56 protein-coding genes (1 of these 56 only partly in view) are annotated in these 55,999 nt (G+C 67.7%); 15 read left to right on the top strand and 41 right to left on the bottom strand.

What is annotated here, in order from left to right; genetic code table 11:
• Nucleotides 1–2,223: the 5' portion of an ATP-dependent chaperone ClpB gene (gene clpB / locus GO308_RS17505; RefSeq protein ID WP_240886317.1), read on the bottom strand. It extends 357 nt beyond the left edge of the window; only the first 2,223 of its 2,580 coding nucleotides appear in the window; the start codon lies at nt 2,221–2,223; its stop codon lies off the left edge, out of view.
• A 148-nt stretch (nt 2,224–2,371) separates the two neighbouring features.
• On the opposite strand from clpB, the gene GO308_RS17500 reads away from it, so the two are divergent.
• Nucleotides 2,372–4,501 (top strand): acylase, encoded by a 2,130-nt coding sequence (locus GO308_RS17500; protein ID WP_240886316.1) that lies wholly within the window; start codon nt 2,372–2,374, stop codon nt 4,499–4,501.
• Between the two features lie 120 nt (nt 4,502–4,621).
• Nucleotides 4,622–6,838, top strand: coding sequence for a TonB-dependent receptor (locus tag GO308_RS17495; protein WP_066480258.1), 2,217 nt, complete (start codon nt 4,622–4,624; stop codon nt 6,836–6,838).
• Nucleotides 6,839–6,985: 147 nt separating this feature from the next.
• Here the strand turns inward: GO308_RS17495 and GO308_RS17490 are convergent, their stop codons facing one another.
• The gene (locus tag GO308_RS17490) at nt 6,986–7,630 is read right to left on the bottom strand and encodes a DNA-3-methyladenine glycosylase (RefSeq protein WP_066547088.1); all 645 of its coding nucleotides are present in this window, start codon (nt 7,628–7,630) and stop codon (nt 6,986–6,988) included.
• A 66-nt stretch (nt 7,631–7,696) separates the two neighbouring features.
• Between GO308_RS17490 and GO308_RS17485 the strand changes: the two genes are divergently transcribed.
• Complete coding sequence (locus tag GO308_RS17485; protein WP_240886315.1) at nt 7,697–8,014, top strand: 2Fe-2S iron-sulfur cluster-binding protein; 318 nt, start codon at nt 7,697–7,699, stop codon at nt 8,012–8,014.
• Between the two features lie 215 nt (nt 8,015–8,229).
• On the opposite strand, the gene GO308_RS17480 is transcribed toward GO308_RS17485, so the two are convergent.
• On the bottom strand, nt 8,230–8,874 hold the full coding sequence (locus GO308_RS17480; RefSeq protein WP_066675255.1) for a queuosine precursor transporter: 645 nt from the start codon (nt 8,872–8,874) through the stop codon (nt 8,230–8,232).
• A 63-nt stretch (nt 8,875–8,937) separates the two neighbouring features.
• Complete coding sequence (locus GO308_RS17475; protein WP_066480282.1) at nt 8,938–9,228, bottom strand: 4a-hydroxytetrahydrobiopterin dehydratase; 291 nt, start codon at nt 9,226–9,228, stop codon at nt 8,938–8,940.
• Between the two features lie 57 nt (nt 9,229–9,285).
• On the opposite strand from GO308_RS17475, the gene GO308_RS17470 reads away from it, so the two are divergent.
• The 3 genes from GO308_RS17470 to GO308_RS17460 are packed head-to-tail and all read left to right on the top strand — an operon-like array spanning nt 9,286 to nt 10,921.
• Nucleotides 9,286–9,696: a metallopeptidase family protein gene (locus GO308_RS17470; protein WP_066480281.1), complete on the top strand. Its 411-nt coding sequence runs from the start codon at nt 9,286–9,288 to the stop codon at nt 9,694–9,696.
• The gene (gene ccmA, locus GO308_RS17465; RefSeq protein WP_240886314.1) at nt 9,693–10,280 is read left to right on the top strand and encodes a heme ABC exporter ATP-binding protein CcmA; all 588 of its coding nucleotides are present in this window, start codon (nt 9,693–9,695) and stop codon (nt 10,278–10,280) included. The genes GO308_RS17470 and ccmA overlap by 4 nt, the downstream gene beginning before the upstream one ends.
• The gene (locus GO308_RS17460; RefSeq protein WP_240886313.1) at nt 10,277–10,921 is read left to right on the top strand and encodes a heme exporter protein CcmB; all 645 of its coding nucleotides are present in this window, start codon (nt 10,277–10,279) and stop codon (nt 10,919–10,921) included. The genes ccmA and GO308_RS17460 overlap by 4 nt, the downstream gene beginning before the upstream one ends.
• A 138-nt stretch (nt 10,922–11,059) precedes the next feature.
• Here the strand turns inward: GO308_RS17460 and GO308_RS17455 are convergent, their stop codons facing one another.
• The 12 genes from GO308_RS17455 to GO308_RS17400 all read right to left on the bottom strand — a co-directional run bounded on the left by GO308_RS17455 (nt 11,060) and on the right by GO308_RS17400 (nt 22,923).
• Complete coding sequence (locus GO308_RS17455) at nt 11,060–11,959, bottom strand: class I SAM-dependent methyltransferase (protein ID WP_240886312.1); 900 nt, start codon at nt 11,957–11,959, stop codon at nt 11,060–11,062.
• 7 nt (nt 11,960–11,966) lie between these two features.
• Nucleotides 11,967–13,367, bottom strand: a complete 1,401-nt coding sequence (gene thrC / locus GO308_RS17450; protein WP_240886311.1) for a threonine synthase — start codon at nt 13,365–13,367, stop codon at nt 11,967–11,969.
• Between the two features lie 45 nt (nt 13,368–13,412).
• Nucleotides 13,413–13,883, bottom strand: a complete 471-nt coding sequence (locus GO308_RS17445) for a DUF1203 domain-containing protein (protein WP_240886310.1) — start codon at nt 13,881–13,883, stop codon at nt 13,413–13,415.
• Nucleotides 13,884–13,912: 29 nt separating this feature from the next.
• On the bottom strand, nt 13,913–14,560 hold the full coding sequence (locus GO308_RS17440; protein ID WP_240886309.1) for an SURF1 family protein: 648 nt from the start codon (nt 14,558–14,560) through the stop codon (nt 13,913–13,915).
• Nucleotides 14,557–14,904: a DUF983 domain-containing protein gene (locus GO308_RS17435; protein ID WP_066547067.1), complete on the bottom strand. Its 348-nt coding sequence runs from the start codon at nt 14,902–14,904 to the stop codon at nt 14,557–14,559. Before GO308_RS17435 ends, GO308_RS17440 begins: the two co-directional genes overlap by 4 nt.
• A gap of 22 nt (nt 14,905–14,926) precedes the next feature.
• Nucleotides 14,927–15,436 (bottom strand): DUF3291 domain-containing protein, encoded by a 510-nt coding sequence (locus GO308_RS17430; protein ID WP_240886308.1) that lies wholly within the window; start codon nt 15,434–15,436, stop codon nt 14,927–14,929.
• A gap of 1 nt (nt 15,437) precedes the next feature.
• Nucleotides 15,438–16,346, bottom strand: a complete 909-nt coding sequence (locus GO308_RS17425) for a cytochrome c oxidase subunit 3 (RefSeq protein ID WP_066482229.1) — start codon at nt 16,344–16,346, stop codon at nt 15,438–15,440.
• Nucleotides 16,347–16,387: 41 nt separating this feature from the next.
• A complete protein-coding gene (locus GO308_RS17420; RefSeq protein ID WP_066482226.1) occupies nt 16,388–16,921 on the bottom strand; it encodes a cytochrome c oxidase assembly protein in 534 nt (177 codons plus the stop codon).
• Nucleotides 16,918–17,067 carry a hypothetical protein gene (locus tag GO308_RS17415; RefSeq protein ID WP_197417189.1) on the bottom strand — a complete coding sequence of 50 codons (150 nt, stop codon included), beginning with the start codon at nt 17,065–17,067 and terminating at the stop codon, nt 16,918–16,920. The genes GO308_RS17420 and GO308_RS17415 overlap by 4 nt, the downstream gene beginning before the upstream one ends.
• Complete coding sequence (locus GO308_RS17410) at nt 17,055–17,963, bottom strand: heme o synthase (protein WP_240886307.1); 909 nt, start codon at nt 17,961–17,963, stop codon at nt 17,055–17,057. Before GO308_RS17410 ends, GO308_RS17415 begins: the two co-directional genes overlap by 13 nt.
• 186 nt (nt 17,964–18,149) lie before the next feature.
• Complete coding sequence (locus tag GO308_RS17405) at nt 18,150–19,439, bottom strand: adenylosuccinate synthase (RefSeq protein WP_066482277.1); 1,290 nt, start codon at nt 19,437–19,439, stop codon at nt 18,150–18,152.
• A 49-nt stretch (nt 19,440–19,488) separates the two neighbouring features.
• The gene (locus tag GO308_RS17400; RefSeq protein ID WP_240886306.1) at nt 19,489–22,923 is read right to left on the bottom strand and encodes a PAS domain-containing protein; all 3,435 of its coding nucleotides are present in this window, start codon (nt 22,921–22,923) and stop codon (nt 19,489–19,491) included.
• A 104-nt stretch (nt 22,924–23,027) separates the two neighbouring features.
• On the opposite strand from GO308_RS17400, the gene GO308_RS17395 reads away from it, so the two are divergent.
• On the top strand, nt 23,028–24,032 hold the full coding sequence (locus tag GO308_RS17395; protein WP_240886305.1) for a fumarylacetoacetate hydrolase family protein: 1,005 nt from the start codon (nt 23,028–23,030) through the stop codon (nt 24,030–24,032).
• A gap of 42 nt (nt 24,033–24,074) precedes the next feature.
• Here the strand turns inward: GO308_RS17395 and gyrB are convergent, their stop codons facing one another.
• From gyrB to GO308_RS17350, 9 genes are all read right to left on the bottom strand, one after another.
• A complete protein-coding gene (gyrB, locus tag GO308_RS17390) occupies nt 24,075–26,585 on the bottom strand; it encodes a DNA topoisomerase (ATP-hydrolyzing) subunit B (protein ID WP_240886304.1) in 2,511 nt (836 codons plus the stop codon).
• A gap of 114 nt (nt 26,586–26,699) precedes the next feature.
• On the bottom strand, nt 26,700–27,272 hold the full coding sequence (locus GO308_RS17385; protein ID WP_066547057.1) for a uracil-DNA glycosylase family protein: 573 nt from the start codon (nt 27,270–27,272) through the stop codon (nt 26,700–26,702).
• Nucleotides 27,269–28,501: an FAD-dependent oxidoreductase gene (locus tag GO308_RS17380; RefSeq protein ID WP_240886303.1), complete on the bottom strand. Its 1,233-nt coding sequence runs from the start codon at nt 28,499–28,501 to the stop codon at nt 27,269–27,271. The genes GO308_RS17385 and GO308_RS17380 overlap by 4 nt, the downstream gene beginning before the upstream one ends.
• A gap of 53 nt (nt 28,502–28,554) precedes the next feature.
• A complete protein-coding gene (locus tag GO308_RS17375; RefSeq protein WP_240886302.1) occupies nt 28,555–29,649 on the bottom strand; it encodes a beta-lactamase family protein in 1,095 nt (364 codons plus the stop codon).
• Entirely contained in the window at nt 29,646–30,740 is a 1,095-nt protein-coding gene (locus GO308_RS17370; protein ID WP_240886301.1) for a hypothetical protein, read from the bottom strand. The genes GO308_RS17375 and GO308_RS17370 overlap by 4 nt, the downstream gene beginning before the upstream one ends.
• Nucleotides 30,737–31,546, bottom strand: a complete 810-nt coding sequence (locus tag GO308_RS17365) for an alpha/beta hydrolase (RefSeq protein ID WP_240886300.1) — start codon at nt 31,544–31,546, stop codon at nt 30,737–30,739. Before GO308_RS17365 ends, GO308_RS17370 begins: the two co-directional genes overlap by 4 nt.
• On the bottom strand, nt 31,543–32,850 hold the full coding sequence (locus GO308_RS17360; protein ID WP_240886299.1) for a hypothetical protein: 1,308 nt from the start codon (nt 32,848–32,850) through the stop codon (nt 31,543–31,545). The genes GO308_RS17365 and GO308_RS17360 overlap by 4 nt, the downstream gene beginning before the upstream one ends.
• 17 nt (nt 32,851–32,867) lie before the next feature.
• Entirely contained in the window at nt 32,868–33,704 is an 837-nt protein-coding gene (locus GO308_RS17355) for an AraC family transcriptional regulator (RefSeq protein WP_240886298.1), read from the bottom strand.
• Complete coding sequence (locus tag GO308_RS17350) at nt 33,701–34,306, bottom strand: DedA family protein (RefSeq protein WP_197417190.1); 606 nt, start codon at nt 34,304–34,306, stop codon at nt 33,701–33,703. Before GO308_RS17350 ends, GO308_RS17355 begins: the two co-directional genes overlap by 4 nt.
• Nucleotides 34,307–34,493: 187 nt before the next feature.
• Here GO308_RS17350 and GO308_RS17345 point away from each other — a divergent pair, with 187 nt between their 5' ends.
• On the top strand, nt 34,494–35,135 hold the full coding sequence (locus tag GO308_RS17345; RefSeq protein WP_066482197.1) for a peroxiredoxin-like family protein: 642 nt from the start codon (nt 34,494–34,496) through the stop codon (nt 35,133–35,135).
• Nucleotides 35,136–35,148: 13 nt separating this feature from the next.
• Here the strand turns inward: GO308_RS17345 and GO308_RS17340 are convergent, their stop codons facing one another.
• Entirely contained in the window at nt 35,149–36,036 is an 888-nt protein-coding gene (locus GO308_RS17340) for a LysR family transcriptional regulator (RefSeq protein WP_240886297.1), read from the bottom strand.
• 122 nt (nt 36,037–36,158) lie between these two features.
• On the opposite strand from GO308_RS17340, the gene GO308_RS17335 reads away from it, so the two are divergent.
• Nucleotides 36,159–36,953, top strand: coding sequence for a 1-acyl-sn-glycerol-3-phosphate acyltransferase (locus tag GO308_RS17335; protein ID WP_240886296.1), 795 nt, complete (start codon nt 36,159–36,161; stop codon nt 36,951–36,953).
• On the opposite strand, the gene GO308_RS17330 is transcribed toward GO308_RS17335, so the two are convergent.
• From GO308_RS17330 to GO308_RS17290, 9 genes are all read right to left on the bottom strand, one after another.
• On the bottom strand, nt 36,950–37,918 hold the full coding sequence (locus tag GO308_RS17330) for a YeeE/YedE thiosulfate transporter family protein (RefSeq protein WP_240886295.1): 969 nt from the start codon (nt 37,916–37,918) through the stop codon (nt 36,950–36,952). The two genes, GO308_RS17335 and GO308_RS17330, sit on opposite strands and share 4 nt — an antisense overlap.
• The gene (locus GO308_RS17325) at nt 37,915–38,403 is read right to left on the bottom strand and encodes a hypothetical protein (RefSeq protein ID WP_066482180.1); all 489 of its coding nucleotides are present in this window, start codon (nt 38,401–38,403) and stop codon (nt 37,915–37,917) included. Before GO308_RS17325 ends, GO308_RS17330 begins: the two co-directional genes overlap by 4 nt.
• 41 nt (nt 38,404–38,444) lie before the next feature.
• Nucleotides 38,445–38,912 carry a YHS domain-containing (seleno)protein gene (locus GO308_RS17320; RefSeq protein WP_066482179.1) on the bottom strand — a complete coding sequence of 156 codons (468 nt, stop codon included), beginning with the start codon at nt 38,910–38,912 and terminating at the stop codon, nt 38,445–38,447.
• Between the two features lie 138 nt (nt 38,913–39,050).
• Nucleotides 39,051–39,935, bottom strand: a complete 885-nt coding sequence (locus GO308_RS17315) for a GNAT family N-acyltransferase (protein WP_231726154.1) — start codon at nt 39,933–39,935, stop codon at nt 39,051–39,053.
• A 51-nt stretch (nt 39,936–39,986) separates the two neighbouring features.
• Complete coding sequence (locus GO308_RS17310; protein ID WP_240886294.1) at nt 39,987–41,375, bottom strand: NAD(P)/FAD-dependent oxidoreductase; 1,389 nt, start codon at nt 41,373–41,375, stop codon at nt 39,987–39,989.
• Between the two features lie 100 nt (nt 41,376–41,475).
• Nucleotides 41,476–42,036: a chlorite dismutase family protein gene (locus tag GO308_RS17305; RefSeq protein WP_197417192.1), complete on the bottom strand. Its 561-nt coding sequence runs from the start codon at nt 42,034–42,036 to the stop codon at nt 41,476–41,478.
• Between the two features lie 22 nt (nt 42,037–42,058).
• A complete protein-coding gene (locus GO308_RS17300; RefSeq protein WP_240886293.1) occupies nt 42,059–44,239 on the bottom strand; it encodes a TonB-dependent receptor in 2,181 nt (726 codons plus the stop codon).
• Between the two features lie 74 nt (nt 44,240–44,313).
• Complete coding sequence (locus tag GO308_RS17295; RefSeq protein WP_240886292.1) at nt 44,314–45,051, bottom strand: hypothetical protein; 738 nt, start codon at nt 45,049–45,051, stop codon at nt 44,314–44,316.
• Between the two features lie 25 nt (nt 45,052–45,076).
• A complete protein-coding gene (locus tag GO308_RS17290; protein ID WP_240886291.1) occupies nt 45,077–45,553 on the bottom strand; it encodes a hypothetical protein in 477 nt (158 codons plus the stop codon).
• A gap of 127 nt (nt 45,554–45,680) precedes the next feature.
• Here GO308_RS17290 and GO308_RS17285 point away from each other — a divergent pair, with 127 nt between their 5' ends.
• The 3 genes from GO308_RS17285 to GO308_RS17275 all read left to right on the top strand — a co-directional run bounded on the left by GO308_RS17285 (nt 45,681) and on the right by GO308_RS17275 (nt 48,150).
• Nucleotides 45,681–46,145 (top strand): hypothetical protein, encoded by a 465-nt coding sequence (locus GO308_RS17285; protein ID WP_240886290.1) that lies wholly within the window; start codon nt 45,681–45,683, stop codon nt 46,143–46,145.
• A 155-nt stretch (nt 46,146–46,300) separates the two neighbouring features.
• Nucleotides 46,301–47,224, top strand: coding sequence for an AraC family transcriptional regulator (locus GO308_RS17280; RefSeq protein ID WP_197418956.1), 924 nt, complete (start codon nt 46,301–46,303; stop codon nt 47,222–47,224).
• Nucleotides 47,225–47,334: 110 nt separating this feature from the next.
• Entirely contained in the window at nt 47,335–48,150 is an 816-nt protein-coding gene (locus tag GO308_RS17275; protein WP_066547010.1) for a hypothetical protein, read from the top strand.
• Here GO308_RS17275 and GO308_RS17270 read toward each other — a convergent pair.
• Nucleotides 48,138–49,100: an AraC family transcriptional regulator gene (locus GO308_RS17270; protein ID WP_240886289.1), complete on the bottom strand. Its 963-nt coding sequence runs from the start codon at nt 49,098–49,100 to the stop codon at nt 48,138–48,140. The two genes, GO308_RS17275 and GO308_RS17270, sit on opposite strands and share 13 nt — an antisense overlap.
• Before the next feature lie 328 nt (nt 49,101–49,428).
• On the opposite strand from GO308_RS17270, the gene GO308_RS17265 reads away from it, so the two are divergent.
• Complete coding sequence (locus GO308_RS17265) at nt 49,429–50,022, top strand: NADPH-dependent FMN reductase (RefSeq protein ID WP_066482269.1); 594 nt, start codon at nt 49,429–49,431, stop codon at nt 50,020–50,022.
• A 6-nt stretch (nt 50,023–50,028) separates the two neighbouring features.
• Here the strand turns inward: GO308_RS17265 and arfB are convergent, their stop codons facing one another.
• The 4 genes from arfB to GO308_RS17245 form a co-directional block, all read right to left on the bottom strand.
• Nucleotides 50,029–50,433, bottom strand: coding sequence for an alternative ribosome rescue aminoacyl-tRNA hydrolase ArfB (arfB, locus tag GO308_RS17260; protein ID WP_240886323.1), 405 nt, complete (start codon nt 50,431–50,433; stop codon nt 50,029–50,031).
• The gene (locus tag GO308_RS17255) at nt 50,429–51,106 is read right to left on the bottom strand and encodes an RNA pseudouridine synthase (RefSeq protein WP_240886288.1); all 678 of its coding nucleotides are present in this window, start codon (nt 51,104–51,106) and stop codon (nt 50,429–50,431) included. Before GO308_RS17255 ends, arfB begins: the two co-directional genes overlap by 5 nt.
• A 101-nt stretch (nt 51,107–51,207) precedes the next feature.
• Nucleotides 51,208–51,810 carry an NAD(P)H:quinone oxidoreductase gene (gene wrbA, locus GO308_RS17250; RefSeq protein ID WP_066482155.1) on the bottom strand — a complete coding sequence of 201 codons (603 nt, stop codon included), beginning with the start codon at nt 51,808–51,810 and terminating at the stop codon, nt 51,208–51,210.
• Between the two features lie 46 nt (nt 51,811–51,856).
• The gene (locus GO308_RS17245; RefSeq protein ID WP_240886287.1) at nt 51,857–52,555 is read right to left on the bottom strand and encodes a pirin family protein; all 699 of its coding nucleotides are present in this window, start codon (nt 52,553–52,555) and stop codon (nt 51,857–51,859) included.
• A 90-nt stretch (nt 52,556–52,645) separates the two neighbouring features.
• Here GO308_RS17245 and GO308_RS17240 point away from each other — a divergent pair, with 90 nt between their 5' ends.
• Nucleotides 52,646–53,581 carry a LysR family transcriptional regulator gene (locus GO308_RS17240; protein ID WP_066547108.1) on the top strand — a complete coding sequence of 312 codons (936 nt, stop codon included), beginning with the start codon at nt 52,646–52,648 and terminating at the stop codon, nt 53,579–53,581.
• 136 nt (nt 53,582–53,717) lie between these two features.
• Nucleotides 53,718–54,425, top strand: a complete 708-nt coding sequence (locus GO308_RS17235) for a response regulator transcription factor (protein WP_066482152.1) — start codon at nt 53,718–53,720, stop codon at nt 54,423–54,425.
• A 381-nt stretch (nt 54,426–54,806) separates the two neighbouring features.
• On the opposite strand, the gene GO308_RS17230 is transcribed toward GO308_RS17235, so the two are convergent.
• The gene (locus GO308_RS17230) at nt 54,807–55,976 is read right to left on the bottom strand and encodes a phosphatidylserine/phosphatidylglycerophosphate/cardiolipin synthase family protein (RefSeq protein ID WP_240886286.1); all 1,170 of its coding nucleotides are present in this window, start codon (nt 55,974–55,976) and stop codon (nt 54,807–54,809) included.
• Nucleotides 55,977–55,999 lie beyond the last annotated feature (23 nt).

Genomic DNA, 55,999 nt, shown 5'->3' with positions numbered 1-55,999 from the left:
CTGCGGCTCGACATCGCTGACCGACTGGCCGTCGGCCAGGTTGGTCAGGAGCTGGCTGCCCAGGTTCGAGGTCAGGATGACGATGGTGTTGCTGAAATCGACCGTGCGCCCCTGGCCATCGGTCAGCCGCCCGTCGTCGAGCAGCTGCAGCAGCACGTTGAACACGTCGCCATGCGCCTTCTCGACCTCGTCGAACAGGATGACCTGATAGGGCCGGCGGCGGACCGCTTCGGTCAGTACGCCGCCTTCCTCATAGCCGACATAGCCCGGCGGCGCGCCGATCAGGCGGGCGACCGAGTGCTTTTCCATGAACTCGCTCATGTCGATGCGGACCATCGCATTGGCATCGTCGAACAGGAATTCGGCGAGCGCCTTGGTCAGCTCGGTCTTTCCGACGCCGGTGGGCCCCAGGAACAGGAACGAGCCGAGCGGGCGGTTGGGATCCTGTAGCCCGGCGCGACTGCGGCGCACGGCAGTGGCGACCGCGCGCACGGCATCGGCCTGGCCGATCACGCGCTTGGCCAATTGCGCCTCCATGTGGAGCAGCTTCTCGCGCTCGCCCTCCAGCATCTTGTCCATCGGAATGCCGGTCCAGCGGCTGACGATCGCGGCGATGTCGTCGGCGGTCACTTCCTCGCGCAGCATCGCGCCGGCGGTCGCGCCCTGCGCCTCCTCCAGCTGGCGGGTCAGCTGGGGGATGACGCCGTAGCTCAGCTCGCCCGCGCGCGCGAGGTCGCCCTGGCGCTGCGCCTGATCGAGTTCGACGCGCGCGGCGTCAAGCTGTTCCTTGAGCCGGGCTTCGGACTGGATCTTGTCCTTTTCGGCGTGCCACCGCTGGGTCAGCCCGGCGGACTGCTCTTCCAGGTTGGCAAGCTCGCCCTCCAGCGTCGCCAGCCGGTCGCGCGACGCCGCGTCGGTTTCGCGCTTCAGCGCCTCGCGCTCGATCTTGAGCTGGATGATCCGCCGGTCGAGCGCCTCGATCTCCTCGGGCTTCGATTCCACCTCCATGCGGATGCGGCTGGCGGCCTCGTCCATCAGGTCGATCGCCTTGTCGGGCAGGAAGCGGTCGGTGATGTAGCGGTTGGACAGCGTCGCCGCCGCGACCAACGCCGCATCGGTGATCCGCACGCCGTGGTGCAGCTCGTATTTTTCCTTCAGGCCGCGCAGGATCGACACCGTGTCCTCGACGGTCGGCTCGCCGACGAACACCGGCTGGAAACGGCGCTGGAGGGCTGCGTCTTTCTCGACATATTTGCGATATTCATCGAGTGTGGTCGCGCCGATGCAGTGCAGCTCGCCGCGCGCCAATGCGGGCTTGAGCAGATTGCCCGCATCCATCGCACCTTCGGATTTGCCCGCGCCGATCAGCGTGTGCATCTCGTCGATGAACAGGATGATGTCGCCTTCGCCGGCCTTGACTTCGTCGAGCACGCCCTTCAGCCGCTCCTCGAACTCGCCGCGATATTTGGCCCCGGCGATCAGCGAGCCCATGTCGAGCGCCATCAGCGTGCGGTCCTTCAGGCCATCGGGCACGTCGCCATTGACGATGCGCAGCGCCAGCCCCTCGGCGATCGCGGTCTTGCCGACGCCGGGCTCGCCGATCAGGACGGGATTGTTCTTGGTCCGGCGCGCCAGGATCTGGATGGTGCGGCGGATTTCCTCGTCACGGCCGATGACGGGATCGAGCTTGCCGTCGCGTGCGGCTTGCGTGAGGTCGCGCGCGAATTTCTTGAGCGCGTCATAGCGGTCCTCGGCCGATGCGGTGTCGGCGGTGCGGCCCCCACGCAGGCTGTTGATCGCCGTATTGAGCGCGTCGGCCTTCACGCCTGCGGTCGCCAGCGCCTTGCCGGCAGCGGTGGCTGGCGAGAGCACCAGCGCGAGCAGCATCCGTTCGACGGTGACGAAGCTGTCGCCCGCCTTGGCCGCGACCTGCTCGGCTTGGTCGAGCACGCGGACCAGGTCGTTATCGACGCCCGGCGTCGTCTGTGCGCCGGAGCCGGACACGGCGGGAATCTTGGCCAGCGCCGCATCGGTTTCGGTCAACGCGCGCGCCGGATCGCCGCCGGCTGCGCGGATCAGGCCGGACGCCATGCCTTCCGTATCCTCGAGCAGCGCCTTCAGCAGATGTTCGGGCGAAATCCGCTGATGGCTCATTCGGATCGCGACGGTCTGCGCCGATTGCAAAAAACCTTTGGCGCGGTCGGTGAATTTTTCGAGGTTCATGGCCCTGGTTTCCGTTCCTGAGACACCACAGGTAATGTTGTAATTTTACCACACAAGGGGCGCGTGGCTGGACGTGACCCCGTTGTCCGGCTTTGTATAGGCGCGCAAAGGGTGTGACCAACAGATTGCGGTCACTGGGGAGGCGCAAATGCGGTGGATCAGGCGGGCCGTACTGGCATTCGTGGTGCTCGCCGTCGTGGCGGCGATTGGCCTCGCGGTATGGGAGCCGCTGACGGCAAGTCAGCGCGTCGCACCGGCCTCGCGCCGCTACGACGTGAAGATCGCGCGCGATCGCTATGGCGTGCCGCACATCTTCGGCGCAACGGACGCCGATGTCGCGCACGGTATCGGCTATGCCCATGCCGAGGATGATTTCGATACGTTGCAGCAGGTGCTGGCGATGACGCGCGGGCGTCTGGGTGCGATCACCGGGCAGGACGGGGCGAAGACCGATTATGTCCTCCACCTGCTGGACGCGCGCAGCACCGTCGCGCGTGACTATGACGCGCAGCCCGCCGACGTCCGCGCGCTGCTCGACGGCTATGCGGCGGGTTTGAACCTCTATGCCGCGCGTCATCCGGGCGAAGTGAGGCTGCGCGGGCTCTTCCCTGTCGACGGCGCGGACGTCGCGACGGGCTTCGTGCTGCGATCGCCCTTTTTCTTCGGGCTCGATTCGGTGCTGGGCGCGCTGGCGGGGGGCGAGCCGCTGCCGCGCGAACATGCGCTGCCGGAGGCCCCCGATGTCACGCCTGCGGGGCCTGCCGAGATCGAGAAAGGCTCCAACGCCTTTGCCGTCGCCCCCAGGCGGTCGGCGGACGGGTTCACCCGGTTGATCTCGAACTCGCACCAGCCGTGGCGCGGTGCCGTCGCCTGGTACGAGCTGCGCGTCCACTCGCGCCAGGGCTGGCACTTTGCCGGCGCGACCTTTCCCGGTGCGCCCTATCCGCTGCTGGGCCACAACCGGACGCTGGGCTGGACCAACACGGTTAACCGCCCCGACCTGATCGATATCTACAAGCTGGTGCTGGACGACAGCGGCAATCGCTATCGCTTTGATGGGCAGTGGCGACCGCTGGAGCGCAAGCGGGTGTGGCTGCGCGTCAAGATCGGGCCGTTCGTGCTGCCGGTGCCGCGTTTGGTCGAGCGCTCGATCCATGGCCCGGTGCTGCGCGACAAGGATGGCGCATTCGCGATCCGCTATGCCGGGGGCGACCAGCTGCGGATGGTCGAGCAATATTATCGCCTCAACAAGGCGCGCGACTTCGCCGAGTGGCAGCGGGTGATGGCGATGCAGGCGGTGCCGGCGACCAATTTCGTCTATGCCGACCGTGCGGGCAATGTCGCGCTGTTCTACAACGCCGCCTTTCCCAACCGAAAGCCCGGTTTCGATTATCGCGGCGTGCTGCCCGGCGACACGTCGCGCGCGCTGGCGGGCGGGACGGTCGCGTGGACGGCGGTACCGCGCAACGTCAACCCGGCGTCGGGCTTCATCATCAATGCCAATCACACGCCCTTCATCGCCGCCGGCCCGGGATCGGAACTCGATCGCGCCGCCTATCCCGACCTGTTGGGCATCGAGGCCGACGTGACCAACCGCGGCACGCGCTCGATCGAACTGCTGGCGGCCGACGCGTCGATCACCCGCGCCGAGCTGGAGGCGATCAAATACGATACGCGCGTCAGCCGGGCGAGCTGGCTGCGGCCGTGGTTCGAGCGCGTGATGGCGGTCGATCCGGGCGCTGACCCGCTGCTCGCCCGCGCGCGCGCAATCCTGCGGCAATGGGACTGGAATTTCGACGGGGTCGGCGCGGCGGACGCGCTGGCGGTGCTGATCGCGCGCGAGGGCAATCGCTGGCACTATCCGCGCAAGCCGCCCGCCGATGCGCGCCAGGTGTTGCGTGACGCGGCGGTGCACCTCGACACGCATTTCGGCCGGCTCGATCCGCCGCTGGGCGAAGTGCTCCGGCTACGCCAGGGAAATGTCGACCTGCCGCTCGACGGCGGGCCCGACGTGCTGCGCGCGATGGCGCTGTGGGACGTCGCCGATGATGGCCGGCTGGCGGTGCGCCACGGCGACAGCTTCCTGATGTTCACCGAATGGGCGCCAGACGGCAAAGTCAGGTCGGAGTCGATCCAGCCTTTCGGGGCCGCGACCACCCGGCCCGCTTCTCCACATTATGTCGACCAGGCACCGCTGTTCGTGAGCCGCAAGACCAAGCCGGTTTGGTTCGATCCGGCTGAACTCAAGCCCAACATCGTGCGCATCTATCGCCCCTGAGACAGCCGCCCCTGCGGCAAAGATGCAACGTGTGGCGAACTTGGCCAGGATCGTGCCCATTGCCTCTTGTGATGATGTAACATTGCAATTAGACGGCGCGCCAGTCTTCAGGAGTTGTGCATGATCCGTCCCCTTGCCTTGCTCGCTACCACCATGTTCGTCGCGCCCGCCGCGCTCGCGGAGACGCGCGCTGATCCGGTGCCGCCCACACCGGTCGCGGCAACCGCCGATGACGGCGCGTCGCAGTCGTCCAGCGCCCCCGCGGATTCGGTGCATGGCGAACGCGCCACCGACATCATCATCACCGCGCCGTTCGTGCGCGAGCTCGATGTGCTGGCCAACAAGTCGGTGCTGACCGGCGACCGTCTGGTGCAGGACATCCGTCCGACGATCGGCGAGACGTTGACCCGTTTGCCCGGGGTGTCGGCGACGTCATTCGCCCCTGGCGCATCGCGGCCCGTATTGCGCGGTTTCCAGGGGGAACGCGTGCGCGTACTGACCGACGGGCTCGGCTCGCTCGACGTTTCGAACACGTCGACCGATCATGGCGTCACCATCGATCCGCTGACCGCCGAGCGGATCGAGGTGCTGCGGGGGCCCGCCGTGCTGCTGTTCGGCAGCCAGGCGATCGGCGGCGCGGTCAACGTGATCGACCGCCGCATCCCCCGCGCGGTGCCAGTTAAGGGCTTTCACGTCGATGCGCTCGGGACCTACGGCTCGGCGGCGGAAGAACGCAGCATCGGCGGTGCGTTTGATGTGGCCGTGACCCCTAATATCGTCGTTCATGCCGATGGCAGCTATCGCCGCTCGAATGACCTGGAAGTGGGTGGCTTCGTGCTCTCGCCGCAACTGCGCGCCGAGCAGCTTGATCTGGCGGCCGAAGAGCGCGCGGAGGGCGAGCTCGATGCCGCCGACGAGGCCACCGAACTTGCCGGCCTGCGTGGCGCGATTCCGAACAGCGCGACCGAAACCTACACGCTGGGCGGCGGCATCGCACTGATCAACGACCGTGGCAGCCTGGGCTTTTCCGCGGGCTATTACGACACCAACTACGGCGTTCCCGCACGCCCGGGCGCGGAGCACGCCCATGAAGGTGAAGCGGGCGACGAGGGCGAAGGCGGGGAGGAAGAGGGCCCCGTCACCATCGACCTCAAGCAGTTCCGCGCGGACATGCGTGGCGAAATCTTGGTCGAGAACGGCTTTATCGATCGCATCCGCGCCCGGGTCGGCTATGCCGATTACGAACATACCGAGTTTGAGGGCCGCGAAGTCGGGACGCGCTTCTTCACCGACGCATTCGAGGGCCGGGTTGAACTGGTCCAGTCGGACGGTGGCGATTGGCGCGGCGTGACCGGGATCCAAGGGTTCACCCGCGATTTCGTCGCGATTGGCGCCGAAGCCTTTGTGCCGCCGAACCAGACTGACCAGTTCGGTCTTTTCACCGTGCAGGAGTTCGATTTCGGTGACGTGGGCGTGGAGATCGCCGGCCGATACGAGCGTACCGACGTCCGCTCGAACAGCGTCCGGGTCGGTCTGGAAGAGGACGCGCCGCTGGTTTCCGTCGATCGCGGTTTCGATACCTTTTCGGCCGCCCTCGGTCTGACCTATCAGGCAAGCGACACCATCCGATTTGGCTTGACCGGCTCGCGCGCCGAGCGCGCGCCGTCGGCGGAGGAACTCTTCTCCAACGGTCCGCACGTCGCGACCCAGGCATTCGAGGTCGGCAATCCCGGTTTTGACACCGAAAAGAGTTGGGGGATCGAAGCCTTTGCCAGTGGCCAGCTCGGTCCGTTGAACTTCAAGCTGAACGGCTATGCTACCTGGTTCGACGATTTCATCTTCGAGTTCGACACCGGCCTGGAGCAGGACGAACTACCGCTGTTCCAATATGCCCAGTCGGACGCGCGCTACGTCGGTTTCGAAGCAGAGGTGAATGCCACCCTGCTCGATCGCGGCGGGTTCAGCCTGAAGGGCGACCTGATCGGCGATTATGTCAATGCCCGCCTGACCGATGGCGGCGGCCCGGTGCCGCGCATCCCGCCGCTGCGCGTGCGTGGCGGGCTCGAGGGGGCGGCGGGTTCCTTCGGTGGCCGCATCGAGGTCGAGCATGTGTTCGAGCAGGATCGCGTCGCCACCTTCGAAAACCCGACCGATGACTTCACCCTGGTCAACGCGTCGCTGTCCTGGCACCCGTTCGGCGATGCGAGCGAGACCACGCTCATCGTGTCCGCGAACAACATCTTCGACGTCGATGCGCGCCGCCACGCGTCGTTCACCAAGGACTTCGTGCCGCTGCCCGGCCGCGACATCCGCGTGGCGGCCCGGTTCAGCTTCTGAGCGGCGCGCGGGCGGCAATCTGCCGATCCGCCACCGCGCAGTCGGCCATTCATCCATCGTCTCGTCGTCACCCCGGCCTCGTGCCGGGGTGACGGGATGTGAGAATGGAAGCGCGCGCGTGGAAATCCAACCCAGCCCCGCGCCCGCTTACACCGGCGCGGCCGCGGTCTTCCCTGCGCTCAGCCGCTCGCCATAATGGTGCCAGGTCATGATGGCGGCGGCCCCCCGATGCGGTCGCCAAGCTTCGGCGAGTTCGCGCGTGAGCCTTTCGGTGGGTCGTTCGTCCAGGCCCAATATGTGCCCCATCTCGATCTGCACCGCCAGGTCGCCAGCGGGCCAGATGTCCGGCCGCCCTTCGGCGAACAGCAGATAGATTTCCGCCGACCAGCGCCCGATGCCCTTGATCGCGACCAGCGCGGCGATCGCGTCCTCGTCATCGGCAGGCAGGCGGTTGAAGTCGAGTGTCCCTGACGTGACCATGCCCGCCAGGCTACGCGCATAGCCCATCTTCTGGCGCGACAGGCCCGCGCCGCGCAGCGCCTCGTCCGACGCGGCGGTCAGCCGCGCGGGATCGGTGGCATCGCCCAGCGCCGCGTCGAGCTTGCGCCACACCGCGTCCGCCGCGCGGGTGCTGACCTGCTGGCCGATGATCGTCCGCAACAGCGTCGCATAACCGCGCGGGCGCAGGCGCGGCGGCGGATAGCCGACCCGCCCGATCGCTTCGCCCATGCGCGGTTCGAGCGCCGATATCGCGTCGAGCGCGTGACGAATCTGCTCGGCGCTCAGCCCCATGTCGGCAATCCTTGAAAAGCCGGCGCGGCGGCGGCATGGCAAGCGCGAAACGGAAGAGGATCCATCATGCCCAACCTTATCGTGGTTACCCGTGACGGAACAGAGCGCGTCGTCGCCGGCGAGGCCGGCCTGAGCGTCATGGAAGTGATCCGCGACAACGGGTTCGACGAATTGCTGGCGCTTTGCGGCGGCAGCTGTTCGTGCGCCACATGCCACGTCCATGTCGATCCGGAATTTGCGGCCAAACTGCCGAAGATGGGCCCGGATGAAGACGATTTGCTCGACAGCTCGTCGGACCGCGACGAAACCTCGCGCCTGTCGTGTCAAATCCAGTTCACCAGCGCGCTCGACGGGCTGCGCGTGCGGATCGCGGCGGAGGATTGAGCCCGGGCGCGGGCGACGCCGCGGCAGCCAAAGGCATGTCGTCACCCCGGCCTCTTGCCGGGGTCCAACGCCAAGCACGCGTACCCGCTCGACCCATCGCGCGATACCTTGCCGGCGGCACCGGCTCGACTTTTAGTGACCGACCCCGTGAATGTTGCTCGGTGGACCCCGGCACGAGGCCAGGGTGACGGCAAGACGTCTGGTGTTGGCGTAATCTACGCCGGCTCGGCCCGATCCAGTCGGCGGGCAACCGCGACGAAGCCGGTAATCAGGAACGGCACCAGCACGATCGACAGCACCACCTTGGTCAGCATCTGGCCGGCCATCAGTTCCAGGATCGGTCGTTCGCCGTAGAAGGAAATGGTGATGAACAGGATTGTGTCGACGACCTGCGACACGATGCTGGCAATCATGCCGCGCAGCCACAGCATCTTGCCGGTGCCGCCGATCAGGCGGTTGAAGACATAGACGTTGAGCGTCTGTGACGTGCCATAGGAAATGAAGCCCGCCAGCATCAGTCGCACGCTCTGTCCGACCACGATCGGAAAGGCGGTGATCGCGGGGGGGTACATTGCCGGATCGTTCGGCAGGTGGATGACGACCTGGATCAGCAGTGCGGAGACGAGCAGCGGCACGAAGCCCAACCGGACCAGCATCGTCGCGGTCTTCTGGCCGTGCAGCTCGGCGACCGCGCTCGACATCACCACCAGCAGCAGGAACGGGAAGATCCCGGCCTCCACGACCAGCGGCCCCAGCATCACCTGTTTCACCCCGAGCACGCCGGCGATGCAGACCATGCCGCCGTAAAGGATCGAAATGATGAAGAGCGAGCGCGGGATCGCGGGCGGGGGCGTGGTCATTGCCCATGACGCTAGCCGGAATTTCAGGGCGGCGAAACAATCTTTCCGGCGTCGGTGCCGGTGTCAGTCGACCAGTGCGTCGATCGCCTGGGCGAGCTCGATGTCGCGCGGCGACAGCCCGCCCGCGTCGTGCGTGGTCAGCGCAATCTCGACCCGGTTCCAGACGTTCGACCATTCAGGATGATGATCGGCTTTTTCGGCGAGCAGCGCGACCTGCGTCATGAACGCGAAGGCTTCGGAAAAATTGTCGAAGGTGAACTGGCGGACGATCGCGGCGCGGGCATCGTCATAATCCCAGTCGGGCAGGCCATCGAGCGCCTCGGCCCGTTCGGTTTCGCTCAGCTGCTCGATCATCGGCGCGTCCTCTGCCCTGCTTGCGGCGTCCACCCGACGACGCCTATGACCGTCGCGATGACCGAGCAAGCGCCTTTGATGCTGGCCCCCGATGCCGAGCGGATCGAGGCGATGGCGCGCGCCGTGCTCGCGACGATCCCCGAGCCGTTCGCCGCCCACCTCAGCGACGTCGTGCTGCTGGTCGAGGAGTTTGCCGACGACGCGACGCTCGACGCGATGGGGATCGAGGATCCGTTCGAACTGACCGGGCTCTATCATGGCCGGCCGGTGGGCGAAAAATCTGCCTTCGATGGGGTGACGCTGCCCGACCGCATCCACCTTTATCGTCGGCCGCTGCTCGACGAATGGGTCGACACCGGCGTCGCGCTCGACGCGCTGATTCGCCATGTCGTCATACACGAGGTCGGGCATCATTTCGGGCTGTCCGACGACGACATGCATGCGCTGGAGGACGCCGCCGGTCCGTGAACGCCGCGTCGCTCACCCTGGACGGCGTGGCGTGCGCGCGCGGCGGGCGGGTACTGTTCGCCGGGCTCAGCTGCGCCTTCGGCCCGGGCGATGCGGGCGTCGTCACCGGCCCCAACGGCATCGGCAAGTCGAGCCTGGTCGCGATGATCGCCGGGCTGCTGCCCCCCTTTGCCGGGCGGATCGCGCATGGCGGCGCACGGGCGCTGCTGAGTGAAGCCGCAGCGCTCGACCCGGAGCTCCCGCTCGCGCGCGCACTCGGCTTCTGGGCGGCAATCGACGGGCGAGGGGATGCGGTGGCGGACGCGCTGGCCGCAGTCGATCTCGCTCCGCTCGCCGACGTGCCGGTCCGCTTCCTGTCGACTGGCCAGCGCCGCCGCGCGGCGATGGCACGCGTGATCGCGAGCGGCGCGGCGATCTGGCTGCTCGACGAACCCGCCAATGGTCTCGACACCGCATCGGTCGCGCGACTGGCGGCAGTGATCGAGGCGCACCGCGCCGCCGGCGGCATCGCGCTGATCGCGACTCATTTCGACTTGGGCCTGGGCGGCACGATCCCGGTCACGTTGGCGGCACTCGACGCATGAGCGCGTTCGTCGCCATCGCCGCGCGGGAACTGCGCCGGGCGTGGACCAGCGGCGGGCTGGTGCTGCCGGTCGCCTTCTTCCTGCTCGCGACCATCATGTTCCCCTTCGCGATCGGGCCGGACGCGCGGCTGCTGGCACGGATTTCGGGCGGCGTGGTGTGGGCAGCCGCGCTGCTTGCCGCGTTGATGCCGGTTGAGCGACTGGTCGCGCCCGACCTGGAGTCGGGGGTGATCGATCAGTTCACGGTGCGCGGCCTGTCGCCGTCGCTGGTCGCGCTGGCCAAGATCCTCGGGCACTGGCTGGGCTTTGCGCCGCCCTTGCTGGCGGCGACGCTGATCGCCGCGGGGTTGCTCAACATGCCAGCCGATGTGCTGGCGAGGGTCATGCTCGGGCTGTTAATTGGTACGCCGGGGCTGGCGGCACTGGGGGTGGCGACCGCGGCATTGGTCGCGGGGCTGCGCGGCGGCGGCGGGATTGCCGGCCTGGTCATGCTGCCGCTCGCGGTGCCGCTCCTGATCTTCGGCGCGGGCGCGGTCGATGGCGGGGCGGCGTCGCTCAAGTTGCTCGGCGCGGTCAGCCTGGCGCTGACCGGCGGCGCGCCGTTCCTGGCGGGCGCGGCGATCCGGATGGGGCGAGGGTAAGTCTGCATGGTCCACCCATTCACGTCTATCCGTTCGTTTCGAGCGTAGTCGAGAAACGTCAAATGTCGCGCTGCGCTTCTCGACTTCGCTCGAAGCGAACGGACAGGATTGAGCGGGAACGTCCTTGCTGCCGCCCGCTCACCCCCGCGACCAGCGCGCAAAAATGGCAGTCGGCAGCACCAGTCCGCGTGCTTCCTCGCGCACGCCCAGCTCGCCGGCTTCGACCGTACCGCCCAGATGCGCGGTCGCCTGCGCGAGCAGCTCGCCGATCGCCAGCGCCGACATGCGCACCGCATAGACGGTCAGGAAGATGAAGCGCGACTCCGCATCGACCAGCCTGGCGACGTCGCCGATCATGCCGGCCAGGTGCTCCTCCAGCTTCCACACCTCGCCATTGGGCCCGCGGCCCCATTTGGGCGGGTCGAGGATGATGCCGTCATAACGGCGTCCGCGCCGCACCTCGCGCGCGGTGAACTTGCCCGCATCCTCGACCAGCCAGCGGATCGGCTTGTCCGCCAGGCCCGACAGCGCCGCATTGCCGCGGGCTGCATCGACCGATTTCTTCGACGCATCGACATGCACCATCCGCGCGCCTGCGGCGGACAGGGCGAGCGTGCCGACGCCGGTATAGCCGAACAGGTTCAGGCATTCTGGTTGCTGCGCAAGGCCGGCACCGTTCGCCAAAAGCTGCCCCCGCATCCACGTCCACACCGGCGCCATGTCGGGAAAGAAGCCGAGATGTCGGAACGGCGTCGGCTGCGCGTTGAAGCGCACGTCTTCCCAGCCCAGCGTCCACCCGTCGCGCGGCACCGGGCGATCGAATTGCCAGCGCCCACCGCCATCCTCGTCCGCGCCGGGCAGAAACTCGGCGTCCGCGGACCATTCGGCCGATGCCGGCGCCCACATCGCCTGCGGTTCGGGGCGAATGAAGCGATGCGGGCCATAGCGTTCCAGCTTGCGGCCATGCCCGCTGTCGACCAGGCCATAGTCCGCCCAGGGTTCGCCGATCATCGTGACCAGCGGGGGCAGGCCGCTCATGCCGCGCTCACCGCGCCGCGACCGCGCGTTCCGCGATATAGGCGGTCACCGCGTCGAACGTCGCGGGCAGCGTGTCGTACCGCTCCTCGCGCTCGAACAGGTCGCCGACCCGTGCCGGCAAGGTGGGGCGAACGCCACAGGCGCGCTCGACCGCGTCGCGGAACTTGGCCGGGTGCGCGGTCGCCAGCGTGACGACGGGCACCTCCGCGGGCAGGTCGGCGGCGCGCGCCGCTGCCAGACCGATCGCTGTGTGCGGATCAAGCACTTCGCCGCTTTCCGACGCGGTGCGGCGGATCGTCTCGGCGATCCCCGCGCCATCGATGCGCGCGCTGGTGAACAGCGCCGCCGCGGCCTCGCGCTGCGCGTTGGTCAGTTGCATCGCGCGTGAAGTCTCGAATCCACGCATCTGGGCCGCCATCGCCGCGCCGTCGCCATCGTTCAGGTCGAACAGCAGGCGTTCGAAGTTCGAGCTCACCTGGATGTCCATCGACGGCGCGACGGTGGGGGTGACCGTGCCGGCCGAATAGTCGCCGCTGGTCAGCGCGCGGTGCAGGATGTCGTTGACGTTGGTCGCGACGATCAGCTTCGCGACGGGCAGCCCCATCTGCGCGGCGACATAGCCCGCGAACACATCGCCGAAATTGCCGGTCGGCACGGCGAAGGCGACGGCACGTTCGGGCGCGCCCAGCCGGACGGCGGCATGGAAATAATAGACCACCTGCGCCATCAGGCGCGCCCAGTTGATCGAATTGACCGCCGACAGCGTGAAGCGCGCGGCGAAACCGGGGGCGTTGAACATCGCCTTCACCAGTGCCTGCGCGTCGTCGAAACTGCCCTCGATCGCGATATTGTAGACGTTGGGCGCGCGCACCGTCGTCATCTGGCGGCGCTGGACATCGGATACCCGGCCCTTGGGATGGAGCATGAAGATGTCGACATGCTCGCGCCCCGCCAGTGCGTCGATCGCCGCCGACCCGGTGTCGCCGCTGGTCGCGCCGATCACCGTCAGATGCTGGTCGCTGCCGGTCAGGAAATGCTCGAACAACAGGCCCAGAAACTGGAGCGCCACATCCTTGAAGGCGAGTGTCGGGCCGTGGAACAGCTCGAGCAGCCAGTGCCGCGCATCGAGCTGGACCAGCGGGGTGACCGCAGCATGCGAGAAGCGCGCATAGGCCTGATCGCACAGTCCGCGCAGCGCGGCATCGTCGAGCGATCCCGCCGCGAAAGGGCGCATCACCCGGAATGCGGTTTCCGCATAACTCAGGCCGCGCAGCGCCGCGATCTCTTCACGGCTCAGGCTGGGCCACGTTTCCGGGACATAGAGCCCGCCGTCAGTCGCCAGCCCGGCCAGCGTCGCGCCTCGAAAATCCAGGATGGGGGCTGCCCCGCGCGTGCTGCGATACTTCATCGCCGCGCGGCTTAGCGGGCAGGGCGCGGCCCGGCAAGCATCGGGTCAGGCCGCGCGCACCGCCCGCGCCGCATAACATCCAGGTCCGGCATAATGGAGATGAAGCTCGTCGACCGCATCCGTCGCCAGCATCGCGTCGATCGCCGGGGCGATGTCGGCACCCGGCACGACCGTCGCGTCGACCATCATGCCCTCGCAGTCAAAGGCGCGCAGCGACATCATCCGGTGCGCGAACAGGGCGGGGACCTCGTCCACCGCGGGCGTCGCGCGCACCGCGCCGGCACGGACATAGACAGCGTGGCTGGCGTGGAAGGGCGTGGCGGCGGGCTGATGGGTAAAGTGGGTCAGGATCAGCGTTTCGCCGACCGCCGCATCGACCAGGCTGACGCGGCAGGGAAAGCCGGGGCTCGAATCGGCAACGACGCGCCGCGCGTTGCGCTTTGTCAGCTCGGCGTCCGACAAGTGGTGGAGCGCGGCGAAAGGCGCGGGATCGAGCGCGATAATCCGGAACGGCATGACGGGTCTCCATCGGGAACCCGGATTGGTTAGGGGGCCGGGGGTGCCCCGGCATCCCGCGACTTGTCATCAAAACGCTGTCCCCGCCGACGCAGCGCCAGGACGTAGATGGCGCCGGCGATCGCTGCGAACAGGAACCACTGTACGGCATAGGCGAGGTGGTTGTTGGGCACCGCCGACGGATCGGGGCGGCGGCTGGGGGCAAAGCCGGGGGCGGGGGTTTCGGCGACCAGCATCAGCGTGACCGGCTGGCCGCCGCCGGTCAGCGCCCGCCATAGTCCCGACCCCTCTGCGCGCGTCGTCGTGATCGTGCCCGTCACTTCGCCACCGCGCCAGTCGGGCCTGCGATCGGGCGTCTTTGACACGCCCATGTCGATGCTGAGCAGCGGCCCCTCCGCGCCGGTGCGGCAATCGGCGATGTGACGCCAGCCCAGACTGCCCGCGCCCTCCGTACGCCAGTCGATCACCTCGAGGCACAACGCGCTCGCCCGGCGGAACAGATGGGCATCGCCGCCGAAGCGCGGGAACGCCATCACCGGTTTGGTCAGGTTGGCGCGATATTGCGCGATCAGCGCCGCCTTCTCGCCGCGTCGGTCGAGCTGCCAGATCCCCAGCCCGATCATCGCGGCGATGGCCATGGCAACGATCGCGGTGGGAATGACCGGCCAGCGTGTCATTCGCCATCCCCGTCGACGATTCGCCCCTCGCGGGCGGCGTTGCGATATTCGAGCGCGATCAGTGCCGCCTTGGTCAGCCGCAGCGCCGCGACGATCGTGACGAGCCCGAGCGGCAGCCACAGGAGCAGGTGCACCCACCAGGCCGGGCTGAACGCCAGCTCGACCATGACCGCGAGCACGGTAATCAGCGTGCCGAGGATCAGCGTCAGAAATGCCGCAGGGCCGTCACCGACGTTGAACGCGCCGAAATCAAGGCCGCAAGCACGGCAGTGTTGCGCGAAGCGCACGGTTCCCGCGAACAGGGTCGGCGCGCGGCATCGCGGGCACAGGCCCTTCACCGCCATCTCGGCCAGTCCGGGCTGGGCGTCAGGCGTGGCCGACGCACCAGGGGTCGGGACCCATGTCGACCGGCCCATGTCCGGTGCCGGGGCGGGGGTGGATCGATTTGAAGGTGAAGGCCCGCTCATGCGGCCCATAACGATCGAGCAGCCAAAGTCGTGCCAGCGCATCGTCGATGGTCGGGCGCGTGCCGGCCGGAACCCACCACAACGCCTGATAAGCGCCGTCGAAACGCTCGAACCAGCTGCGGCGTTGCGCCATCACGGGGGTATGCGCGCTGCGATAGACGAAGGCGAACAGCGCGTCCGCATCCTTCCAGACCGACAGGTTCACGATCAGCCGCGGGTCCGGCGTCGGCTGATAGGCGGTGGCGTTGCCGCCATTGTCCTGCAGCCGCCACACAAAGCCGGGCGATGCATCGGCGATGGCATTGATGCGGTCGAGCTCGGCGAAAAAACCGGCGACTTGGCGGTCGTCGGACGGCGCGACGAGCCGCCCGATATTGACCTGTGCAAGCTGCCAGTCGCCGGCATCCATCCTAGTGGATTTCGGCGCCCCAGCCGCCCCAGACATAGACGACGACGAACAGGAACAGCCACACGACGTCGACGAAATGCCAATACCAGGCGGCGGCTTCGAACCCGAAATGCTGGCGCGGGGTAAAGTGGCCGGCATAGGCGCGATAGAGGCAAACCATCAGGAACAGCGTGCCGATGATGACGTGGAAGCCGTGAAAGCCGGTCGCCATGTAGAAGGCCGAGCTGTAGTTGGACTGGCCGAACGGGAAGGGTGCGTGGGCATATTCATATGCCTGGACGGCGCTGAAGATCAGGCCGAGGATGATCGTCAGCCACAGACCCTTTTTCAGGCCGTCATGCTCGCCGACGCCGATCAGGCCCCACAGCCCCTTCATCTCGCCGCCGCGCTCGCCGTGGATCAGGGCATGATGCGCCCAGGTTACCGTGGTGCCGGACAGCAGGAGGATGAAGGTGTTGAGCAGCGGGAAGTGGAACGGGTCGATGACCTCCAGCCCCTTGGGCGGCCAGCTCAGCAGCGCGTTCGCGCCGTCCTGGCCGATCAGGTTGGCGACGCCGCTTTCGGTGATTTCGAGCGGCACCGGGAACAGCGAGAAATCGAACCACGACCAGAACCAGCCGACGAAGAACATCACTTCCGACGCGATGAACAGGATCATGCCATAGCGCAGGTGCAGCTGGACGACGGGGGTATGATCGCCGGCATGCGCCTCGCGCACCACGTCCGCCCACCACGATCCCATGAAGAACAGCAGCGCGATCATCGCCACGCCAAAGATCGCCGGGCCGCCGGCCGCGTCGCGCATCCACATGATGCCGCCGGCCGCCGCGCCGAACGCGGCGAGCGAGCACATCATCGGCCAGATGCTGGGGGGAAGAATGTGATAATCGTGGTTCTTGGCGCCGGCCATGATCCGTCCTTGGTCCGTGGGTTCGTTGATCCGGTCGTGCTCTAGCTTGCGCTTTTGCCAGAATCCACCGGGTAAAATGTGTAGGACAGCGTAATTGCGGTAACGTCCTTGGCGTCCGGGTCGTCGGCGATGCGCGGATCGACATAGTAGATCACCGGCATCCGCACTTCCTCGCCGGGCTTGAGCGTCTGTTCGCTGAAGCAGAAGCATTGGATCTTGGTGAAATACTGGCCCGCAATCGCCGGGGTGACGTTGAAGCTGGCGGTGCCCGTGACGGTCCTGTCCGAACGGTTGCGCGCGATGAAATAGGTCATCTCGCGTGCGCCGACCGTCACCTGCTCGGCGCGCACTGACGGCTTGAAGTCCCAAGCGAGCGACTGTGCGGTGTTGCTATCGAACCGCACCGTCACCTGACGGTCGATCGCGCCCGGTGCCGCCTGGCCACGCTGGGTCGTTCCGTTCAATCCCGTGACCTGGCAGAATATCCGGTAGAGCGGGACGCTGGCATAGCCCAGCCCGCCCATGCCGACGACGCCGGCCGCCGCGAGCAATGCGGTGCGCAGATTGCGGGTCATCCGCCCATCCCCGCGCGAATCTTGGCGATGGTGATCGCGAACATCAGGATGCAGAAGCCGCCCAGCATCAACGCCATCACGCGTGCGCGGGCGCGCTGGCGGGCGCGGATCGCCTCGCTTTTCTGGAGGGGGGTCAAAGGATCCATTTGTCGATCACCAATACGCCAAAGAGGATGAAGAGGTAGAGGATGGAAAAGGCGAAAAGCTTCTTTTCCGGCTTCATTTTATCGTCCACAGCCGGCACGCGCGTCGCGACGATCGCCGCATACCAGCCGAAGATCACGCCCGTCACGATCGCCGTTATACCGTAGAGCCCGCCGGCCAGCCCCAGCGGCCACGGCGCGATCGCAGCTGCCACCATCGGGATGGTGTAGAGCCCGACCTGCCGCCGGGTCGAGCGTTCGCCGGCAACCACCGGCATCATCGGCACGCCGGCATTGGCATAATCGGTGCGCACGAAAAGCGCGAGCGCCCAGCTGTGCGGCGGGGTCCACAAGAAGATGATGAGGAACATGAGAATCGGCAGCGCAGAGACGTCGCCGGTCGCCGCCGCCCAGCCGATCAGCGGCGGAAACGCGCCCGCCGCCCCGCCGATCACGATGTTCTGGGGGGTGCGGCGCTTCAGCCAAACGGTATAGATCAAAACATAATAGAGGATCGATAGCGCCAGGATTCCCGCCGCGACATAGTTGAGCGCGAGGCCCATCAGCACGACCGACAGCACCCCGGTGCCGACACCGAAGTGCAGCGCGGTCTGGCGGTCCATCCGGCCTGCGGGCAGCGGCCGTCCGGCCGTCCGCTTCATCAGCGCGTCGATGTCGCTTTCATACCATTGGTTGAGCGCCGCCGCCGCCCCGGCGCCGAGCGCGATGCACAGGATCGCGGTGAAGCCCAGGACCGGATCGATGCCGCCCGGCGCGGCGAGCATCCCGGCCAGCCCCGAATAGACGACCAGCGTCATCACGCGCGGCTTGGTCAGCGCGAGGAAATCGCGCCAATCGGCGGGCAGCGTCACGGGTTGGGCAGGGGTCACGATGGTCATGTCTGCTTTGAAAGCCTCTTTATCAACCCCAAACCCCGCTCATCCTCAGTAGGGACTGAGCCTGGCGAAGGCCCGTATCGAAGGACGCAGAGGTCGCGTGCGTCCTTCGATACGCCGCTTCGGCAAGCTCAGCGGCTACTCAGGATGAGCGGGCGAAGAAGAAATATGATTCTATCTGCGTACCCTTCAATCCGCGAAGGGGTCACGGACCAGAATGGTGTCCTGGCGCTCGGGGCTGGTCGACACGAGCGCCACCGGGCACTGGATCAACTCCTCGATCCGGCGGACATATTTGATCGCCTGCGCGGGCAGATCGGCCCAGCTGCGCGCGCCCGCGGTCGATTCGTGCCAGCCCGCCATCGTTTCATAGACCGGCTCGACCGCTGCCTGGTCCCCGGCATGGGCCGGGAAATGGTCCAGCGTCGCGCCGGCCAGGCGATAGCCGGTGCAGATGCGGATCTCGTCGAACCCGTCGAGCACGTCCAGCTTGGTGAGCGCAATGCCGGTCACGCCCGACACCGCGACCGACTGACGCACCAGCACCGCGTCGAACCAGCCGCAGCGGCGCTTGCGCCCGGTCACGGTGCCGAACTCACGCCCCCGTTCGCCTAGCCGCTCACCGGTCGCGTCCGCCAGCTCGGTGGGGAAGGGGCCGGAGCCGACCCGGGTCGTATAGGCCTTGGCGATGCCGAGCACGAAGCCGACCGCGCCCGGCCCCAGTCCCGACCCGCCCGCCGCGGTGCCCGCGATGGTGTTGGACGAGGTGACGAAGGGATAGGTGCCGTGGTCGATGTCGAGCAGCACGCCCTGCGCGCCTTCGAACAGGATGCGGCGGCCCCGCGCGCGCGCCTCGTTCAGTTCGCGCCACACCGGGCGCGCGTAGGGCAGGACGAAGCCGGCGATCTCGCGCAACTGCGCCAGCAGCTCGGCGCGGTCGATCGCCGCGACGCCGAAACCGGCGCGCAGCGCGTCGTGATGCGCGGTCAGCCGGTCGAGCTGGGGATCGAGCGTGTCGAGATGGGCGAGGTCGCACACCCGGATCGCGCGCCGCCCGACCTTGTCCTCATAGGCGGGACCGATGCCACGCCGCGTCGTCCCGATCTTGCCGGCACCACTTGCATCCTCGCGCAGCGCGTCGAGGTCGCGGTGAAAGGGCAGGATCAGCGCGCAATTGTCCGCGATCATCAGTGTCTCGGGAGTCACCGCGACGCCCTGGCCGCGCAGCCGTTCGACCTCGTCGCGCAGCGCCCAGGGGTCCAGCACGACGCCGTTGCCGATGACGCTGGGCGTGCCGCGCACGATGCCCGACGGCAGCAGCGACAGTTTATAGACCTGTTCGCCGACCACCAGCGTATGACCGGCATTGTGTCCGCCCTGAAACCGCACGACGATGTCGGCGCGTTCGGCCAGCCAGTCGACGATCTTGCCCTTGCCCTCGTCGCCCCATTGGGCGCCGATCACTGCCACATTGGCCACATTGCTTCCTTCGCTGCCGCCGGTTTTGCGGTCCCGGCGACCGGACGCCCTAGTGCGATGCGGCGCGGTCGTCCACCGCCATGACGCGCGGCGAGGGTGAATCCAGCGCCGCGCGTACCCGCCGGGCCAGCGCATCGACGGTAAACGGCTTGACCAGCAGCTCGGTCGTGGTGACGCCGGGGATGCCGGGCAGGTCGGCGGCGGCCGCGTCGCGGACATGGCCACTGGTAAAGAGCACCGCCAGCCCGGGGCGATGCCGGCGCGCGGCGGCGGCGAGCTCGGTGCCCAGCATCCCCGGCATCACCACGTCGGTGAACAGCAGGTCGACCGGCTGGCCCTGGCCGAGCAACGCAAGCGCGGCGTCCGCCGACGCGGCTTCGTGGACGACATAACCCAGTTCGCGCAGCGCCTCGCACGAATAGGCGCGAACCCTCGCCTCATCCTCGACGACCAGGATATGCTCGCCCCGGCCGACCGGCGTGTCTTCCGATTTGACCAGGTCGATGCCCGGATCCGCGTTGCCCCGATCGAGCGGCAGCAGCATCCGCACCGTCGTCCCCTGATTCTCGGCACTGTCGATCGTCACGTGCCCCCCCGATTGCCGGACGAATCCGAACACCTGGCTCAGCCCCAGCCCGGTGCCCTTGCCCACATCCTTGGTGGTGAAGAACGGGTCGAACGCACGCTCCAGCACCGCGGGGGACATGCCCATGCCCGAATCGGATACCGCGATCTCGACATAGTCGCCGGCATCCACCCCCAGCCGCGCGGCCTGGTCCTGGCTCAGCTGGCGGTTGACCGTGGCGATCGTCAATCGGCCGCCGCGCGGCATCGCATCGCGCGCGTTGACGCCCAGATTGAGGATCGCATTTTCGAGCTGGCCGGGATCGACCCGCGCATTGCCCAGATCGGCGGCGAGCCAGGTTTCGACCTGCACGCTCTCGCCCAGTGTCCGGTTGAGCAGGTCGATCATCCCGCGCACCATCGCGTTCACGTCGATCGTGCGCGGCTCCAGCGTCGACCGGCGGGAAAAGGCGAGCAGCCGGCGCACCAATGCGGCCGCCCGCTCGGCCCCGTCGCGCGCGGCGACGACGTAACGGGTGATGTCCCGCTCGCCGCGCGCCATCCGCCGCTCGAGCAGGTCGAGCGCGCCAATGACAACGGCGAGCATGTTGTTGAAATCGTGCGCAATGCCGCCGGTCAGCTGGCCGACCGCCTCCATCTTCTGGGCCTGGCGCAACTGGTCCTGCGCCGCCAGCAGCTCGCGCGTGCGCGCCTCGACCGCGTGCTCCAGCTCGACGCGCGATCGGCTGAGCACTTCGCGCGCGTCGACGATCTCCTGGATGTCGGTGCATGTACCGAACCAGCGGGTGATCCGTCCCTGATCGTCGCGCACCGGCTGGGCGCGCCCCAGCACCCAGCGATAGACGCCGCTCACATGGCGCAGGCGATATTCGATGTGATAGGGCTCGCCCGTCGCCAGGCTGTGCGACCATGCGGCGATCGAACGCGCCTGGTCTTCGGGGTGAAAGATGCCGTTCCACAGTTCGCCGTCGGTCGAGCCATAAGGAACGCCGGTATATTCATACCAGCGGTCGTTGAAATAATCATGATAGCCGTCGGGGCGCGTCGACCAGATCATCTGGTCGACCGAATTGGTGATCGCGCGGAACTTGGCCTCGCTTTCCCTGAGCGCGCTGAGTGCGGCCAGGCGACCGACCGCGTCCCAGGTGATTTCCGCCACCGCCTCGACCAGCGCGATTTCATCCGCGCTCCAGTCGCGCGGCGCGGCGCTGCCGACATGCAGGCTCGCGACCCATTCGCCCGCGCGCAGGAGCGGCACGCCGATGCCCGACACCACGGTCCACGACCCGATCGTTTCCTGAAAATCCGGGTCCTCGCGCGCATCGCGCGACAGGATCGTCTGCCCCGATCGATAGCGGTTCAGGATCGTCTCCCCGAGCCGATCGACCGGCACGCTGCCCTGCGTCGGTGGCAATGCGCCCGACGTCCAGCAAGGGCCGAACACCATCCGGTTTTCGCGCACCTGAAAAAACCCGGCACGGTCGAGGCCGAGCTGGGCCGCCAGCGCCTCCGCGGTCTCGCGCATCACGGCTTCCGGGGTCTCCAGCCGCCGCTGACGGTCGGCAAGCCGGTAGATGAACGACTGGGTCTCGGTCGTGGCATGCAGCGTTTCGACCGCGGCGCGCGCGCGTTCCTCGGCTTCGTAGCGGCGCGTGATGTCGAAACTGATGCCGGCAAAGCGCAGCGGCGACCCGTCGGGCGCATAGGTGACCCGGCCCTGCACCGCGATCCAGCGCACGTCGCCGGCGTCCCGGACGACGCGATACTCGACGTCATACGGCGCGCCGGTGGTCAGGCTTTCCTCGATCGCCGCCGAGACGCGCGGCAGGTCGTCGGGATGGATTGCGGGAAAGAAGGCGTTGACGTCGATCCCGCGTGCCGACTCGGCGCCCGACATGCCGTAAAGTTCGGCGAAGCGTGCGTCGCTGATCACCAGCCCGGTGGTGAGGTCCCAGTCCCAGGTGCCCAGGCCGCTCGACGAATCGAGCGCCAGCTTCAGCCGGTCCTCGCTCGCGCGCAGCGCCATTTCCGCGCGTGCACGCTCGGTGATGTCGACGACCTGGATCAGGACCCCCACCATCGTGCCCCCCGCGTCGCGGAACGGCTGGAAAGCGAAATCGACCAGCCGTTCCTCGGGTGTATCCTGGCCGGCGCGATGCACCCAGACACTGCGCCCCTCGCCGCGATAGGCCTGGCCGGTCGCCCACACCCGGTCGAGCAGTTCGACATAGCCCTGCTCGACGAGCTCGGGCATCACCTCGGCGACCGGTCGCCCCTCCAGCTGGTCGCGCCCGACCAGCTCGCGATAACCGGGATTGGCCAGTTCGTGGACATGCTCCGGCCCGATCGCCAGCGCGGCCGCCGCGGGCGTCTGTGCGAACAGCTCGCGCAGACGGGTGATCTCCGCTGTCTGCACCCGCTCCGCCAGGACCAGCCTTGTGGTTTCGTTGCCATGGTTGAGCACGCCTGCGATCCGGCCGTTTTCGTCGCGGATCGGCGTGAAGCTGTAGGTCCAGTAGGTTTCCCGGGGCACGCCGTCGCGCTCCATGCGCAACAACTGATCATAGGAAGCGTGGCCGATCCCGCTCGCCATCACGCTTTCGAACTGGGGACCGACGACGTCCCAGATGTCGTGCCACACCTCGCGCGCGGGGCGGGCGAGCGCGCCTGGGTGGCGATCCGCCGGAATCGGAGCCCAGGCGTCGTTGTAGAGCAGCCAGAGCGGCTCGCCCCAGTAGATCGCGGTCGGATAGCTCGACGCCAGGCAGAGATCGAGCGCGAAGCGCAGGGCCTGCGGCCAGCTTTCCGGCACGCCGAGCGGGTGCGCCGACCAGTTGATCGCGCGAATACGCGCCGCCATCTCGCCAGGATGATCGAGAAAGCCGAAGGAACTGGTCATCGCCACCGGATGGTGGCAGGCAACGCCGGTGTCAACAACCCCGACCGGTCCTCCGTCTGCCAGCACGGAATTCCGGGCGGTGCTGCAACCCATTGGGAGAGAACATGAAATTAGCCAGTCTCAAACATGGCCGCGACGGTCGCCTGGTGGTCGTGTCCAGCGATCTGGCGTGGTGCGCCGATGCGACGAACATCGCGCCGACATTGCAGGCGGCGCTGGACGATTGGGACAGGCTGGCACCGGCGCTGCGCAACCTCGCCGTCGACCTTGAGCACGAGGCGATCCCGCGCGAGCGCTTCCACGAGCGCGAGGCCGCCTCGCCGCTGCCGCGCGCCTATCAATGGGCCGACGGATCGGCCTATGTGAACCATGTCGCACTGGTCCGGCAGGCCCGCGGCGCGGAGCTTCCGGACAGCTTCTGGCACGACCCGCTGATGTATCAGGGCGGGTCCGACGCGTTCCTGGCGCCGCGCGACCCGATCCCGCTCAAGGACGAAAGCTGGGGCTGCGATCTGGAGGGCGAGGTCGTCGTCGTGACCGGTGACGTGCCGATGGGGGCGAGCCGCGACGAAGCGCTGGCAGCGGTCCGCCTGGTCGGGCTGACCAACGACGTGTCGCTGCGCAACCTCATTCCCGGCGAACTGGCCAAGGGCTTCGGCTTTTTCCAGTCCAAGCCGGCCAGCGCCTTTTCGCCGGTGTTCGTGACGCCCGACGCGCTTGGAGACTGGTGGCGCGACGGCAAGCTCCATCGCAAGCTGATGGTCGATCTGAACGGCAGGCCCTTCGGGCGCGCCGACGCGGCCGAGGACATGACCTTCGACTTCGGCACGCTGATCGCGCACGCCGCGCGCACGCGGACGCTGGGGGCGGGGACGATCATCGGTTCGGGCACGGTGTCCAACCGCGACGCCGATGGCGGACCGGGCAAGCCGGTGGCCGAAGGCGGGGTCGGCTACAGCTGCATCGCCGAAATCCGCATGATCGAGACGATCCGCGACGGCACGCCATCGACGCCGTTCCTGAAGGCCGGCGACCGGGTGCGCATCTGGATGGAGGATGATCGCCACCACCCGATCTTCGGCGCGATCGAGCAGACGGTTGTCGGATGAGGACGGTCCGGGCGGGATCGCGCATCCCGTCCCGGACCCGGCTCACACGTCTAGATTGGCGACGCTCAGCGCATTTTCCTGGATGAATTCGCGGCGCGGTTCGACCACATCGCCCATCAGGCGGGTGAAAATCTCGTCCGCGACGTCGGCCTGGTCGACGGTCACGCGCAGCATCGCGCGGTTCTGGGGATCGAGCGTGGTTTCCCACAACTGCTCGGCGTTCATTTCGCCCAGTCCCTTGTAGCGCTGGATCGACAGTCCCTTGCGCCCCGCCGCCAAGATCGCGGCGAGCAGTTCGGAGGGGCGCGACACGAGCGATTCGCCCTTGCCCAACGCGGCGGGTTCGTCGCCATTCTCGTCCGCGCCACCGGCCTCCGCCTCGCCCGACGCGGCGGCGTCGACGGCGGCGTTCTTCAGCGGCACCAGCCGCGCCAGACCCTGGTAGCTGGCGACTTCCTCGCTCGCCAGCGCGTGCAGCTTGCGCGCTTCGGCGGAGGCGACGAAGGCGGGCTCGATGATGTGATGATCAGTGACGCCGCGCCACAGCCGGCGGAAATGATAGCCGCCCTCGCCGGTGACCTCGACCGACCAGCGCGCCTCGCGATCGCTCAGCTCGAGCGCGCGCGCCACCGGATCGGCGCGTGACGCGCGTTCGGCGCGCGGCGCTTCGGGGTCGAGCGCGCCGGTCAGCGCCAGCGTCTCGACGATCACCGGATCATAGCGACGCGGGACATAGCGCATCAGCGTGCGCATCCGCCGTGCATGATCGACCAGCGCGCGCAGATCGGCGCCGGTGCGGCGCGCGCCCGCGGCGGTATCGAGCGCGTTGGCCGCCACGCCTGCTTCGACCAGATAGGCGTCGAGCGCGGCATCGTCCTTCAGATAGACTTCGGAGCGGCCTTTCGTGGCCTTGTACAATGGCGGCTGCGCGATGAAGAGGTGCCCGTTCTCGATGATCTCGGGCATCTGGCGATAGAAGAAGGTGAGCAGCAGGGTGCGGATATGCGCGCCGTCGACATCGGCGTCGGTCATGATCACGATCTTGTGATAGCGCAGCTTGGCGATGTTGAAATCGTCGCGGCCGATGCCGGTGCCCATCGCCTGGATCAGCGTGCCGATCTCGCGGCTCGACAGCATCCGGTCAAAGCGCGCGCGCTCGACGTTCAGGATCTTGCCCCTGAGCGGCAGGATTGCCTGGAAATGCCGGTCGCGGCCCTGTTTGGCGCTGCCGCCCGCCGAATCGCCCTCGACCAGGAACAGTTCCGACTTGGCGGGGTCGCGCTCCTGGCAATCGGCCAGCTTGCCGGGCAGGCTGGCGATATCCATCGCGCCCTTGCGCCGGGTCAGTTCGCGTGCCCGCTTGGCGGCTTCGCGCGCGGCGGCGGCGTCGATCACCTTCTGGATGATCGCACGGGCATGGGCGGGGTTTTCCTCCAGCCATTCGGCCAGCTTGTCGGCCATCAGGCTTTCGAGCGGCTGGCGCACTTCGGAGCTGACCAGCTTGTCCTTGGTCTGGCTTGAAAACTTGGGGTCCGGCAGCTTGACGGAGACGATGGCGGTCAGCCCCTCGCGCATGTCGTCGCCGGTGAGGGAGACTTTCTCCTTCTTCAGCATCCCCGACTTGTCGGCATAATTGTTGAGCGTGCGGGTCAGCGCCGCGCGGAATGCCGCCAGATGCGTACCGCCGTCGCGCTGGGGGATGTTGTTGGTGAAGGCGAGGACATTTTCGTAATAGCTGTCGTTCCACTCCAGCGCGACGTCTATGCCGACATCGTCGCGATGGCCGTTGATCGCCACCGGCTCGGGCATCAGGGGCTGCTTGTTGCGGTCGAGATATTTGACGAACGCGGCGATCCCGCCTTCGTAGAACAGCTCGATCTGCCGGGGCTCTTCGTGCCGGGCGTCGTTGAGGAACAGCCGCACGCCCGAATTGAGGAAGGCGAGCTCGCGATAGCGGTGCTCGAGCTTGTCGAAATCGAACTCGGTGATCTTGAAGGTGGCGGGGCTGGGCAGGAAGGTGACGCGCGTGCCCTTCTTTCCGGCGGGCGCCGGGCCGACCACCTTGAGCGGCGCCACCGCGTCACCGAACGCGAACCGCATGTAATGTTCCTGGCCGTCGCGCCAGATGGTAAGGTCGAGCCATTCGGACAGCGCGTTGACGACGCTGACGCCGACGCCGTGCAGCCCGCCCGATACCTTGTACGCGTTGGTGTCCGACGTGTTCTCGAACTTTCCGCCTGCGTGCAGCTGGGTCATGATGACCTCTGCCGCCGACACGCCTTCCTCGGCATGGATGCCGGTCGGAATGCCGCGGCCATTGTCCTCGACCGACACCGAGCCGTCGGCGTTGAGCGTGATGTCGATCCGGTCGCAATGACCGGCCAGCGCTTCGTCGATCGCATTGTCGGAGACCTCGAACACCATGTGGTGCAGGCCGGAGCCGTCATCGGTGTCGCCGATATACATGCCGGGGCGTTTGCGCACCGCGTCGAGGCCCTTCAGGACCTTGATCGAATCTGCGCCATAATCATTGGAATTGGGGTCGGTTGCCATAGCGAGGATATAGGGAGTGGCGGGGGTCAGGGAAAGCAAAATGCACCGTCGCAGGCCGGCCCGAGGATGGGTGCGTGCGCACCCCGGGGCCGTCTTCCCGACTGCCGCGGCGCCTCAGACGAATTGGCGGACGCGTGCTTGCAGTCGAGGCAGTACCCTCTCGGCAAACCAGGGATTGCGCGCCATCCAGCCGGCGCTCCGCCAGGATGGATGCGGCAGCGCGATCACGTCCGGGCCCCAGCGGTGGGCCTCCCGCACACGGTCCGTCATCGACATTCCCGGGCTGCGCGGCAGATAGCGCGCCTGCGCATGACTACCGACCAGCAAAGTCAGCCGGTCCGCGGGCAGCACCGCGAGCACCGCATCGTGCCACAGCGGCGCGCATTCGGGGCGCGGCGGCAGATCGGCCCCCGCGCCCTTGCCGGGATAGCAGAAGCCCATCGGCACCAGCGCGACGCGTGCCGGATCCCGCAGCGTGGCCGGTTCCAGCCCGGTCCATTCGCACAGCCGTTCGCCGCTCGCATCGTCCCAGGGCACGCCGCTCGCGTGGACGCGGGCCCCGGGGGCCTGGCCGATGATCAGCAGCCGCGCAGTCGGGCTGAAGCGGACCACTGGGCGCGGCGGATGCGGCAGATGCCGGGCACAGTGCGTGCACCCGGCAATCCGCGCCGCCAGTTCGCCGCTCATTCCCGGATGAGTTCCTTCAGCGGCACGGTCGTGTCGGCGAGCCGCTCGGGGTCGATCCGCGCGCGCGTCGTCACCAGCGCGCGGCCCTGGACATAGTCGCGCGTCGCATTGACGCAGTCGAGCGCGATCACCCGGCCCTCGCGCAGATAGAGGACGGCGAACTGCCGCGCCGCGGGGTCGCCGCGCAGCACGGTCGCGTCATGTCCCGCCGACAATCCGACGGTCTGGAGCTTGAGGTCGTACTGGTTAGACCAGAACCACGGTACCGCATCGTAATGCGCGGGCTCGCCCAGGATCGACTGGACCGCGACATTGGCCTGGTCGTGCGCGTTCTGGACCGATTCCAGCCGGATCATTGCCCCGCCGGCATAGGGATTGGCATGGTGTGCGCAATCTCCGATCGCATAGATGTGGGGCAGCGAGGTGCGGCATTGGGTGTCGACATCGACGCCGTTGCCCCCCGCCGCGCCCGCCGCCAGCAACGGCGCGACGGCGGGGACGATGCCGATTCCGACGATCACCATCTGCGCGGGCAGCACCGTGCCGTCGGTCAGCCGCACACCGCTGACCCGGCCTTCATCGCCCTCGATCGCCGCGACGCCGCTCGACAGGCGGATGTCGACGCCGTGCGCGCGGTGTTCGGCCTCGTAAAAGCGCGACAGGTCGGGGCCGGCGACGCGGGCCAGCACGCGGTCCTGTGCCTCGACCACGGTCACCGCCCGCCCGAGCTTGGTCAGCACGGCTGCCGCCTCCAGCCCGATATAGCCGCCGCCGATCACCACCACGTCGCGTACTTCGGGCAGTTCCGCGATCATCCGGTCGGCATCGGCGCGGTCGCGCACGCAATGGACACCGCTCAGCGCGTGGCCGGGGCACGCGATGCGTCGCGCCCGACCGCCGGTCGCCCAGATCAGGTCGCCATAACCGATCGTCGCGCCGCCCGCGGTGTTCAGCCGCCGCGCAGCCGGATCGACCGTGGTCACCTCGGTACCGGGCAGCAACGTGACCGCGCGCTCGGCCCAAAAGCCGGCCGGACGGATCAGCATGCGCTCGAACGGCTTGTCGCCCGCCAGATAGTCCTTGCTGAGCGGCGGGCGTTCATAGGGCAGCTCGGGCTCGTCCCCGACCAGCGCGATCGTCCCGGCAAAGCCGCGCTGGCGCAGGACGATCGCGGCCTGTGCCCCGCCATGCCCAGCGCCGACGATCACCACGTCGAACCTGTCCGCCATCCCGTCATCCTCTTTCCTGCTCGCGGTCCTTTGGCGGACCCCCGCGCGACGGTCTATCCCGTAACTGCGCTGCCAAGCATGCGCAGCATCTCCCGATGAAGCGCGTGGGTGCCGTCGTTGGACGGGGACGGCCGCCACGCGGTCTTGACCATCGCCGTGCCGGTCCGCCCATCGATCAGCAGTCGCTGGCCGTGCACGCCGATCGCGCCGATCACGCCGTCGCCCTGCTGCCACCACAGGTCGCGATAGCCCCAGCCGCGCCGCTCAACGTCGTCGCCGATCGCCTGGATGGGGCCGAACATCCGGGCGACGCTCGCCTCCGCCATCACCTGCCGGGTGCCGACGCCACCGCCCCCGCTTAGCATCGCGGCAAGGCGCGCCAGATCCTCGGGCACGGCGTTCAGCCCGGTGCCGGCGATCTCGTCGCCTGCGGTGTCGAGGATGAGGTGGGCGGGATGCGCCGCGCCGATCGGCACCCATAACAGCTCGCCGAGCAGATCGCCGAGCCGCGCCCCCGTCGCCGCGCGCAGCACCCAGCCGATCATGTCGGCGACCGGGGTGCGATAGGCGAATCCGTCGATCGGGGCACGCCGCCCGATCGTTTTCAGCGCCGCGCGCGTGCCGCCGGGGGCATCGCGCCAGTAATGGCTGGAGTAGCGATGAATCTCGCCGCGCGGATCGGCATAGCTTTCGTCGAACGCGACCCCGTCGCGCATCGCCAGCAAAGCGCCCAGCGTCGCGTCGGCAAAGGCGGTGCCGCGAAAGTCGGGCAGATAGTCGACCACCCGACGCGTCTCCGTAACCGCGCCCTGGTCGATCAGGATGCGGGCGATCAGGCCGAAAACCGACTTTGTGACCGAAAACAGCATATGCCGGTCGTCGGCACGCATCGGCGGACGATATTCTTCGTGATGGACGGCACCGTCGGTCACCGCGATCACCGCGCTGGCATCGGCGGGCGCGATCATTGTGGCCCAGCCGGGCGGATCGGGCCGGATCGCCCGCGGCAGCGCACGCGGCCGGACGGCGGCGGGCACGATGCGATGCGGCAGGAACGCGTCGGTATGGCGAAATGCCCAGGCTTGCGTCGCGGGCGCCTTCCAGTCGGTCGGGTCGAAACCGGCGGGCGGTGGCTCGGGACGGATCATGCGGTCGGCGGATAGAGCCTGACGAGCCGCCGTTCCAGCTGCCATAGCCGGATGAAGTCGCGCCACCGGTCGGGCCGGAAACCACGCTGCCGGTTCGCTGCGCCGATCGCGAACAGCCACCGGAACTGGGTGAACAGCACGCGATAGGCGTCGCGCAGCCGCATCCGGCTGTCCCAGATGTGCGTCGCCTCCGCCCCCGCGCCGTTGACCTCGACGATGCGGAACCCTTCGCCGCGCTGGAATGCCGCGAAATCGCCGAAGCGCACGTCGAAGCGGCCGAAATGGAATTCGGGAATGGCGCGCGCGATCTGGTCGAAGCGCGCAGTGAGCTCGGGCGTGATATGGCGCGCGCCATCGCGAAAGATCGCGCCGCGGCTGTGGCTGCCGGCAAAGGCCAGCCGCACGCGCTCGCCCGCCGCGACGATCAGGTCGAGGCGATCGGGATGGCGGTGGAAATAGAGGTGGTGGAGCGGGCCGGCGCGTGGATCGGCAAGGATCAGCGCGCGCAGCGTCGACCGCCCGTCGCCGACGACATGCGGAAAATGCTTGAGCGTCAGCGAGAAAATGTGCCCCTGCGCCGCACCCGGCGGACGGACGTAGAATACGCCGGCTTCGCCCTCGACATCGACCATCTGCTGCAAAAGCAGCCGGTGCCCGGCGGGAAACGCGGCGAGATAGGCGACCAGTTGATCGACATCGCGCACCGGCCGCACGCCTGCGCCGCGGCAGCCCAGATCGGGCTTGGCGACGACCGGCAGGCTCAGGCCCGCCGCAGTCATGGCCGCGCGGGCACGTGTGGCCGCCGTCGTGGCGTCGTCTTCGCCCCGGTCGAACGCGATATAGGGCGCCACCCATTGCCGCGCGTCGCCACCGACCAGGTCGAGGATCTGGCTCTTCGATTCGCCGACCAGCCCGCCCGCCGGAAAGCTCGGATTGGCGAGCAGCGGCAGGCGCAGCCCGCGGTGCCGGATCGCCAGCAGGACCAGCCACGCCCAGACCGGCGGATAGAAGCGCCACGCCGGCCAGAACTCGAAGCGCGAAACCACCGGCGCGGGATCGAGCGGCGGCATGGCGGGGCTGCCCGTCATCATGTCGCGCGCGCCATGATCGCGATTTCGCGCGCGATGACGCGGGGGTGCTTCCAGGGCAGGAAATGGTCCTGGCGGTCGAGGCGGATGACGCGCAACGGGTGCGCGGCGGTGAAACGCGCGGTCATGTAGGGCACGTTGGCATAGGGCACCTGTACATCGGCGGTGCCGTGGATGATCGTCACCGGCTGGCGCACGTCGTCCAGTCGCGGGGCCAGCGCGATCAGCTCGTGCTTCAGCGCCAGCAGCTCGCGATTGGCATTGGCCAGCATGCGCGGCAGCAGCCCCTTGAGCGTCAGCCATTCGCCGACCCATTGTGCGGGGTGCACCTTTTCCTGTCCCGGATCGAGCGCGGCGGCGAGCAGGATCACCCCGCCGACGCGTTCCGGCATTCGCGCCGCCGCCGCGGCCGCGACGGGCCCGCCATAGGAATGGCCGACCAGGATGGGCCAATGGCCGTTGCGCGCCACGAGCAGCGGGGCGATCGCATCGGCATGCGCGGCGAGCGTGACGACCGCATCCGCTGGCTGCGACTGACCAAAGCCGGGCCGGTCGATCGCCAGATATTCGAACCCCACCGGCGCGCTTTCGACGGTCGCGCGCCAGCCCGCCGCGTCGCCCGGGGTGCCGTGGATGAAGATGACCCGCCGTCCGCCCGGCGTGCCGCCGCGCAACATGCTGATCCGCCAACCCGGCGGCGCGGCGGTGGTATAGCTTTCGCGCGTCACGGCGGCGGGCTCGGCCGGCTTGTCCGCGCTGCCCGCCAGCCCGACCGCGGCGAGTGCCAGCGGTACGGCGCGCGCCTTCATGCCGCCAGCGTGTCGGCCGTGTCCACGATCAGCCGGGCATGGCATCGCCGTACGGCCGGGGCGGCGCGCCGGGCCAGCGCGCGCGCGCCCGCTATGTCCCCGCTGCGCAACAGCGCGTCGACCGCGATGCGTGCGAACAGGTCGCGCTGGACCACGCTGCCGCCCGCCAGGTGCAGCTGGTCGTGCACATGGCCCAGGCGCATCGCCGCGCGCGGATAGTCGCCGGTCGCGTGCGCGATCATCCCGGCCAGCGCGTCGGGCATCATCATGCGCCACGGCGCTTCGTCCCGTCCCGCATGGGCATCGGCCGCCGCGATCAGATCGCCCAGGGCGTCGCCTGCGTCGCTGCGTGCCAGCGCATAGGCGTAATGGAGGTCCAGGAAGCCATCGACTGCGTCGCCCGCGAACGGTGCGATTTCGCGCGCCAGCTCCGCCCAGCGGTCGCCGACGTCGCCACCGGCCAGCTCGAGCCGCGCAAGCAGCGCCACCGCGTTGATCTGGTCCTGACAGTAATCGTGCCGTCGCGCCCACACGCGCGCATCGTACAGCTCGATCGCGCGCGCCATGTCGCCCAGCTCGAGGTGAAACAACGCGGCGTGCCACCAATTGTGGGTGTAGAGAAAGGACGAGCAGTCCGCCCAGGCGGCCGCATGGCTTTCGAGCCAGTCGACGCCGTCACGCGCACGGCCCATGGCGTCGAAGGCATGGGCCAGCGCATGGTGCGCCCATGGATCGTCAGTGAGGGCGATGCCGCGCCGGGCCGCGCGCTCGGCGCCGCGCGCATCGCCGGTCTCGCCGAGCGCGAAGGCGTGCATCGCGTGGACGCGGCCGTCGAGTTCGTGGTGACGCACCAGCATCGTCGCGGTGCGCAGCATATCGGCGGAACGACCGCTGGCGAATTGCAGATATTGCAGCAGCTTGGCGGCGAACAGGTCGCGCGGCTCGTTGTCGAGCACCGCGGTCAGCCGGGCAATCGCCAGCTGCGGCTGCCCGTCACCCCATGCCAGGATGGCGGCGATGACGCCACGTTCGCGTGCGCTGTCCGCCCGGCCCGCCCGGGCACCGTCCAGATAGGGCCGGGCGCGCGCAATCGCAGCCCGGGTCAGCGCGAACAGGTGCGCGGCCGCGCCATAGGCCTGGGCGATCGCGCATTCAGGGTCACGCGCGATCGCGGTGAAGACGATCGCCGCGCCCTGACCATAGCCGAGCAGTTCCTCCTCAAAGGCGTGCAGCAGGGCAGCGACCTCGGGATCGTGCGTCGATACGGCCAGCCCGCGCGGTGTGCTGAATCTTGTTCCGGTCATCGCAGTCCCGCCGTCGCTCACGCCACGACCTGATTGTTCAGGCCGCTGCGGATGCCCCCGCGGTAGGCGGCGGGCGTCGTGCCGACAATACGCCGGAAGCGTCGCGTAAGGTGGCTTTGATCAACGAAGCCGCACGCGGCGGCGACCTGGCTCGCCGGCTCGCCGATCGCGAGCAGCCGCCTGGCCATGTCGATCCGCGCCTGGGTCTGGAATTGCCAGGGCGTCAGGCCGGTTTCCGCGCGAAAGACCCGGATCAGGTGGAATTTGCTGATCCCGGCGATCTCGACGAGTTGCTCCAGGGTCACGCGCTTGTTCGCCTCCGTCATCAAATGCTCGCGCACGCGGCGCACGGCCTCGCGTTCGACGCTCTGCGCCGTGGCACCGGCACCCAGGATGGCATGTTCGACCAGCAGCGCAAGAAAATCAGTCAGCGCGGCTTCGCGGTCGGCCGCATCGGCGGTCGACACCAATGTCTCGGAGAGCCGGGTGAAGGCGCGCGCGACATCGGCGTTGGTGATTACCGGGCCGGCCAGGATCGGCAGGCCGCTTTGCCCCGCCGCGGCGATCGCCCGTCGCATCCGCTCGGGCGGGAGGAACAGCGCGCGATAGCCCCACCCCTTTCCGGGCAGGCTGCCGCCTTCGTGCACGACCCCGGGGTTGATCGTGCGCAGGCTGCCCGCTGCCGACCTGCCGGGCTGGCCGGCCTGGACAAAGTCCTCGGTGCCTTCGGTGGTCAGCCCGACCAGGTAATCGGCGTGACTGTGCGGCGGGAAGCGGTGCTTGCGGTAAAAGGCGTGGACATGCTCGACGGCAAGGTCGGCGTCGAAGCGGAAGATCGCATATTCGCCCTTCATGATGCGGCATCGGTCGGTAGCGCAGCCGCCGGGCGAAGCCAGCGACGCAGGAGTGCGGGCGACGCGGCGATCAGCACGACAACGCCGATCGCGATGCCCCAGCCGAGCCCGCCGAAGCGGCCGACGCCCTGCATCCCAAGCTTGGAGGAGATCACGAAGAGCAGCGGCGTCCACAGCAGGGCGGTGCCGATCACCGCGGCAAGGAAGGGCTTGATCGGCATGCGGACCGCGCCGGCGGCGAGATAGACCGGCAGGCGAAAACCCGGCGCAAAGCGCGCGAGGATGACGATTGGCAGGGCGTTTCGGCTGATCCAGGCGAGCGCCGACTGGACGAGCGGCTGGGCGAGCAGGCGCGCGATCGGCCCAAAGCTTCCGAACCAGCGTGCGGCGACATAAAGGACCACGTCGCCCAGGATCGTTCCGGCCAGCAGCGCCGCAATGGCGATGCCGGGATCCAGCAGCATCTGGGATGCGAGCAGTGCGACGGTGACGACCGCGACGTCCTCGAGCAGGAAGGTCGCGATCAGGATGGTCACGACCAGCGGAACCGGCTGCGTCGCGACCGCGGTCAGCATATCGGCAAGCGCGTAGCTCGGTTCCATCGTCTCGCTCCACATGGCCGGATCGGCACATCCTTGTGGCGGAGCGCGCGAGCCGCGAGAAATGCCTGGTTGCGATTGGTTCGATAGCCGGTGTGCATTGCATCCCCGGCGGCGATACGCGCCGCCTATCGAACTGATGCGCGCTGCCCCCTTCCGTCGGACCCGGTTTCGCGGGCATAGGGCCGACATGGCTCAGCCCCCGACTCTTCGCGACAAGCTGGTCGAATGCAGCCAGACCCTTGAGGACTGGATGCCGATCTATGACGCCTTTGTCGCGCGATTGCGGGGCCTGGGCGTCGGCGAGCTGGCGCCCAGGCCGGGCGATCGGTTCGTCGATTTCGTCCTGCCCGACATCAACGGCCGCTTTCACTCGCTCGACACGATGGTCGCCAATGGCCCGCTGGTGCTCAGCTTCAATCGCGGCGGCTGGTGTCCCTATTGCCGCAGCGAGCTTGCGACGTGGCGCACGCACGAGGCCGATCTCGCCGGGCTTGGCGCGCGCTTCGTTTCGATCGCGGCGGAAGTGGGCGGGCGCGCAAAGGTGCTCGGCGACATTCTGGGACCGGGGGCGCTCGTGTTGTGCGACATTGATCACGGCCTTGCGCTCATGGCCGGGCTCGCCTTTCACTGCGAGGCCGATCTTCGCCGCCGCTACCTCGACTGCGGCCTCGATCTTTCGGAAATCTACGGCACCGACAATGGGCTTCTGCCGGTCCCCGCGACCTTCGTGCTGACCCCGGACAAGATCGTGCGCTATGCGTTTCTCGATCCCGATTTCCGCAAGCGGGCCGATCCGTCGGACGTGCTTTCCGTCCTGGCGGCGCTCTAGGCGCCGGCGCAAGTCAGCGGTCGGGCCATGCCCGTGCGCGCGCGGCACGCACGAACGCATCGGCCGCAGGCGATCGCTTGCGTCCGGCGATCCCCGCCAGCACCACCGGCGCCATCATGTCGGCATCCAGGATGGACAGCACGCCCAGCCGCTCGTCCACCCCGGGGGTGACCATCAAAGCGCTGCCCAGCCCACCGCGCACCATCACCAGCGTCTGGTCGTAATGGTTCGTGCGATGGCGAAAATCAGGGGTAAAGCCGGCGAGCGCGGCCTGCGCGCGCAGCCGGGCCGCGCCGTCACCGCCGCAATCCACCCAGATCTCCGACGCAAGCTCACCGATCGGCACCTCATGGCTGCGCGCCAGCCGGTGGTCGGGGGCGGTGATCATGCGATAGGTCTGGATGAACAGCCGCCATGCCTCCAGCCGTTCCGGCCCGCCATCGGGCGCTTCGACGAGCAGCAGGTCAAGCTCGCCCTTCATCGCCTGATCGATCAGGTCGCCGGAATGGCCCGTGGTCATGCTCAGCTCGAAACCGGGCAGGCTGTCGGCGACCGACCGGATGACTTCGCTCAGCGCCGAGCAGGATGCGGAATGCGCCACCCCCAGCGACAGCGGCGCGACCTGCGCCTTGTTGAGCCCCTGCGCCAGCGCCTTGGCGGCCTGTGCGGCCTCGAACGTCCGTTCCAGATGCGGCAGCATCATGCGGCCCAGATCGGTCAGATGAGTCAGCGATCGTTCGCGACGGAACAGCAGTCCGCCGAGCTCGTCTTCAAGCTTTTGCACCGCACGGGTCAGCGACGGCTGCGTCACATTGCATTCGTCCGCCGCGCGCGTGAAATTGAGGGTGCGCGCGACGGCAAGGAAATAGCGGACCTGATGCATCTCCATGTTCAGAATCACCCAGTGCGGCAACGGCCACTCTCCGCCTCTCGGTGCCACGCATTGGACGCGATTGCGATTCGTTTGTGGCGATGCGGGGGCGGATTGAGCAAGGATCAAAAACTGCGCGCGAATGCGAAATCGTGAACGCGGGCGTGCCGGGCGCCGGGGCCGTCCGCCGGATCGTCGCCGCGTTGCGGATCGTGCGCTTCGTCGTCACCGTCCTCGTCGGCATCGCCATGCTGCTGGTACCCCAGCTGCTGTGGCTCGCCGCAACGCGGGGACGACCGTCGCCGATCGCGCGGCTGTTCCACCGGATGCTGTGCGCCGCGCTCGGCATCCGTCGCGACGTGGTCGGGCGTTTGTCGGCAGCGGGTGCAGCACCGCTGGTCGTCGCCAACCATATGTCGTGGACCGACATCCTCGTGCTCGGCGCGACGATCGATGCGACTTTCGTCGCCAAATCGGACGTCCGCGGCTGGCCGCTGCTGGGATGGCTCGCCGCGCTCAACCCGACCCTGTTCGTGGCGCGTGGCGCGCGCGGCGCGGCGCGCGACCAGATCGCACAGCTCGCGGCGGCGCTGCGCCGCGGGCCGGTCGTGTTGTTTCCCGAGGGGACGACGTCGAACGGCCGCCGAGTCCTGCCGTTTCGGTCGACGCTGTTCGCCGCGGCGGGCGGCGCGGTGCAGCCGGTGACGCTGTGTTACTCGCCTGGTCCGCCGCGCGCCTGGGAACCGGGCGAGCTGGAAGCGGTGGCGTGGGACGGCGACAAGGAATTCCTGCCGCATTTCCTGATGATGATCGCGCGCGGACGGTTGCGTTGCCGGATCGTGCTGCATCCGCCCGAGCCCGCCGACGGTGATCGCAAGCGGCTGGCCGATCGTTGCCGGACGGTCATCGCCGCCACGCTCAACCACCATCTCGGCCAGCAATCCTAGCGCATCGCCGCCATTCGCCGCTCGATCCAGCGCGGCAGGGCGAGCATCAGGCTGGCGCCCGCGATCAGCGCCAGATAGGCGACCGGCGCGTGCGGCGACAGGCCGGGAAAGCCGTGCAGGACGAGCGCATCGTTGCCGCCGGGGATCCAGGCGGTGCCGATGCCCATGACGAACCCGCCAACCAGTCGCTGGGGCAACTCACGACCGTTGAGCCGCGGAACGAACGCATCGGTGCGCCACGCCGCGAACATCGCGCCGCCGACGCTCGCAAGCGAGATCAGCAACAGGTCGAAATCGGCGATGCCGCCGGCGCGCATCGTCTCCGCCCCGCGTTGCAGGACGATCGTGTAGGCCCAGCTGCCGTGAAGCGCATAGAGCAGGCCGCCGGTCACGCCCATCACCGCTGCTGCGCCCTCGGGCGACCAGTCGCCCCCGTCGCCGCGCCGCGTCCGCCCGCGCACCAGCTCATGCACGACGAAGACCCAGGCGATGACCAGGACGATGACCGCCGTCGTGCCCATCGTCTCGAGCAGGCTGCGCCCCATCGGTCGGGGTGCCGAAACGACGCCGTGCGCGAACGCGGCCGCCTGAAAGCCGCCGAGCATGCCGAGCAACGTGGCAAGATAGCTGAAATCGCCGGCGCCGAGCCGGATGATGGTCCCGAACGAGCAGCCGCCGTTGATCGCGGCGCCCGCGCCGAACGCCATCCCCGCCAGCGCGGCGGTCAGCGTCGGGAAATAGATGGCGGAAAGATGTGCATCGGGATCAAGCCACAGGATCGGAACGCTGATCGCGATGACCCACAGGCTGCAGCGGAAGAAGGAGAGGAACAGGCGCGGCGACCGGCCATCGAAGACGCCCTCGATCCCGCGGACGATGCAGATGCTGCCACGGCGAGCGGCATAGCCAAAGGCCAGGCCGCTCGCCGCCGAAAGTGCCAGGATGACCGGCGACGCCCCGTTCACGCGAAGCTGGTCTTGCCCTTGCCGCCGCCGACCAGCGCGAGAAGCCGGTCGCGGTTGACCAGGATGAGGATCGCGGACGAAATCCACACCAGGCACGCCAGCCCGAACAGCAGCCCGCCATCCTGCGTCCCGTCGGCATTGGGGACCGACACGCCGAGCGGGGTGAACAGGTGAAAGACGATTGCGCCGGAAATCACGCCCATCGCCATCAGCGCCCCGAAGGGACGCAGGCCGCGCAGCGCCGGGATCAGGCTGGCGAGCAGGATCAGGCTCGCGACCAGTTCGGCCGAACCGATCACATATTGGGAGAAGATGCCCGACGGCGCGAACAGGCCGGGAAAGCCGAGGCCCGTGGCCCATGCATCCAGCGTCCCGAAGATGTGCACCGTCTCAGGCGAGTTGGTGAACTTGAAGAACAGCGACTGGATGAACACGAAGGCGATGAACAGCACGAAGATCGGCTGAATGCGGCGAAGGATCGACATCGGACATTTCCCTCAAAATGCGGTGAGCGTGACGCCAGCGGTTACTTGGCGAGCAGTTTCGGCCAGTTGCCGTCGGCGGCCTTGATGTGGCCGGGGATATTCTTCGACCAGCGCTCGCCGACCTCGGCGTTGTAGTTCAGATAGAGCTTGCCGTTGACGACCTTCCACACCTTCGGGTCACCCGACGCGGTATAGCCCTGGCTCACCGCCCAGGCGCAGTAGCCGCCATATTGCGGGGCATAGGCGGCGGGGTTCGCCTTGAACTTCGCCAGATTCTCGGCACTGGCAAAGCGGAACTCGGCACCCTTGTAGCTGGTCTTGAACTTGGCATCGCCCTTCACCGGCTTGCCTGCGGTGAAATAGGCGACGGGGTCGTAGCCCGACACGGCGACGTTATCGAGCAGGCCGGTATAGACGGGCTCGGTCTTTGCCCAGGCCGCGGCGGGCAGGCCGGCGGTGAACGCCAGGCTGCCGGCGATCATGACGAGCGAGCGGGTGAAACGGCGCATAACAATCTCCATCATCCAATTCGGGGAAGGCGTGCGGCACGCCTTCGGCATCCGTCATTTGGACCTGATGGGACGCTGACGGAAATGCCGGGTTCCTATGCTTTCGATGCGCAATCGGCATGTAACCGGTCGGGGCGCTCAGCCGCCATGCGGGGGCCGTGGCGGCTGGACCAGGCCGAAGCGGCGCCCATAGCGGCCGACGATATGCTCGACGGGCATGACCATGAACACGTCGACCGTGTTGAAGTCATGGTCGATGAACGCGCCGTCGCCAACCTTGGCACCGACGCGCAGATAGCCCTTGATCAGCGGCGGCAATTCCCGCCCGGTCAGGTCGCCGGTCACCGCGCCCTCGTCCATTTCGACATGATGGTGCGCCAGCGTGCGCACGCGGATCTCCGCGGCGGCCAGGTGAAAGCGTTTCAGATAGGCGAGGCTGTCGGCGTGCACGCGCGGATCGGTACCGCCAAAGGAGGCACATCCGAACAGGAAGCCGATCCGGTGCGCCTCCAGATAGGCGGCGATCGCGCGCCACAACAGGCTGATCGTCGCGTGGTTGCGATAGGCCGGCGCGACGCACGATCGGCCGAGTTCGAGCAGCTGCGTGCCCATTCCTGCCGCCAGCCCGTGCCGCAGCAGCGGTTCGAGGTCGTATTCGCCCGCCGAATAGAAGCCGCCGACCTGCATCGCCACCCGCTCGCGCAGCAGCCGATAGGTGCCGACCACCGGCAATCCGGGCAGCGCATGGTCGATCACGACCAGATGGTCGCAAAACTCGTCATAATGATCGCGGTCGAGCGATGCGCCGCCCGCCGATGACCCGCCCGTCGGCCGTGCGCCCATCTCCTCGACGAAGATCGCGTGGCGCAGCGCCTGGGCACGGACGATGTCGACCCCCGCCGCGAGCCGCACCTCCAGCGTGCCCGCGTGGTGAGTCAGCTGCGCCGGATCGATCTCGGCGTCCTCGATCCGCGGGCAGCTGCCCGGCCATGTTCCGCCCATCGTGCCCATTCCCCTCAGCATCGATTCGCCGCCCGCCTCAGTCTGGTAGGATATTGCTGCATCTGGTGCGCGTCACGCGACCGCATCCTCCCCGCGCGGGGCCGGGCGGGGCGGCGATGCCGCTGGATCGCCGCCGGTGATCAGCCGCGCCCCGCGGTTGAAAGTGACATAGTGCCACAGCCAGTTCGCGCCGACGACGATGCGGTTGCGAAACCCGACCAGGAAATAAATGTGCGCGATGCACCAGAACAGCCAGGCGATCGTACCGCGCAGCTGGAAACGGCCGAAATCGGCGACCGCGCGGTGCCGGCCGATCGTGGCGAGGTTGCCCAGATTCCGGTACGCGAAGGGCGGCGGCAGCTGGTCCGTCCGGCCCGCGATGCGGGCGGCGAGCGTGCGGGCGACATGCTCGCCCATCTGCTTGGCGGCGGGCGCGACGCCCGGCTGCGGACGTCCGTCGGCCTGGGGGCATGCGGCGACGTCGCCGATCAGAAAGATGTTGTCATGCCCGGCCAGGCTCAGGTCGGGTTCGACCTTGACCCGGCCCGATCGATCGGCGGTCTCGGCGCCCAGCCATTGCGCGGCGGGCGATGCCATCACTCCGGCACACCAGATCACACAGGCCGAATCGATCCGCTCGCCGCCCACCTCGACCCCCTGCGCGTCGATCCGGGTCACCGGTGCGCCGAAGCGCAGCTCGACGCCCAGTCCCTCGAGCGAACGGCGCGCGCAGTCCGACAGCGCCTCCGGAAAGGTGCCGAGCACCCGCGGGCCGCTTTCGATGAGCAGGATGCGTGGCTTCGACTGCATCACCGCACGGAAATCGTTGCCCAGCGCGTGGCGGGTCAGTTCGGCGACTGCGCCAGCCATTTCGACGCCGGTCGGCCCCCCGCCGATCATGACAAAGGTCAGCTCACGGTCGCGATCGGGGCCGGGGGGCAGGTTCTCAGCGCGCTCCAGCGCCAGCAGGATCGATCGTCGCAACCGGGTGGCGTCGTCGATGGTCTTGAGCCCGGGCGCGAGATCGGCCCATTCGTCGCGGCCGAAATAGCTGTGGCGCGCGCCGGTGCCGATGACCAGATAGTCATAGCTGACCGGTGCGCCCTGGCGCAGCAGGACGTGCCGGGCGGACTTGTCGACGCCCGTGACCTCGTCGAGCAACACACGCGCATTGGGCTGGTCGGACAGGATGCTGCGGATCGGCGCGGCGATGTCGGCGGGGGACAGGCCGGCGGTGGCGACCTGATAGAGCAAGGGCTGGAACAGGTGGTAGTTCTGGCGGTCGATCACGGTGATCCGCGCATCGGTCCGGCGCAGGCTGCGTACCAGCGACAGGCCGCCAAAGCCCGCGCCGACGATGACGATGTGGGGTCGGCGGTCCGGACCTTTCCGGTCGGCGATGACGGTTTCGCCTGCATGTGCGGGGACGACGCTGGTGTGTTCGATGACCTGACGCTGCATGGCTAGGGGTTCCCGACCGCTTGATGTGCGTGGCAACGCCGCGCGCGGTGAAGCTTCTTCTACCGCACCTGCGAACGGAAATGCCGATCACGCATCAACATCATGCATAACGCGGCTCGGGCTCCAGCCAGAATTCGACCTCGCGTTCGACAAACGCCCATTCCTCGCTCGCGCGCAACGCGTCGAGCAGCGCCTGAAAGCCGGCATCATACCCCTGGTCGAATTCGAACCAGGTCAGGAAATCGAACGGGCCCCCCAGTTCGCGGCAATGGAACAGCGTTCGGCGCACGCGCGGCAGGTGGTCGAGCCCGATCGGCGTGTGGCGGCCACGACGATAGATGGCGAGCCGCTCGTCCTGCGCCAGCGCCCACCATGCGGCGGACTTGCGGATGGGGATCAGCACCGCACGGTCGCTCGGCGCGGGTTCCTGCCCCGCGAACGGCGCGGCGAGCGCCGAACGTTCTTCGCGCGTGGTATAGCGCAGGTTGCTGGTCGTCCCGGCGAGCATCCACGTCCAGGCGGCGGGCGGATGCTGCGCGATATGGCTCACCCGGTCGACATCGCTCCCCACGATGGCGACCTGGCGCGATACACGCCACGCCCCGTCGTCGCTGCCATAGAATTGCCGCCGCATCGGCGTGGCTCCGTTCGGCTCGCTCATTGCAATCTCCGCGCAGTCATCTTCAGAACCCGAAACGTACGCTCGCCCGGATATCGCGGCCCGCGATCGGGGCGAAGTCCTTGAGCAGGCTCGCGTGGCGCCGCCCGGTCGCATCGAACAGATTGTCGGCGCTGAGCTGAAAGGCGAGCTCGGGCCGTGTCGGAACCGGCCGCCACGTCATGGTCAGGTTGACGGTCGCATAGTCGTCGGTCGGCGTCTCGAACGGCGACAGCCGTCGCTGCGCCGCGACATATTCGAGCTCGGCGCGCAGGCTGAGCGTACCGCTCTCGCCGCCGATCGCACCCAGCGCGCGAAAGGGCGGGATGCGCGGAAAGGGTGAGCCATCGGCCAGGGTGGCGCGGTTGTAGTCGGCCAGCCCGTCGAGCATCAGCGTCCAGTCGGCGAACCGGGCGAGGCGCACGCGCCCCTCAAGCTCGAAGCCCCAGAAGGTCGCGCCGACCTGGTCAAAGCTGAATACGGGCAGATTGTCGATGATCTCGCCCGTTTCGCGTGCGAAGATGGCGCTCGAAAATTCGGTGTAGTGGAGCGTGCCGCCCAGCGCCCAGATCGGGGTCTCGTGCCGCACGATCAGTTCGCCGCCATAGCTGCGTTCCAGGTCGAGCGCGGTGTTGCCGAGCAGCGTGCCCTGGGTGCCGGGGTCGATGCCCTGGGTCAGCAGTTCCTCGACCACCGGTGCGCGTTGGCTGTAATTGGCGTTGAACGCGACGTTCCAGACGCCGAAGCGGCGATTGACGCCCGCAGCAAAGGAAACCGCGTCATAGCCGCGATCGAAAACGGGGTTGCGCAGGATGTCGTCCCGGTCGGCCTCGACCTCGATCCGCTCGTAGCGGGCGGAGCCCTCCAGCCGCCATTCGCCGAGCGAAATGCTGTGCAGCATGAATGCAGCAAATTGCGATGTCCGGTTTGGCGGCAGCAGGGGTGCGGGGCCGACGACGCTGAAATTTCGCTGGTATAGGACGGCCCCGAAGGTCGGCTGCCAGGCGCCGATCGGGGCCAGGGCCGCTTCGACCCGGCCCTCATACGCCGTGTTCAGGAAGGTGGCGGTTATCGTGTCGTCGGTCAGGATCTCGTCATGCGCATAGTCGGCATAGCCGAAGCGGCCGCGGATCGTCTCGATCCCCGCCGGCCCGTCGAACTCGAAGCGCAGGTCGAACCGCTGCTGGTCCAGCTCGATCCGCGAATCCAGCACTGCGCCATCGGGCTCGAGCGAGAATCGGGTGGGCAGGCCATATTCGCTTTCGAACGTGCCGAATGAAATGCCGACCTGGCCCGTCGCCAGGATGATCGAGGCGCCGCCCGCGATCTCGAAGGTGCGTGCGGCCGAACTGGGCAGGTCGCCGGCCAGATCGGCCAGCGCGCGCACCGCCGGGTCGGGCGACGCAAGCGCCTGGGCCCGCTGGGTCGGACCCAGGATGAAGCCGCCGGTTTCGAGCAACCCGGATCGCAGGAACTGGCCATCGGCATGGAGCACGATGTTCGATCCGACCCCGACATTCACCGCCGCCGCAATGCTGCGTTCATTGGCCGCGCTGGCGAAGCCGGCCTTGACCACGCCGTCGATGCCCTCGGGCAGGCGGCGGGGAATGCGGTTGGTGACGCTGTTGACCACGCCGCCGGTCGATCCCGACGCATAGAGCAGCGCGGTCGGCCCGCGCAGGATTTCGATGCGTTCCGAGACGATCGGATTGATCGCCACCGCGTGGTCGGGGCTGGTGTTGGACACGTCCAGGCTGCCGATCCCGTCGATCAGCAGTCGCGCGCGCTCGCCATTGAAGCCGCGCAACGTTGGTCGCGACGCGCCGGGTCCGAAGGAAGCGGACGACACGCCGGGCAGCCGTGCCAGCGTCTCGCCGATCGTCGCGCGGACGTTGCGCGCCAGCGCGTCCGCCGTCAGCGTCGATCCGGACGCAACATCGGCGCGGCGCGACTTGGTGCGCATGCCGGTGACGATGATGTCGGGCGGCACGTCGTCGATCGCCATCGTCTCCAGCGCATCGGTCGACATCATGTCGTCCATGTCTGTGACTTGCGGCGGTGCCGCGTCCTCGGTCGGCACTGCCGCCTCGGCAGGTGGCGGGGGCGGCACGGCATCCTGTCCGGGCCGGGCAAGCGCGACCGTCGGAGCGGCGATGCCCGCGACGATAAGCGCCGCGCTGAGACGCAACGTGGCGGGTGCAGGCATCGGTACTCGCTACAAAAAGGGGGGTGCGGGGCGGCCCGGGGGAAAGCCGCCCCGCTGGGAGTGTCGTGTCCGGGTTAGTTGATGCGGTACACGACGGGGCAGTTGACGACGAAGCCGACCGCGCGGAAATCACCGCCGTCCAGGCTCTTGAGGTAGCCGCGCGTCGACATTTCGGCCGCCTGCAGCGCGCTCGTCATGCGATAGCGATAGCCCTTCTTGATCGCTTCGTCGGTCCAGACGGCGGGGAACAGCCGCCACATCGGCGAATAGTCGAGATTGATCGTCGGGATGCCGCCCAGAATGTTGAGCGGTCCCCGACCGTCGGTCAGGGCGCTGACCAGGCCCTGGCGATGCGGGTTGTCGAGGCCGGTCGGGCCGTTGACGACGACGACGATGCGCTCGGCCGACTCGCCGGGCGATGCGTCCTCGAGCGCGAAGGGCAGGTCTTCGAGTGCAGGCGCGAACGTCGCATTCTCCAGCGCGGCGACCAGCGGGTTGTTGGCTTCGGTCGAGAGATACTGGATCGGCTTGTCGAAGGTGAAACCCAGCGTCATCGACAGCGTCACGGTCTCGTCACGCGGACAGATGGCGACGACCTTGTCGTGCACCTTGCTGTGATCGACATTGCCTGCGCACATCGCGTTCAGTTCGGCTTCGCTGGCCTGGCTGACCACCGGCGCGTTCAGGATCACCGATTTGGCCGAGTTTTCGACATAGACCATCGGCGTATAGGTCGCGTCACCGACCGATCCCGGCTGGAATTTGGCCGGCGGGAACGGGGCGTTGGCGGGTCCGGGCGTGACGCCCAGCACCGGCTTGAAATCGACGCTGCCGCTTTCACTTGAAATCGACGCTGCCGCTTTCAAAGGTGAACGACCCGTCCTTTTCGATGGTCGCGCGGCGAGCGCCGCGACCCGTCAGGCCATAGGCCATCTTCGGCGCATAGTTGACGCCGTGCAGGTTCGAGAGGTTTTCGTCGGTCGTGTCGGTGATGATGAACCACACCGGGGTGCCGTTCTTCAGCTTGCCCTTGCGCAGCGGAAGGGTGGCCGTGCCCTTTTCCAGGTCGATATGCGCGGACTTCAGCATCACCACCGGGCCCAGATATTCGGGCTTCACCTCCGAGGGGGAGGGCTGCGCGACGATGGTGCGCAGATCGGGGTAGATCGAGCCCGGCGCCTGACGGATTTCGTCGAGCGGCTTGCCTTCCTTGCCACGGACCACGACTTCGGCGGCGGCGGGGCTGATCGCGCCCAAGGCGACGGCACCGACGCTGGCAAACGCACACAGCTGACGGGTGAAAACTCTTGGCATGATGTCCCTATCCTTCGATCGATTCGTTGGTTCGCGGCCCGACTCGATCGGTGCCACTGACGCATGATTAGAGAGCCGGCGACCGCGGGGCTTTCGCATTGGCACCGCTTTTGCGCGAACTTGCCGCGTGATCGCGCAGCAAATTCCGCTAAAACCAGGCCGGACGACGCAATATCGCGAAAGGCCGGGTGGTCGCCACGCCGGTATGTTCTTGCTTTGGAAGGTGCGCGCGATGCCCTGGCGACGGCTGTTCTTTCAGGACCTGGAGCACCCGCAGCCGGTGGAAATCCCCCCGGACCTGACCCTCGTGACCTTGCGGCTGATTGAGAATCCTTCGCCGGACGAGGTCGCCTTCTACGACGAGGCGGAGCGGGCGACGTTGCTCGACTGGTGCCGGAGAGGCCAGTTTATCTTGGCTTTATGCAATACGGCGGGGACCGAACTGGAATTGCTTTGCCCATCGGACCGGGACACGACGCACGCGCTCGTCATGTCGATGCCGTTCGTCGTCGCGGGGCTGTCGACCTTTCATCTGCGGCCGATGATGCTCCTTCGACTATCGCCCGCCGTGATCCCGGCAAAGATGAATTGATCGCGGGCACGACCTTTTCACGGTTTTGCCATTTTGCCCTTTTCTGGGCACCGGCATCGCTGCCGCGTTGAAGCGTCGGCGTCGTCAGGATATCTTGTTTCCACGGCGTAACGGGTGAGGGTTGCCCGGTTCTGCGCCGTTGAATGGAGGACCGCATGGAACGCGCGGATCCTGGCAACGTGCTGCGTTACGGCGGCGCGACCGGTAAGACATGCTATGATTCAATCCGCTTTTCGGGGCCGCCGAAAGCGGAATTGCTGAGTGCTTCTTCATCGACGATCACGGTGGTGCGCCACATCGCCGTCAACGTCGAAGGGGAGGCGCGGGCTCGCGCCGTGATGAAGCGCGACGACTATGATCTGCTCGCGATGAACCTGAACGGAAGCGGTCAGTATGATCGCTTTGAAGGCGGCAAATGGGTGCGCGCGCCACTGCGCCGCGACGACATCAGCTTTATCCCGCACGGCTATGAATCGATCGTGGAATGCCCGCCTGAACAGGCGGCGTTGCTGATCTCGTTTCCGAGCAGCCTGCTGGGCAGCGCGGCTGCCGAAATGGGCACGACGGAACTCGAGCCGATCCACACCGAACCCAATGCGCGGCTCGCGCAGCTCGTGCGTTTCCTGGTCGGGGAGGTACGAACGCCGGGTTTCGCGGCCGACGTCATGCTCGACGGCATCGTGCGCGCGATCGCGGCGACGATGATCCGTCAGGATGCGGCGCATCGCGTCGCGGAGGCCGATCGCATCTACCTGACGCCGCTCCGGCTCAACCGGGTGATCGAGTTTATCGAGGCGAACCTGTCACGCGACATCGCGCTGACCGACCTGGCGCGCGTCGCCGGGCTTTCGATCTTCCATTTTGCGCGGGTGTTCAAGCGCGCGACCGGCCAGACGCCCTATCAGTTCGTCTGCCATCGCCGGTTGAGCGAGGCCTGCCGGATGCTCGCCGCCGGCGAAGTGCCGCTTGCACAACTTGCCCTGTCGTGCGGCTTTTCCAGCCAGGCGCATTTCACCGCTGCGTTCAGCAAGGCGATGGGAATGCCGCCCGGTCGCTACCGGCGGGTCGTGCTCTCCTGACGCGGAGACCGGCCGACGCACGATTTTGATAATTGCGACATTGCACGAAATACATGGTTTGCTGCGCAGCATAAATCGGTTGGGTCACCCAGTTTATCGGGAGCTCAACAATGAAATATCTTGCAATGGCCGCCGTCATCGCCGGCCTGGGGGGTGCGACACCCGCATTCGCCCAGTCGGAGGAATGGACGCCGCTGACGAAGGACTTTTTCGGCGAACTGACCGCGCCGTGGATTCCGGTGCCCAATGGTGACAGCGGTGCGCCCCGGCAGGGCTGGCTGGCGACCGCGGACGGCTTTTTCACGCGTGAGGCGCATCTCGCTTATTCCTACACCGACGCGACCGCGGAAACGCACGAGGTGCTGGCGCGCTTCAACTATCCGCTGTCGCGGCGGTTTTGGATCGGCACCGAACTGCCCTTCTATCGCGACGTTGGGGGGGAATCCGATGTCGGCGACGCGACGATCACCACCCAGGTGATGTTGCTCGAAAACCGCAACCTCTCCGTCAATGCCGGCGTCGGCTGGCGTATCCCGGTCGGGTCGCGCGACGTCGGTGGCGGTGTCTTCGCGGCCGAACCCCAGCTCAATTTCTGGACCGACGTCGGGAGCGGTTTCGCGCTCCGCGGCCGCGTATCGTACGCATTTCCGGATTCGGGCGTGGATGAGAGCTTCGCGCTCAACTTCGCGATCGGCCAGACCTTTACCGATCATGACAAGGCACCACTCGGCGATCTGACCTGGTACATCTCGGGCAATTGGCGTGAATCGCTCAGCGGCCCGGGCAGTTATGTCAGCATCACGCCCGGCGTGCGCACGCATCTGGGCGGCAACCTGTTCGCGCTGGCGGGGATCGAGATCCCGCTGACCGATCCGGACAATTCCTTCCGCGAACGCTTCATCTTCCAGCTCGTTCAGGGCTTCTGATCGTCCGCAGCGACATCAGCGGCCGGGTCGCCGGGGTCTGGCGCACGCCAGCCCCGGTGGCGTCGATATTCGACCGGGGAGATGCCCATCACCTCCCTGAACCGCGTCGAAAACTGTGCGTGCGACGAAAAGCCCGATTGCACCGCGACCTCCGCGATCGGCAGGTCGCCGCCGGCAAGCAGTGCACAGGCATGCTCGATGCGCTGCCGGATCAGATACGCATAGGGCGGGTAGCCGGCGCTGATCCGGAACGCCCGGACGAAATGATAGCGGCTATAGCCGGCGACCATCGCCAGATCATCCAGCGTGATCCGGTTGGCCAGGTTGGCCATGATATATTCGCGCACGCGGCGCACCGTGTGCGGGGCCAGCGTCAGCCGGGGCGGCGGCACGAAGCTGCCGCCCTGGGTGGCGAGCGAGGCGAGCCGCACGATCAGCGCGTCCAGATAGGGTTCCGCCAGCGCACTCCAGTCCGGCTGATCGCGGGCCGCCAGCACCGCGTTGAACAGGTTGGCGGTCAGCGGGTCATATTGGCCGATGCGTTCGGCGAGCCGGACATTTGCCGGATCGCGATTGAACGCTTCCCCGACCATCTCGCCGAACCGGTCGGGGCGCACATAGATATGGGCAAAGGCGATCGGGCCCTCGGTGTTCCAGTGATAGCTGCTGCCGCTTTCGACGGTGGTGCAGCTGTTCAGCGCGACGATCTCGTCCCGGGTCTGGCCGGCCCCCTTTCGCACCACGCGTTTGGGCCCGCCCTGATGGAGCACGAACAGGTGATGGTCGAGCGCGGGCTGGCGCATCTCCGCATCGCTGCCGGTCCATTGCTGGATGATGGCGCGGTCGAGGTGATGCGGACCGAAATCGATGACGCCCGTGCTCGCCTCGAACCCGCGCCATTGCAACGGATTGAGGTGGCCACCGCCTAACTGACTGCGCGACGTCGCCAAATCTGTTCCCCCGGGGATGCGCCGGTGGTGTCCCGAAGCGGCGAACCGATGGCTGCATACCCCATGGCCCATGTCTAAACCGACTGGCCCCGCGGCTGTATGGTATCAAATTGCGCGAGGCGGCCGCCCGAGCGACTCCGAGCGCCGAGTCGTGCGAATGCGGGACGATCGCCGCAGCTCCGCCATCTTCGGTTTTCGGTCTCGGTCGCCGCGGCAGTTTGCTGCAAGACATCGGTCGGGATCGATCCGATGGCAGGCGGGTTGGGACGGACAGGGGAGGACACCCGACCGATCGACCCGCCTGATGAACCCCGGGGGCACCGCGACGATGAAACCGCTCAAGCTACTGACTTTCTACGGTTCCTATCGATCGGATCGCGCGGGCATCCGCCTCGCGCGCTATGCGGTCGACCGCTTTGCGGCGCGTGGCCATGACAGCCGGCTGGTCGACGCGCAGGCGGTCGGCCTGCCGATGCTCGACCGGATGCACAAGGAATATGCGCCCGGCACCGCCCCGCCGGCAATGGCCGAACTGGCCGGACAGATCCGCGATGCGGATGGTTTTGTTTTCGTCGTTGGAGAATATAATTGGGGTGTCCAGCCCGGATTGAAGAACCTGACCGACCATTTCCTCGAGGAATGGTTCTGGCGACCCGCCGCGATCATCAGCTACTCGGCGGGACGACTGGCGGGTGCACGTGCCGGACTCGTCTGGCACGGCACCCTGTCCGAAATGGGTATGGTGGTGATTTCCAGCACGGTGACGGTGGGCGGGATCACCGGGGCGCTCGATGCCGCGGGCAAGCCGATGGGCGACGGCGGCGCCGCGCTCGAAGCGACATTTCCGCGCTTCGCCGATGACCTTGAATGGTGGGCCAATGCCGCGCGCAGCCAGCGTGCGGTCCAGGCGCCGCCCTACTGACCCGGCTCATTCGTCGCGCACGCGCGCCCGTCCGGCCTTGATCTGCGCGCGCCCCTTTTTCGCGTCGACGCGCCGCGCCTTGGCCGCGCGGCTCGGCTTGGTTGCGACGCGGCGGGCCTGACGCACATGCGCCTGCGCCAGCAGCGCCAGCGCGCGTTCACGGGCATCGACGCGGTTGGCCTCCTGCGTGCGGAACCGCCGCGCGACGATCAGCAGTTCGCCCGCCGCGGTCAGCTTGCCGCCCGCCAGCTGCTTCAGCCGCTGCCAGGCGTGCGGCGGCAGGCCCAGGCGGAATGCGTCGATGCGCAGCTGGACCGCGGTCGCGACCTTGTTGACATTCTGCCCGCCGGGTCCGGTCGCCGCGAGAAACCGTTCCTCGACCACCGCGGCCTCCAGCGCGGCCGCGTCAATCACCGCCGTCCTCCGCAGCGGGTTCGGCAAAGCCGAGCGCGGTGAACCGGGCGGGCAGCGGCGCGTGCGCGGCGACCGCAGGCTTGCCGGCGCGCGGCATGACCAGGCGGTGCGCGTGGAGCAGGGTCAGCGTCTGCGCGATCGGCCGGCCATAGATGGGGTCGCCGGCAACCGCGATCCCGATCCCCTCGGCGGCGTGGACGCGAATCTGATGCGTGCGCCCGGTCTCGGGCCGGAACGCGACGAGCGCGCGGCCGTCGACTGCCGCGATGCGCCGCCAGTGCGTGCGCGCGGGCTTGCCGTCGGCGGAACCGACCATGCGCCACCCGGCCTCGCGCGTGCTTACCTTGGCGAGCGGCAGGTCGACGGTGCCCGTATCGGCATCCGGCACGCCGTCCAGGACGGCCAGATAATGTTTCACGACCGCGCCGCCCTCGAACGCCTGCTGGAAGCGCTTGTGCGCCTTTGGGTTGCGCGCCAGCAACAGGCAGCCGCTGGTGTCGCGGTCGAGCCGGTGGACCGGGTGCGGCGCGCGCTGGAAGCCGAAGGTGAGCTCGTCCAGCATCGCCTCGACACTGGCGCTGCGATCGCGGGGGCGATCGACCGGCAGGCCGGCGGGCTTGTCCAGCACCAGCGCCTCGCCGTCGATGAAGAGAACGCGATCGGTCAGCATCGCGCTCCCTTCGCAGGTTTGCCGGGATTGGAAAAGGGTTGGCGCCGCTGCCGCCGGTCGGGGAGGGGGACCCGGGGGCGTGCAGCGGCGCCGGCCGCGCGTCAGCCGTGCAGCTTCACGGCCACTTCGGCGATGCGGCGGCCTTGATAGCGCGCCCCGTCCAGCTCGACCGCGGATGGCTGTCGGCTGCCGTCGCCGTCGGCGATGGTGGTCGCGCCATATGGCGATCCGCCCTTCACTTCGTCGACGCCCAGCTGGCCCTGAAACCCATAATCAAGGCCGACGATCGTCATGCCGAAGTGCATCAGGTTCGTCAGGATCGAAAACAAAGTTACTTCCTGTCCGCCATGCTGGCTCGCGGACGAGGTGAAGGCGCCACCGACCTTGCCGTTGAGCGCGCCGCGGAACCACAGGCCGCCGGCCTGGTCGAGGAACGACGCCATCTGGCTCGGCATCCGTCCGAAACGGGTCGGGGCGCCGATAACGATCGCGTCGTAATTGGCCAGTTCCTCGACGCTGCCGATCGCGCCATGCGCGCTTTCGGTCTTGAAATGCGCCGCCGCGACGACCTCGGCGGGCGCGGTTTCGGGCACGCGCAGCACGTCGACCTGGGCGCCCGCACCGCGCGCACCGTCGGCGATCGCGTCGGCCATCTTCTCGATATGTCCGTAGGACGAGTAGTAGAGCACCAGAACCTTGGCCATTGTCATTCTCCTTGATGGGCCCGCCGCGCGGGCCGGTTCACGCAGTTTACCGGGCGTCGACCAAAACGATTTCGGCGTCCTCGATGGCGGTGATCGTCACCTTCTGGCCGCCCGACAGCGCGACGCCGTCGCGGGCGTTGGTCCGCACGCCGTCGATGTCGATCACTCCGGTGGCGGGGACCAGATAGGCGTGGCGGCCCGCGCCGACCTGATGGGTCACCTGGTCGCCCGCCTTCAGCGTTGCGCCAAGCACCCGCGCGTTGGCGCGAATGGGCAGCGCGTCGCCATCCTCGGCAAGGCCCGACGCCAGCGTCACGAAGCGGCCCGAGCGTTCGTCCTTCGGAAACGGCTTGGCGCCCCAGCTCGGCGAACCGCCGGGCGCATCGGGCTCGATCCAGATCTGAAAGATCCGGGTGGTCTCCGCTTCCAGATTATACTCCGCGTGGCGTACCCCGGTGCCCGCCGACATCACCTGGACATCTCCCGCCCCAGTGCGGCCCTGGTTGCCCATCGAATCCTGATGGGTGATCGCGCCCGAGCGGACATAGGTGATGATTTCCATGTCGCGATGGGGGTGGGGCGGAAAGCCGCTGTTGGCGGCGATTTCGTCATCGTTCCACACCCGGATCGCGCCCCAGCCCATGCGGGCGGGGTCATAATAGCTGGCGAACGAGAAGTGATGCCGTGCATTCAGCCAGCCATGGTCGGCATGGCCGAGGGTTTCAAAGGGTCTCTGGTCAATCATGGCGATTTCTCCATTGCGTGGTGCCTAGTTAGGGACCAGGATCGCGACGTAAATGGAAACGATCGAAACGCATCGTTTCAGGAGATGATGATGGCGCTGCCCGATTTCGAATCCTGGGCCATGTTCGCCAAGGTGGTGGAGCACCGTTCGTTCAGCGGCGCCGCGCAGGCACTGGGCGTTTCCAAGGCGACGATCTCCAAGGCGGTGTCGCGGCTGGAGACGCGGCTGGGCACGACGCTGTTCCACCGCACCTCGCGCAAGCTGACGCTGACCGACAATGGCCGCGATCTCGCCGAACGCGCGGCGCAGATCCTGGCGATGGGGGAGGCCGCCGAGGAAGCCGCCCGCGAATCCGCGACTGCGCCGAGCGGGCTGGTGCGGGTCGCCGCGCCCATGACCTTCGGCCTTCGCTATGTTGCGCCCGCGGTCGCCGACTTCCTTGTCGCCCATCCGGGAATCTCGATCGACCTCAGCCTGTCGGATGCGCGCATCGACATTGTCGAAGCGGGATTCGACATCGCGCTGCGCATCGCCGACCTGCCCGACAGCTCGCTGCGCGCACGCCGCCTCGCGCCGGTGACCACGCATATCGTCGCTTCCCCCGACTATCTCGACCGCAACGGGCGTCCCGCGCATCCCGCCGAGCTCGCCCGCCATGCCTGTATCGCCTATACCAACATCGCCAATCCCAGCGTCTGGCACTTCCGCCGCGGCACCGAGGAAGCCGCGGTGCGCCCGGCCGGACCGCTGCGCGCGGACAGTGGCGACGCGATGCTGCCGGCGCTGCGGGCGGGGCTCGGCATCGCGCGCCTGCCCGACTTCATCGTCGACGACGACCTGCGCCGCGGCACGCTCGAATCGATCCTGCCCGACTGGGCGGGCAGCGGCATCGCGCTCCATCTGCTCACGCCCCCCGGCACCCTGCGCCCGGCGCGGGTCGAACTGCTGATCGCCTTTTTCGCGCAGCGGTTCCGCCAGCTCTGCCTGAGCGCCAACACCGCATCGCCGATGCTGACGGATTCGTAACGACTCGTGGTTTCCAGCCAATTAGGACCAAATTAACCTTTTGCCTTCAAATCGGGTTAGGTTAATGCATGACCTTAATGCGTGGTCGGGGCCGTCGAACGGCGCCGGGCTCGTTTCACGGGGCAAGGGGACAACCATGCGTGTGTTGTTGATCGAGGACGAGCCGACCACCGCCAAGGCCATCGAGCTGATGCTCACCACCGAGGGCCTGAACGTCTATACGACCGATCTGGGCGAAGAGGGTTTGGACCTCGGCAAGCTCTATGATTACGACATTATCCTGCTCGACCTGAACCTGCCCGACATGCACGGCTATGACGTGCTAAAGAAGCTGCGGGTGGCGCGGGTGCAGACGCCGGTGCTGATCCTGTCGGGCATCAACGAAATGGATTCCAAGGTGCGATCGTTCGGCTTCGGCGCGGACGATTATGTCACCAAGCCGTTCCACCGCGAGGAACTCGTCGCCCGCATCCACGCGGTCGTCCGCCGGTCCAAGGGCCATTCGCAGTCGGTGATCCGCACCGGCAAGCTCGCGGTCAACCTGGACGCCAAGACGGTCGAAGTCGACGGCGCGCGCGTCCACCTGACCGGCAAGGAATATGCGATGCTCGAGCTGCTTTCGCTGCGCAAGGGCACCACGCTGACCAAGGAAATGTTCCTCAACCACCTGTATGGCGGGATGGACGAACCCGAGCTCAAGATCATCGACGTCTTCATCTGCAAGCTGCGCAAGAAGCTGAGCATGGCGACCGACGGCGAGAATTACATCGAGACGGTGTGGGGCCGCGGCTATGTGCTGCGCGACACCGACGAAGGCGTGGCCACCGACACCAAGGTCGCCTGAACCCGAAAATTTATCGGCCCTGTCGGGCCAGCGTGCGGGGCGCGGTTTCGGGGGGAACCGCGCCCCGGTTCGTCTGCGGCGCGGACCGGCCGCGGGCTGGCGCGCAATATTGTTGCGAAGTTGCGGGCTGTGCGAGGTTGTACGCCCATCCGTGCATCGGCCGGCGGGCGTGGATGCGACGGGGAAGCAATCGGGCATCGCGGCAGCCTAGGGCGACCGGCGGTGCAGGACAGCGCCGGCGGGCGGTGCGCGGTGTGGCTGCCGGTGCATCCGGATGCCGCGCGCGAGGTTGCAGGCGGGTGCGCGCCTGCCAGCGGTGCTGCCGGGCGCCGGATCAAGGCGGGCGTGCGGGTCAGGCGGGTGCGTGCCTGGGGCCCCGCATTATGGATCGCGCCGACCGATGTTGAGCCGCCGCGCCACGGTCGGGTCGAGCACGGCCATCACGAAATAGGCGGCGAGCTGCTTGACGCGCTCCAGCCACGATCCGCGTGCGGCCAGCCAGTCGGGTGTGATCGGCTCGGACATCGCGACTTCGCCGTCGACATAGGCGCGGACATGCGCCGCGAAGACGGGATCCTCGATCCGCAGCATCAGCTCGAGGTTGAGGAAGAGGCTGCGGATATCGAAATTGGCCGAGCCGATATGCACGACATCGTCGATCAGCAGCAGCTTGGTATGCAGTTTGGTCGGCAGATATTCGTGAATGGCGACGCCGCGGCGCACCAGCCCGCGATAGGTGAAGCGCGATGCCCAGATCGCCGGATAATTGTCGGTGACCGACGGCAGGACGATGCGCACGCGCGATCCGCGTGCCGCCGCGCGGCCCAGGCGGCGCAACATCGACGGGCTTGGCGCGAAATAGGCGGCGATCAAGTCGATGCGCCGCGCGTGGGTCAGTTCGCGGCGGACGACGCGCGCCCAGGGCGACAGGCGTCGCGTCGGCCCGCCCATCAGCCAGCGGGTGACGCCTTCGGGTTCGCTCCACGCGCGCAGCAGCCGGGTCAGCGCGCGCACGGGTGCGCGGGGACGCCGCGCCCAGCGTTGCAGCGCATCGAAATAGCCCGCCAGCCGCGCCGCCGCGTCGCCTTCGACCCACAGGCCCAGGTCGCGCCAGTTGAGGCCGGCCGCGGCGCCGAAATAATCCTCCCCGATGTTGAACCCGCCGATGATCGCGCGGCTGCGATCGGCGAGCGCGAGCTTCTGGTGATTGCGCAGCAGATAGCGGCGACCGAATTTGGGCAGGAAGCGGGTCAGGTCGACCCCGGCCTGTTCGAGCGGCGCAAAGAAGCCCGCGCGGTCGGCCGCCGCGCTGCCCAGCCCGTCGATGATCAGCGCGACCGCGACGCCGCGCCGGGCGGCGGCGGCAATCGCATCGCGGATGCGCGTCGCCACCGGATCGTCCTCAAAGATGTAATAGAGCAGGTCGAGCGAGGTCTGTGCCCCGTCGATCAGCCCCAGCAGCGCCGCCAGCCGCGCCTCGCCGGTTTCGAGCAGGCGCAGCCGGTTGCCCGCGACCGTGAAGACAGGATCGGGGCGCGCGGTGTCGTCCATGGCGATGCTGTGGGGTCGATCGG

Origin of the sequence: Sphingomonas sp. SFZ2018-12 (assembly GCF_022496715.1) — a bacterium.
Lineage (GTDB): Bacteria > Pseudomonadota > Alphaproteobacteria > Sphingomonadales > Sphingomonadaceae > Sphingomonas.
This window is presented reverse-complemented; position numbering and strand designations above follow the sequence as displayed.

Excerpts from the sequence above, each read along its gene's own strand:
- GO308_RS17385 (WP_066547057.1), bottom strand. The coding sequence starts at position 27,272 with ATGAGCGGCGAACTGGCGGCGCGGATTGCCGGGTGCACGCACTGTGCC.
- gyrB (WP_240886304.1), bottom strand. The coding sequence starts at position 26,585 with ATGGCAACCGACCCCAATTCCAATGATTATGGCGCAGATTCGATCAAG.
- GO308_RS17305 (WP_197417192.1), bottom strand. The coding sequence starts at position 42,036 with ATGAGCGAGCCGAACGGAGCCACGCCGATGCGGCGGCAATTCTATGGC.
- GO308_RS17470 (WP_066480281.1), top strand. The coding sequence starts at position 9,286 with ATGACCGAGCAAGCGCCTTTGATGCTGGCCCCCGATGCCGAGCGGATC.
- GO308_RS17430 (WP_240886308.1), bottom strand. The coding sequence starts at position 15,436 with ATGGATGCCGGCGACTGGCAGCTTGCACAGGTCAATATCGGGCGGCTC.
- GO308_RS17445 (WP_240886310.1), bottom strand. The coding sequence starts at position 13,883 with ATGCCGTTCCGGATTATCGCGCTCGATCCCGCGCCTTTCGCCGCGCTC.
- GO308_RS17480 (WP_066675255.1), bottom strand. The coding sequence starts at position 8,874 with ATGACCACGCCCCCGCCCGCGATCCCGCGCTCGCTCTTCATCATTTCG.
- GO308_RS17255 (WP_240886288.1), bottom strand. The coding sequence starts at position 51,106 with ATGCTGACCGATCGCGTTCTCTTCATCGACGGCGAGGCGCTGGTGCTG.
- GO308_RS17415 (WP_197417189.1), bottom strand. The coding sequence starts at position 17,067 with ATGGATCCTTTGACCCCCCTCCAGAAAAGCGAGGCGATCCGCGCCCGC.
- GO308_RS17495 (WP_066480258.1), top strand. The coding sequence starts at position 4,622 with ATGATCCGTCCCCTTGCCTTGCTCGCTACCACCATGTTCGTCGCGCCC.
- GO308_RS17485 (WP_240886315.1), top strand. The coding sequence starts at position 7,697 with ATGCCCAACCTTATCGTGGTTACCCGTGACGGAACAGAGCGCGTCGTC.
- GO308_RS17355 (WP_240886298.1), bottom strand. The coding sequence starts at position 33,704 with ATGAAGGGCGAATATGCGATCTTCCGCTTCGACGCCGACCTTGCCGTC.
- GO308_RS17345 (WP_066482197.1), top strand. The coding sequence starts at position 34,494 with ATGGCTCAGCCCCCGACTCTTCGCGACAAGCTGGTCGAATGCAGCCAG.
- GO308_RS17420 (WP_066482226.1), bottom strand. The coding sequence starts at position 16,921 with ATGACCCGCAATCTGCGCACCGCATTGCTCGCGGCGGCCGGCGTCGTC.
- GO308_RS17370 (WP_240886301.1), bottom strand. The coding sequence starts at position 30,740 with ATGATGACGGGCAGCCCCGCCATGCCGCCGCTCGATCCCGCGCCGGTG.
- GO308_RS17435 (WP_066547067.1), bottom strand. The coding sequence starts at position 14,904 with ATGGCGGTGAAGGGCCTGTGCCCGCGATGCCGCGCGCCGACCCTGTTC.
- GO308_RS17425 (WP_066482229.1), bottom strand. The coding sequence starts at position 16,346 with ATGGCCGGCGCCAAGAACCACGATTATCACATTCTTCCCCCCAGCATC.
- GO308_RS17230 (WP_240886286.1), bottom strand. The coding sequence starts at position 55,976 with ATGGACGACACCGCGCGCCCCGATCCTGTCTTCACGGTCGCGGGCAAC.
- GO308_RS17455 (WP_240886312.1), bottom strand. The coding sequence starts at position 11,959 with ATGAGCGGCCTGCCCCCGCTGGTCACGATGATCGGCGAACCCTGGGCG.
- GO308_RS17315 (WP_231726154.1), bottom strand. The coding sequence starts at position 39,935 with ATGCTGAGGGGAATGGGCACGATGGGCGGAACATGGCCGGGCAGCTGC.
- GO308_RS17475 (WP_066480282.1), bottom strand. The coding sequence starts at position 9,228 with ATGATCGAGCAGCTGAGCGAAACCGAACGGGCCGAGGCGCTCGATGGC.
- GO308_RS17300 (WP_240886293.1), bottom strand. The coding sequence starts at position 44,239 with ATGCCTGCACCCGCCACGTTGCGTCTCAGCGCGGCGCTTATCGTCGCG.
- GO308_RS17275 (WP_066547010.1), top strand. The coding sequence starts at position 47,335 with ATGAAATATCTTGCAATGGCCGCCGTCATCGCCGGCCTGGGGGGTGCG.
- GO308_RS17395 (WP_240886305.1), top strand. The coding sequence starts at position 23,028 with ATGAAATTAGCCAGTCTCAAACATGGCCGCGACGGTCGCCTGGTGGTC.
- GO308_RS17400 (WP_240886306.1), bottom strand. The coding sequence starts at position 22,923 with ATGACCAGTTCCTTCGGCTTTCTCGATCATCCTGGCGAGATGGCGGCG.
- GO308_RS17365 (WP_240886300.1), bottom strand. The coding sequence starts at position 31,546 with ATGAAGGCGCGCGCCGTACCGCTGGCACTCGCCGCGGTCGGGCTGGCG.
- GO308_RS17320 (WP_066482179.1), bottom strand. The coding sequence starts at position 38,912 with ATGCGCCGTTTCACCCGCTCGCTCGTCATGATCGCCGGCAGCCTGGCG.
- GO308_RS17325 (WP_066482180.1), bottom strand. The coding sequence starts at position 38,403 with ATGTCGATCCTTCGCCGCATTCAGCCGATCTTCGTGCTGTTCATCGCC.
- GO308_RS17500 (WP_240886316.1), top strand. The coding sequence starts at position 2,372 with ATGCGGTGGATCAGGCGGGCCGTACTGGCATTCGTGGTGCTCGCCGTC.
- GO308_RS17410 (WP_240886307.1), bottom strand. The coding sequence starts at position 17,963 with ATGACCATCGTGACCCCTGCCCAACCCGTGACGCTGCCCGCCGATTGG.
- GO308_RS17290 (WP_240886291.1), bottom strand. The coding sequence starts at position 45,553 with ATGCCAAGAGTTTTCACCCGTCAGCTGTGTGCGTTTGCCAGCGTCGGT.
- GO308_RS17375 (WP_240886302.1), bottom strand. The coding sequence starts at position 29,649 with ATGATCCGTCCCGAGCCACCGCCCGCCGGTTTCGACCCGACCGACTGG.
- GO308_RS17310 (WP_240886294.1), bottom strand. The coding sequence starts at position 41,375 with ATGCAGCGTCAGGTCATCGAACACACCAGCGTCGTCCCCGCACATGCA.
- GO308_RS17265 (WP_066482269.1), top strand. The coding sequence starts at position 49,429 with ATGAAACCGCTCAAGCTACTGACTTTCTACGGTTCCTATCGATCGGAT.
- GO308_RS17350 (WP_197417190.1), bottom strand. The coding sequence starts at position 34,306 with ATGGAACCGAGCTACGCGCTTGCCGATATGCTGACCGCGGTCGCGACG.
- GO308_RS17460 (WP_240886313.1), top strand. The coding sequence starts at position 10,277 with ATGAGCGCGTTCGTCGCCATCGCCGCGCGGGAACTGCGCCGGGCGTGG.
- GO308_RS17235 (WP_066482152.1), top strand. The coding sequence starts at position 53,718 with ATGCGTGTGTTGTTGATCGAGGACGAGCCGACCACCGCCAAGGCCATC.
- GO308_RS17380 (WP_240886303.1), bottom strand. The coding sequence starts at position 28,501 with ATGGCGGACAGGTTCGACGTGGTGATCGTCGGCGCTGGGCATGGCGGG.
- GO308_RS17245 (WP_240886287.1), bottom strand. The coding sequence starts at position 52,555 with ATGATTGACCAGAGACCCTTTGAAACCCTCGGCCATGCCGACCATGGC.
- GO308_RS17360 (WP_240886299.1), bottom strand. The coding sequence starts at position 32,850 with ATGACCGGAACAAGATTCAGCACACCGCGCGGGCTGGCCGTATCGACG.
- GO308_RS17490 (WP_066547088.1), bottom strand. The coding sequence starts at position 7,630 with ATGGGGCTGAGCGCCGAGCAGATTCGTCACGCGCTCGACGCGATATCG.
- GO308_RS17240 (WP_066547108.1), top strand. The coding sequence starts at position 52,646 with ATGGCGCTGCCCGATTTCGAATCCTGGGCCATGTTCGCCAAGGTGGTG.
- wrbA (WP_066482155.1), bottom strand. The coding sequence starts at position 51,810 with ATGGCCAAGGTTCTGGTGCTCTACTACTCGTCCTACGGACATATCGAG.
- thrC (WP_240886311.1), bottom strand. The coding sequence starts at position 13,367 with ATGAAGTATCGCAGCACGCGCGGGGCAGCCCCCATCCTGGATTTTCGA.
- GO308_RS17280 (WP_197418956.1), top strand. The coding sequence starts at position 46,301 with ATGGAACGCGCGGATCCTGGCAACGTGCTGCGTTACGGCGGCGCGACC.
- GO308_RS17440 (WP_240886309.1), bottom strand. The coding sequence starts at position 14,560 with ATGACACGCTGGCCGGTCATTCCCACCGCGATCGTTGCCATGGCCATC.